Annotated in this window: 52 protein-coding genes, 1 pseudogene and 1 riboswitch; of the genes and pseudogenes, 25 read left to right on the forward strand and 28 right to left on the reverse strand. The window is 73.0% G+C overall.

Going from position 1 to position 55572, the window contains the following annotated elements; genetic code table 11:
• Nucleotides 1-270: 270 nt before the first annotated feature.
• Complete coding sequence (locus tag ABT122_RS19220; RefSeq protein WP_351553219.1) at nucleotides 271-1317, forward strand: aminotransferase class V-fold PLP-dependent enzyme; 1047 nt, start codon at nucleotides 271-273, stop codon at nucleotides 1315-1317.
• A gap of 41 nt (nucleotides 1318-1358) precedes the next feature.
• On the opposite strand, the gene ABT122_RS19225 is transcribed toward ABT122_RS19220, so the two are convergent.
• Nucleotides 1359-1964, reverse strand: a complete 606-nt coding sequence (locus ABT122_RS19225) for a MarR family winged helix-turn-helix transcriptional regulator (protein ID WP_351553222.1) — start codon at nucleotides 1962-1964, stop codon at nucleotides 1359-1361.
• Nucleotides 1965-2116: 152 nt separating this feature from the next.
• Between ABT122_RS19225 and ABT122_RS19230 the strand changes: the two genes are divergently transcribed.
• The gene (locus tag ABT122_RS19230) at nucleotides 2117-3193 is read left to right on the forward strand and encodes an alkene reductase (protein WP_351553225.1); all 1077 of its coding nucleotides are present in this window, start codon (nucleotides 2117-2119) and stop codon (nucleotides 3191-3193) included.
• A 94-nt stretch (nucleotides 3194-3287) separates the two neighbouring features.
• On the opposite strand, the gene thpD is transcribed toward ABT122_RS19230, so the two are convergent.
• From thpD to ABT122_RS19255, 5 genes are all read right to left on the reverse strand, one after another.
• Complete coding sequence (thpD, locus tag ABT122_RS19235; protein WP_351553228.1) at nucleotides 3288-4181, reverse strand: ectoine hydroxylase; 894 nt, start codon at nucleotides 4179-4181, stop codon at nucleotides 3288-3290.
• 2 nt (nucleotides 4182-4183) lie between these two features.
• Complete coding sequence (locus ABT122_RS19240; protein ID WP_351553231.1) at nucleotides 4184-4582, reverse strand: ectoine synthase; 399 nt, start codon at nucleotides 4580-4582, stop codon at nucleotides 4184-4186.
• A 127-nt stretch (nucleotides 4583-4709) separates the two neighbouring features.
• Complete coding sequence (gene ectB, locus ABT122_RS19245) at nucleotides 4710-5978, reverse strand: diaminobutyrate--2-oxoglutarate transaminase (protein ID WP_351553234.1); 1269 nt, start codon at nucleotides 5976-5978, stop codon at nucleotides 4710-4712.
• A 24-nt stretch (nucleotides 5979-6002) separates the two neighbouring features.
• Nucleotides 6003-6563 carry a diaminobutyrate acetyltransferase gene (gene ectA, locus ABT122_RS19250; RefSeq protein WP_351553237.1) on the reverse strand — a complete coding sequence of 187 codons (561 nt, stop codon included), beginning with the start codon at nucleotides 6561-6563 and terminating at the stop codon, nucleotides 6003-6005.
• 395 nt (nucleotides 6564-6958) lie between these two features.
• Nucleotides 6959-8059: a pyridoxal-phosphate-dependent aminotransferase family protein gene (locus ABT122_RS19255; RefSeq protein ID WP_351553240.1), complete on the reverse strand. Its 1101-nt coding sequence runs from the start codon at nucleotides 8057-8059 to the stop codon at nucleotides 6959-6961.
• Between the two features lie 172 nt (nucleotides 8060-8231).
• On the opposite strand from ABT122_RS19255, the gene ABT122_RS19260 reads away from it, so the two are divergent.
• Complete coding sequence (locus ABT122_RS19260) at nucleotides 8232-9326, forward strand: amidohydrolase family protein (RefSeq protein ID WP_351553243.1); 1095 nt, start codon at nucleotides 8232-8234, stop codon at nucleotides 9324-9326.
• A gap of 316 nt (nucleotides 9327-9642) precedes the next feature.
• Nucleotides 9643-10539, forward strand: a complete 897-nt coding sequence (locus ABT122_RS19265) for an SCO1860 family LAETG-anchored protein (protein ID WP_351553245.1) — start codon at nucleotides 9643-9645, stop codon at nucleotides 10537-10539.
• Between the two features lie 425 nt (nucleotides 10540-10964).
• Here ABT122_RS19265 and cobC read toward each other — a convergent pair whose 3' ends face one another.
• Together cobC and ABT122_RS19275 are read right to left on the reverse strand one after the other, a co-directional pair.
• Nucleotides 10965-12023: an Rv2231c family histidinol phosphate aminotransferase CobC gene (cobC, locus tag ABT122_RS19270; RefSeq protein ID WP_502976163.1), complete on the reverse strand. Its 1059-nt coding sequence runs from the start codon at nucleotides 12021-12023 to the stop codon at nucleotides 10965-10967.
• A 174-nt stretch (nucleotides 12024-12197) separates the two neighbouring features.
• Nucleotides 12198-13100, reverse strand: a pseudogene (locus ABT122_RS19275) (cobalamin biosynthesis protein); the annotation flags it as partial.
• A 268-nt stretch (nucleotides 13101-13368) separates the two neighbouring features.
• On the opposite strand from ABT122_RS19275, the gene ABT122_RS19280 reads away from it, so the two are divergent.
• Nucleotides 13369-14091, forward strand: a complete 723-nt coding sequence (locus tag ABT122_RS19280; protein ID WP_351553248.1) for a ZIP family metal transporter — start codon at nucleotides 13369-13371, stop codon at nucleotides 14089-14091.
• 83 nt (nucleotides 14092-14174) lie between these two features.
• On the opposite strand, the gene ABT122_RS19285 is transcribed toward ABT122_RS19280, so the two are convergent.
• The 7 genes from ABT122_RS19285 to ABT122_RS19315 form a co-directional block, all read right to left on the reverse strand.
• The gene (locus ABT122_RS19285; RefSeq protein ID WP_351553251.1) at nucleotides 14175-15650 is read right to left on the reverse strand and encodes a cobyrinic acid a,c-diamide synthase CobB; all 1476 of its coding nucleotides are present in this window, start codon (nucleotides 15648-15650) and stop codon (nucleotides 14175-14177) included.
• Nucleotides 15644-16243, reverse strand: coding sequence for a cob(I)yrinic acid a,c-diamide adenosyltransferase (cobO, locus tag ABT122_RS19290; protein ID WP_351553254.1), 600 nt, complete (start codon nucleotides 16241-16243; stop codon nucleotides 15644-15646). Before cobO ends, ABT122_RS19285 begins: the two co-directional genes overlap by 7 nt.
• Nucleotides 16243-18327, reverse strand: coding sequence for a putative cobaltochelatase (locus ABT122_RS19295; protein ID WP_351553257.1), 2085 nt, complete (start codon nucleotides 18325-18327; stop codon nucleotides 16243-16245). The genes cobO and ABT122_RS19295 overlap by 1 nt, the downstream gene beginning before the upstream one ends.
• Nucleotides 18328-18442: 115 nt before the next feature.
• Complete coding sequence (locus tag ABT122_RS19300) at nucleotides 18443-20023, reverse strand: cobyric acid synthase (RefSeq protein WP_351553259.1); 1581 nt, start codon at nucleotides 20021-20023, stop codon at nucleotides 18443-18445.
• A complete protein-coding gene (locus ABT122_RS19305; protein ID WP_351553261.1) occupies nucleotides 20020-21033 on the reverse strand; it encodes a cobalamin biosynthesis protein in 1014 nt (337 codons plus the stop codon). Before ABT122_RS19305 ends, ABT122_RS19300 begins: the two co-directional genes overlap by 4 nt.
• Before the next feature lie 122 nt (nucleotides 21034-21155).
• A riboswitch (cobalamin riboswitch) is annotated at nucleotides 21156-21294 on the reverse strand.
• A 186-nt stretch (nucleotides 21295-21480) separates the two neighbouring features.
• On the reverse strand, nucleotides 21481-21702 hold the full coding sequence (locus tag ABT122_RS19310; protein ID WP_351553264.1) for a hypothetical protein: 222 nt from the start codon (nucleotides 21700-21702) through the stop codon (nucleotides 21481-21483).
• A 12-nt stretch (nucleotides 21703-21714) separates the two neighbouring features.
• Complete coding sequence (locus tag ABT122_RS19315) at nucleotides 21715-22983, reverse strand: inorganic phosphate transporter (RefSeq protein WP_351553267.1); 1269 nt, start codon at nucleotides 22981-22983, stop codon at nucleotides 21715-21717.
• A gap of 269 nt (nucleotides 22984-23252) precedes the next feature.
• On the opposite strand from ABT122_RS19315, the gene ABT122_RS19320 reads away from it, so the two are divergent.
• The 3 genes from ABT122_RS19320 to ABT122_RS19330 all read left to right on the forward strand — a co-directional run bounded on the left by ABT122_RS19320 (nucleotide 23253) and on the right by ABT122_RS19330 (nucleotide 26797).
• On the forward strand, nucleotides 23253-23915 hold the full coding sequence (locus tag ABT122_RS19320) for a class II aldolase/adducin family protein (protein WP_351553269.1): 663 nt from the start codon (nucleotides 23253-23255) through the stop codon (nucleotides 23913-23915).
• A 133-nt stretch (nucleotides 23916-24048) separates the two neighbouring features.
• Nucleotides 24049-25182: an alpha/beta hydrolase gene (locus tag ABT122_RS19325; RefSeq protein WP_351553272.1), complete on the forward strand. Its 1134-nt coding sequence runs from the start codon at nucleotides 24049-24051 to the stop codon at nucleotides 25180-25182.
• A gap of 157 nt (nucleotides 25183-25339) precedes the next feature.
• Nucleotides 25340-26797 carry a hypothetical protein gene (locus ABT122_RS19330; protein ID WP_451069132.1) on the forward strand — a complete coding sequence of 486 codons (1458 nt, stop codon included), beginning with the start codon at nucleotides 25340-25342 and terminating at the stop codon, nucleotides 26795-26797.
• A 284-nt stretch (nucleotides 26798-27081) separates the two neighbouring features.
• On the opposite strand, the gene ypfJ is transcribed toward ABT122_RS19330, so the two are convergent.
• Complete coding sequence (gene ypfJ, locus ABT122_RS19335; RefSeq protein ID WP_351553275.1) at nucleotides 27082-27969, reverse strand: KPN_02809 family neutral zinc metallopeptidase; 888 nt, start codon at nucleotides 27967-27969, stop codon at nucleotides 27082-27084.
• Nucleotides 27970-28308: 339 nt separating this feature from the next.
• Here ypfJ and ABT122_RS19340 point away from each other — a divergent pair, with 339 nt between their 5' ends.
• The 3 genes from ABT122_RS19340 (at nucleotide 28309) to ABT122_RS19350 (ending at nucleotide 31597) form a co-directional block, all read left to right on the forward strand.
• A complete protein-coding gene (locus ABT122_RS19340) occupies nucleotides 28309-29907 on the forward strand; it encodes an ABC-F family ATP-binding cassette domain-containing protein (RefSeq protein WP_351553278.1) in 1599 nt (532 codons plus the stop codon).
• Nucleotides 29908-30370: 463 nt separating this feature from the next.
• On the forward strand, nucleotides 30371-30592 hold the full coding sequence (locus ABT122_RS19345; RefSeq protein WP_006123601.1) for a helix-turn-helix domain-containing protein: 222 nt from the start codon (nucleotides 30371-30373) through the stop codon (nucleotides 30590-30592).
• A gap of 201 nt (nucleotides 30593-30793) precedes the next feature.
• Nucleotides 30794-31597 carry an enoyl-CoA hydratase/isomerase family protein gene (locus ABT122_RS19350; protein ID WP_351553281.1) on the forward strand — a complete coding sequence of 268 codons (804 nt, stop codon included), beginning with the start codon at nucleotides 30794-30796 and terminating at the stop codon, nucleotides 31595-31597.
• Nucleotides 31598-31854: 257 nt separating this feature from the next.
• Here ABT122_RS19350 and ABT122_RS19355 read toward each other — a convergent pair whose 3' ends face one another.
• Entirely contained in the window at nucleotides 31855-32583 is a 729-nt protein-coding gene (locus tag ABT122_RS19355; RefSeq protein ID WP_351553284.1) for a hypothetical protein, read from the reverse strand.
• A 158-nt stretch (nucleotides 32584-32741) separates the two neighbouring features.
• Between ABT122_RS19355 and ABT122_RS19360 the strand changes: the two genes are divergently transcribed.
• Genes ABT122_RS19360 through amaP form a run of 5 tightly spaced genes read left to right on the forward strand, consistent with a single transcriptional unit; the run spans nucleotide 32742 to nucleotide 35060 of the window.
• The gene (locus ABT122_RS19360; RefSeq protein WP_351553286.1) at nucleotides 32742-33224 is read left to right on the forward strand and encodes an Asp23/Gls24 family envelope stress response protein; all 483 of its coding nucleotides are present in this window, start codon (nucleotides 32742-32744) and stop codon (nucleotides 33222-33224) included.
• A gap of 45 nt (nucleotides 33225-33269) precedes the next feature.
• Nucleotides 33270-33461 carry a hypothetical protein gene (locus ABT122_RS19365; protein ID WP_351553289.1) on the forward strand — a complete coding sequence of 64 codons (192 nt, stop codon included), beginning with the start codon at nucleotides 33270-33272 and terminating at the stop codon, nucleotides 33459-33461.
• A gap of 6 nt (nucleotides 33462-33467) precedes the next feature.
• Nucleotides 33468-33854, forward strand: a complete 387-nt coding sequence (locus ABT122_RS19370) for an Asp23/Gls24 family envelope stress response protein (RefSeq protein ID WP_351553292.1) — start codon at nucleotides 33468-33470, stop codon at nucleotides 33852-33854.
• A complete protein-coding gene (locus ABT122_RS19375; protein ID WP_351553295.1) occupies nucleotides 33851-34474 on the forward strand; it encodes a DUF6286 domain-containing protein in 624 nt (207 codons plus the stop codon). Before ABT122_RS19370 ends, ABT122_RS19375 begins: the two co-directional genes overlap by 4 nt.
• 7 nt (nucleotides 34475-34481) lie before the next feature.
• The gene (amaP, locus tag ABT122_RS19380; protein WP_351553297.1) at nucleotides 34482-35060 is read left to right on the forward strand and encodes an alkaline shock response membrane anchor protein AmaP; all 579 of its coding nucleotides are present in this window, start codon (nucleotides 34482-34484) and stop codon (nucleotides 35058-35060) included.
• Nucleotides 35061-35114: 54 nt separating this feature from the next.
• On the opposite strand, the gene ABT122_RS19385 is transcribed toward amaP, so the two are convergent.
• The 4 genes from ABT122_RS19385 to ABT122_RS19400 form a co-directional block, all read right to left on the reverse strand.
• The gene (locus tag ABT122_RS19385; protein ID WP_351553300.1) at nucleotides 35115-35870 is read right to left on the reverse strand and encodes an SDR family oxidoreductase; all 756 of its coding nucleotides are present in this window, start codon (nucleotides 35868-35870) and stop codon (nucleotides 35115-35117) included.
• A 4-nt stretch (nucleotides 35871-35874) separates the two neighbouring features.
• A complete protein-coding gene (locus tag ABT122_RS19390; RefSeq protein WP_351553302.1) occupies nucleotides 35875-37662 on the reverse strand; it encodes a glycoside hydrolase family 15 protein in 1788 nt (595 codons plus the stop codon).
• A 51-nt stretch (nucleotides 37663-37713) separates the two neighbouring features.
• Nucleotides 37714-38505, reverse strand: coding sequence for an SURF1 family cytochrome oxidase biogenesis protein (locus ABT122_RS19395; protein ID WP_351553305.1), 792 nt, complete (start codon nucleotides 38503-38505; stop codon nucleotides 37714-37716).
• Nucleotides 38506-38586: 81 nt separating this feature from the next.
• Complete coding sequence (locus ABT122_RS19400; RefSeq protein WP_351553308.1) at nucleotides 38587-39588, reverse strand: DEDDh family exonuclease; 1002 nt, start codon at nucleotides 39586-39588, stop codon at nucleotides 38587-38589.
• A gap of 191 nt (nucleotides 39589-39779) precedes the next feature.
• Between ABT122_RS19400 and ABT122_RS19405 the strand changes: the two genes are divergently transcribed.
• A complete protein-coding gene (locus tag ABT122_RS19405; protein WP_351553311.1) occupies nucleotides 39780-40766 on the forward strand; it encodes a sterol desaturase family protein in 987 nt (328 codons plus the stop codon).
• A complete protein-coding gene (locus ABT122_RS19410) occupies nucleotides 40763-41434 on the forward strand; it encodes a lysoplasmalogenase (protein ID WP_351553313.1) in 672 nt (223 codons plus the stop codon). Before ABT122_RS19405 ends, ABT122_RS19410 begins: the two co-directional genes overlap by 4 nt.
• A gap of 186 nt (nucleotides 41435-41620) precedes the next feature.
• Here the strand turns inward: ABT122_RS19410 and ABT122_RS19415 are convergent, their stop codons facing one another.
• Nucleotides 41621-43153, reverse strand: a complete 1533-nt coding sequence (locus tag ABT122_RS19415; RefSeq protein ID WP_351553316.1) for a S8 family peptidase — start codon at nucleotides 43151-43153, stop codon at nucleotides 41621-41623.
• A gap of 285 nt (nucleotides 43154-43438) precedes the next feature.
• Here ABT122_RS19415 and ABT122_RS19420 point away from each other — a divergent pair, with 285 nt between their 5' ends.
• From ABT122_RS19420 to moaA, 3 genes are all read left to right on the forward strand, one after another.
• On the forward strand, nucleotides 43439-43807 hold the full coding sequence (locus ABT122_RS19420) for a DUF485 domain-containing protein (RefSeq protein WP_351553319.1): 369 nt from the start codon (nucleotides 43439-43441) through the stop codon (nucleotides 43805-43807).
• A 14-nt stretch (nucleotides 43808-43821) separates the two neighbouring features.
• Nucleotides 43822-45465: a monocarboxylic acid transporter gene (locus ABT122_RS19425; RefSeq protein ID WP_351553413.1), complete on the forward strand. Its 1644-nt coding sequence runs from the start codon at nucleotides 43822-43824 to the stop codon at nucleotides 45463-45465.
• 223 nt (nucleotides 45466-45688) lie between these two features.
• A complete protein-coding gene (gene moaA / locus ABT122_RS19430; protein WP_351553321.1) occupies nucleotides 45689-46678 on the forward strand; it encodes a GTP 3',8-cyclase MoaA in 990 nt (329 codons plus the stop codon).
• A gap of 32 nt (nucleotides 46679-46710) precedes the next feature.
• Here moaA and ABT122_RS19435 read toward each other — a convergent pair whose 3' ends face one another.
• Entirely contained in the window at nucleotides 46711-46941 is a 231-nt protein-coding gene (locus ABT122_RS19435) for a hypothetical protein (RefSeq protein ID WP_351553324.1), read from the reverse strand.
• 189 nt (nucleotides 46942-47130) lie between these two features.
• Nucleotides 47131-47565, reverse strand: a complete 435-nt coding sequence (locus tag ABT122_RS19440; RefSeq protein ID WP_351553327.1) for a DUF3099 domain-containing protein — start codon at nucleotides 47563-47565, stop codon at nucleotides 47131-47133.
• Nucleotides 47566-47782: 217 nt separating this feature from the next.
• Between ABT122_RS19440 and ABT122_RS19445 the strand changes: the two genes are divergently transcribed.
• Nucleotides 47783-48058 (forward strand): GlsB/YeaQ/YmgE family stress response membrane protein, encoded by a 276-nt coding sequence (locus ABT122_RS19445; RefSeq protein ID WP_351553330.1) that lies wholly within the window; start codon nucleotides 47783-47785, stop codon nucleotides 48056-48058.
• A 114-nt stretch (nucleotides 48059-48172) separates the two neighbouring features.
• Here the strand turns inward: ABT122_RS19445 and tyrS are convergent, their stop codons facing one another.
• The 3 genes from tyrS to ABT122_RS19460 all read right to left on the reverse strand — a co-directional run bounded on the left by tyrS (nucleotide 48173) and on the right by ABT122_RS19460 (nucleotide 52430).
• Nucleotides 48173-49435 (reverse strand): tyrosine--tRNA ligase, encoded by a 1263-nt coding sequence (gene tyrS / locus ABT122_RS19450; protein WP_351553333.1) that lies wholly within the window; start codon nucleotides 49433-49435, stop codon nucleotides 48173-48175.
• 83 nt (nucleotides 49436-49518) lie between these two features.
• The gene (locus ABT122_RS19455) at nucleotides 49519-50910 is read right to left on the reverse strand and encodes a metallopeptidase TldD-related protein (protein WP_351553335.1); all 1392 of its coding nucleotides are present in this window, start codon (nucleotides 50908-50910) and stop codon (nucleotides 49519-49521) included.
• Nucleotides 50907-52430 (reverse strand): TldD/PmbA family protein, encoded by a 1524-nt coding sequence (locus ABT122_RS19460; protein WP_351553338.1) that lies wholly within the window; start codon nucleotides 52428-52430, stop codon nucleotides 50907-50909. The genes ABT122_RS19455 and ABT122_RS19460 overlap by 4 nt, the downstream gene beginning before the upstream one ends.
• Before the next feature lie 264 nt (nucleotides 52431-52694).
• Here ABT122_RS19460 and fabG point away from each other — a divergent pair, with 264 nt between their 5' ends.
• The 3 genes from fabG (at nucleotide 52695) to ABT122_RS19475 (ending at nucleotide 54730) form a co-directional block, all read left to right on the forward strand.
• Nucleotides 52695-53399: a 3-oxoacyl-[acyl-carrier-protein] reductase gene (gene fabG / locus ABT122_RS19465; RefSeq protein WP_351553341.1), complete on the forward strand. Its 705-nt coding sequence runs from the start codon at nucleotides 52695-52697 to the stop codon at nucleotides 53397-53399.
• A 5-nt stretch (nucleotides 53400-53404) separates the two neighbouring features.
• Nucleotides 53405-54175 carry an enoyl-ACP reductase FabI gene (gene fabI, locus ABT122_RS19470; RefSeq protein ID WP_351553344.1) on the forward strand — a complete coding sequence of 257 codons (771 nt, stop codon included), beginning with the start codon at nucleotides 53405-53407 and terminating at the stop codon, nucleotides 54173-54175.
• Nucleotides 54176-54376: 201 nt separating this feature from the next.
• A complete protein-coding gene (locus tag ABT122_RS19475) occupies nucleotides 54377-54730 on the forward strand; it encodes a hypothetical protein (protein ID WP_351553346.1) in 354 nt (117 codons plus the stop codon).
• A gap of 55 nt (nucleotides 54731-54785) precedes the next feature.
• On the opposite strand, the gene ABT122_RS19480 is transcribed toward ABT122_RS19475, so the two are convergent.
• Nucleotides 54786-55502, reverse strand: a complete 717-nt coding sequence (locus tag ABT122_RS19480; RefSeq protein ID WP_351553348.1) for a FadR/GntR family transcriptional regulator — start codon at nucleotides 55500-55502, stop codon at nucleotides 54786-54788.
• Nucleotides 55503-55572 lie beyond the last annotated feature (70 nt).

A 55572-nucleotide genomic window follows, 5' to 3' on the forward strand; every position in this document is an offset into this window, starting at 1 on the left:
GGAGGCGGCTGGCGGCGGAGAGCGTGGACGAGGTGCCGGGCCCCCGGGTCTTCCGGGCCCCCGGGTCTTCCGGGCCCCCGGGTCTTCCGGGCCCCCGGGTCTTCCGGGCCCCCGGGCCCCGGGCCGCCCCCGGTCGGGCCTCCCGGCCGCGGGGCCGAAAGGCCCCCGCGCACCCACCCCGGCAGGGGCCTCATCAGGGACGACGGTGCGACTTCGAACACTCGGCGGCGCCCCGTTGACCGGCGCACCGGCACACCCCAGGGTGGAACCATGGAGAGCCTGGGCGGTGCCGAGTTCGCACTGGAGACGACCTATCTCAACACCTCTCTCTGCGGACTGCTGCCCGCCCGCGCCGTCGCCGCCATGGCGGAACTGACCCGGGAGTCCGGCACCGGGAACCCGGCCGGCGCGGGGGACTACGCCTCCGTGGCCGCCGCCCGGCGCGCCTTCGCCCGGCTCGCCGGGGTCGGCGCGGACCGGGTCGCCATCGGCGGCTCGGTCGCGGTCCACTGCGCCCTGATCGCCGCCTCGCTGCCCGCCGGAGCGGAGATCCTCTTCCCGGAGGCGGACTTCGCCTCGCTGATCACCCCGTTCGCCGTCCGCCCCGGCCTCAGACCGCGCTATGTCCCGCTGGAGCGCCTCGCGGACTCGGTGCGCCCCACCACCGCCCTGGTGGCGTTCTCGTCCGTGCAGTCCGCCGACGGCAGGACCGCCGATCTGCGGGCCGTCCGGGAGGCGGCGGCGGCCCACGGCGCCCGGACGCTGGTCGACGCCAGCCAGTCGGCGGGCTGGCTGCCGCTGAACGCCGGCGAGTGGGACTTCACCGTCACCGGCGGCAGCAAGTTCCTGCTCTGTCCGCGCGGGGTCTCCTTCCTCACGGTCACCGAGGAGGCCCAGCCGTCCCTGACGGCCGTCAACGCCTCCGCCTTCGCCGCAGACGAGCGGTGGGGCAAGCTCTACGGCCCGGCCGACCGGCTGGCCGCCTCCGCCCGCCGCTTCGACGACCCGCCGTCGTTCCTGCTCTACCTCGGCGCCGAACACGCGCTGGCGCTGCTGGAGGAGATCGGTGTGGCGGCGATCGGGGCCCACGCCACCGGACTCGCCCGCGCCTTCCGCGAGGGCCTGGCCGCGCTCGGCCACACCCCCGTCCCCGGGGACTCCGCGATCGTCGCCGTGCCGGGCCTCGGGGGCCGGGCGGCGGAGCTGGCGCGGGCCGGGGTGATCGTCTCGGAGCGCGCGGGAAATCTACGGGCGGCCTTCCACCTCTACAACACCCCGGCGGACGCGGACCGGGCGCTGAACGCCCTGGCCCGGTGAGCGCCGCCACCGGGGCCCCGGGCGCCGGGCGCCCGGGGGCCTTACTCCCCGGGGCACTCCGCCGCGTGGTGGCAGAGGTTCCCCTCCACCTTCCCCAGCAGCCGGATCAGCTCCGTGCGCTCGTCCTCCGCCAGCCCCGTCAGGGTCTGCTCCTCCAGCTGGGACCAGGCCCGCTCCACCGCGGAGCGGAGCGCGCAGCTCTCCGCCGTCGCCTCCACCAGGACCGCGCGGCGGTCGGCGGGATCGGGGGTGCGGCGCACATGCCCGGCGTGCTCCAGCCGCTGGAGCATCTTCGTGACGGTGGACGGGTCCAGCTCCACGGCCCTGATCAGCTCCGACTGGCGCACCGGTCCGGCGTCCCAGAGGTGCATCATCAGGAACTCCTGCCCCGGATAGAGCCCCAGCCCTCTGAGCACCCTCGCCGCCGCCATCCGGTGCAGCCGGGCGACCCGGGAGACGGCGTGGCCGGCCGGCCCGCCCAGGCACACATCCGGCGCCGGCAGCGGCAGGGGCTCCGCACACCCGGCGCCGGCGGCACCCTCCGTACCCCCCGCGCGCTCGTGCGCGGGAGGGGCCGCGCACAGCGGGTCGGCCGGGCCGGTCATCCAGGCGGGAACCACCGAACCGGCTGTGACCTCGGACTTCATCGAGCCTCCTCGGGTGGACTGTCCTGGGGACAGTCTCCCTCCATCCTCGTGGAACTCTCTGCCGAGATTTTACCTTGGCCGACCAAGTAAATGCGCTACAGTTGCCCCCGGCGTTAGTTACTTGGCCGACCACATAGTTTCCTGGAGACCTCATGCCCACCGCTTTCGACCCGATCGAACTCGCCGGCGGCCCCCTCGCGAGCCGTATCGCCATGGCCCCGATGACCCGCAGCCGCGCCTTCGGGCCCGGGCTCAGCCCCACGGACTCGACGGTGGAGTACTACGCCCAGCGGGCGAGCGCGGGCCTGATCGTCACCGAGGGCATCCAGCCCTCCGTCACCGGCCAGGGCTACCCCGACACCCCGGGGCTGCACAGTGACGAGCAGGTCGCCGCCTGGCGCAAGGTCACCGACGCCGTGCACGCCAAGGGCGGCACGATCTTCGCCCAGCTCATGCACGCCGGGCGGATCGGCCACCCGGCGATCTTCCCCGACGAGCGTCTCAGCGTGGCGCCCTCCGCCGTCGCCCCGGCCGGGCAGATCTACACCCCCGAGGGGCTCAAGGACTTCGAGAAGCCGCACGCGCTGACGGCCGAGGAGATCCCGGTCGTCGTCGAGGAGTTCGTCCAGGCCGCCCGCAACGCCGTGGCGGCCGGCTTCGACGGAGTGGAGCTGCACGGCGCCAACGGCTATCTGATCCAGCAGTTCTTCGCCGCCAACTCCAACCTGCGGACCGACGAGTGGGGCGGCCCGCCCGCCAACCGCATCCGCTTCGCCGTCCAGGTCGCCCGGGCGGTGTCCGAGGCCATCGGCGCCGAGCGCACCGCGATGCGGCTCTCGCCCCTCAACCCCTACAACGACATCGCCGAGACCGACGCGCACGAGGTCTACCCGGCGCTGGCCCGCGAGCTGAACCCGCTGCGCCTGGCCTATCTGCACATCACCGAGGCCGCCGAGGGCTCGCGCGACGTGACACTCGCGGTGCGCGAGCACTACCAGGGCACCCTGGTCCTCAACCCGCTGACCGAGGGCCCCACCGACCACCGCGCGCTGCCGCTGATCGAGGACGGCATCGCCGACATCCTCGCCTTCGGCTCGCTCTTCCTGGCCAACCCGGACCTCCCGGTGCGGCTGCGGACGGCCGGCCCGTACAACACCCCCGACTCGGCGACCTTCTTCGGCGGCGACGACAAGGGCTACACCGACTACCCGGAGCTGAGCCGGGTCTGAGCCCCTTCACGGGCACAGGGGGAGGGGGAGGCCGGTCCGCGGGGGGTACGGACCGGCCTCCCCCTCTGTCGGCGCCCGCCCGGGCCCGCCCGGGTCAGCGCACCGGGGTGAAGTCCCGGGCGCCGATGAACTCCGGCCGGGGCACCGGCGCGGCGAACGGCCGCACCGCCGCGTTCTCCACGCTGTTGAACACGATGAACACATTGCTCCGGGCGTACGGCGTGATGTTGTCGCCGGACCCGTGCATGCAGTTGCAGTCGAACCAGGTCGCCGAACCGGCCCGGCCGGTGAAGAGCCGGATGCCGTGCTGGTCCGCGAGCCGGGTCAGCGCGGCGTCCGACGGGGTGCCCGCGTCCTGCATCTGGAGCGACTTCTTGTAGTTGTCCTGGGGCGTCTCACCCGCGCACCCCAGGAACGTCCGGTGCGAACCGGGCATGATCATCAGCCCGCCGTTGGTGTCCCGGTTCTCGGTGAGCGCGATGGAGACCGAGACGGTCCGCATGTTCGGCAGCCCGTCCTCGGCGTGCCAGGTCTCGAAGTCCGAGTGCCAGTAGAACCCCGAGGCGCCGAAGCCCGGCTTCACATTGATCCGCGACTGGTGGACGTACACATCCGAGCCCAGGATCTGCCGGGCGCGCCCCACCACCCGCTCGTCGCGCACCAGGGCGGCGAAGACCGGGCTGAGCTTGTGCACCTCGAAGACCGAGCGCACATCCTGCGACTTCGGCTCGATGATCGAGCGTTCGTCGGCCCGTACGGAGGGGTCGGCGATCAGCCGGTCCAGCTCGGCGCGGTAGAGCGCCACCTCGTCGTCCGCGATCAGATCCTCGACGGCGAGGAAGCCGTCGCGTTCGTACTCCCGCAGCGCGGTCCCGGTGATGGGCCCCGGCGCGCCGGGCGCCGACCAGACGACCGGGTCCTGGCGGGGGGTGACCACCTCGCCCGCGCCGCGGGTGGGGTAGAGGTCGGTGCGTACGGTGGTGGTCATGATCAGCCCTCCTCGGTCAGCAGCGGATAGACGCCGTTCTCGTCGTGGTCCTCCCGCCCGGTGACCGGGGGGTTGAAGACACAGACACAGCGGAAGTCGGTCTTGGGCCGGAGCGTGTGGCGCTCGTGGCCGTCCAGCAGATACATCGTGCCGGGCGAGATCCAGTGGGTCTCGCCGGTCTCGTCGTCGGTGAGTTCGGCCTCGCCCTCCACGCAGAGGACGGCCTCGACGTGGTTCGCGTACCACATCGACGTCTCGGTCCCCGCGTAGAGCACGGTCTCGTGGAGCGAGAAGCCGACCTTCTCCTTGGCGAGCACGATCCGCTTGCTCTCCCAGGTGCCGGACGCGGATCGCACATGGCGCTCGGTGTTCTCGATGTCCTTCAACGAACGGACGATCACGGTGGGGTTCAGCCTTTCTCTGGTGCTGTTCTCGCTGCGGTGGCCGGAGCCGTGGCCGGAGCCGGAGCCGGAGCCGTGGCCGGAGCCGTGGCCGGGTGCGGAGCCGGGTACGGGATGGATCAGGCGGTCAGGCCGTTTCCCGGACCGAGCGGGCGAGGATGCGCAGCCCCTCGTCCAGCTCGTCGGGCGAGATGGTCAGCGCGGGCAGCAGCTTGACCACCTCGCTCTGCGGCCCCGAGGTCTCCAGCAGCAGCCCCAGCTCGAAGGCGCGGGCGCAGATCCTCGACGCGCGGGCGGGGTCCTCGAACTCCAGCCCCCACACCAGGCCGCGGCCCCGGAAACTCACCCCGGAGCCGGGGTGCTCGGCGGCGATCGACAGCAGCGTCTGCTCCACCTGCTCGCCCCGGGCGAGGGTCTGCTTCTCCATCTGCCCGTCGGCCCAGTAGGTGTTCAGGGCCGCCGCGGCGGTGACGAACGCGGGGTTGTTGCCGCGGAAGGTGCCGTTGTGCTCGCCCGGCTCCCACAGGTCCAGCTCCGGCTTGAAGAGGCAGAGCGACATCGGCATGCCGTAGCCGCTGATGGACTTCGACAGGGTGACGATGTCCGGGGTGATCCCGGCCTCCTCGAAGGAGAAGAACCCTCCGGTCCGGCCGCAGCCCATCTGGATGTCGTCGACGATCAGCAGCATGTCCTGGCGCTCGCAGAGCGACTGGAGCGCCCGCAGCCACTCGGCGCGGGCGACATTGATGCCGCCCTCGCCCTGCACGGTCTCCACGATCACGGCGGCGGGCTTGTTGAGCCCGGAGCCCTGGTCCTCCAGGAGCCGCTCGAACCAGAGGAAGTCGGGCACCTGGCCGTCGAAGTAGTTGTCGAACGGCATCGGGGTGCCGTGCACCAGCGGTATGCCGGCCCCGGCGCGCTTGAAGGCGTTCCCGGTGACGGCGAGCGAGCCCAGCGACATCCCGTGGAAGGCGTTGGTGAAGGAGACGACCGACTCGCGGCCCTTCACCTTGCGGGCGAGCTTGAGCGCCGCCTCGACCGCGTTGGTGCCGGTCGGGCCGGGGAACATCACCTTGTAGGGCAGATCGCGCGGTCGCAGGACGATGTTCTGGAAGGACTCCAGAAAGGCCCGTTTCGCGGTGGTGGCCATGTCCAGGCCGTGGGTGATGCCGTCGCGCTCGATGTAGTCGATCAGGGCGCGTTTCAGCACCGGGTTGTTGTGGCCGTAGTTGAGTGATCCGGCTCCGGCGAAGAAGTCGAGATAGGTGTGGCCGTCTTCGTCGTGGAGGTGGCTGCCCTGCGCGCGGTCGAAGACCGCGGGCCAGCCGCGGCAGTAGCTCCGTACCTCCGACTCCAGGGTCTCGAAGACGCTCAGGGCGGGCGGGGTGATGGTCACAGCGAAGCTCCAGGTGGGGGTGGGTCAGGCGGAGACGGGGCCGATGCGGTACAGGACCTCGGGCTGGTGGGCGGCGGGCCGGCCGTCCTCGGCGGGGTCCTCGGGGAAGAGGGAGCCGTCGAAGAGGACTTCGCGCTCCAGCCGGGCGCCGTGCCTCCCGGCGTACGAGGTGAAGAGCCGGTCGGACGCGGTGTTGTCCGGCGTGACGGTCGTCTCCACCTCCCGTACGCCGAGGCCGGCGGCGGCCCTGGCGGTCAGCGCGTCGAGCAGCACCCCCGCGAGGCCCTGGCCGCGGTGCGTGTCGTCGACGGCGATCTGCCAGACGACGAGCGTCTGCGGGCGGCCGGGCCGGAGGTATCCGGTGACGAAGGCGACCGGCTCACCGCCGGGGTCCCGGGCCACCAGGGAGGTGGCCGCGAAGTCGCGACACCACAGCAGATAGCTGTACGAGGAGTTGAGGTCCAGGACCCGGGAGTCGCGGGCAATGCGCCAGATCGCGGCTCCGTCCTCCACTCGTGGGGTGTCGATGGTCGTGAATTCGCTCGGGTTGTCGGCTCGTACAAGGTCTTCTTGTGCGGCGGTCATGCTTAAGCAATTTACCCAGCGGGATCAGAAAATGCATGGTGGTCAGGGGTTGGGTGGAGCGGCTCTCTGTGTTATCGCGCGAGCGCGCGCACTGCCTCTTGTAGCCGGTTGTAGCCGGATTTTTAGTGGCATTTGTCCGGTAAATAAGCGACTAAACGGACGTGTTGTGGGGTCTGTCACAGATCCATAACGCCTGTACCGAGCGTGTTCGAACCCTGATGGAATCCTGGTGTTTAAGAATGCGGAACGGGGGCAGAAGAGTTGGTACAAGAAATACGGGAAGCTGCCAGAAAAGGCAGCTTCCCGTATTGGTGAATTCCTTGGGCGTTAATTGTGCGGAAGAGCCCGGCGCGTTCGGGACGGAAAGTCCCCGGGCCGGCCGGCCCGGCCGGGCCTCAGGCCCAGACCTCGGAGACCGCGCGCCCCGCCGCCTCCAGGTCGACCCGGACCCCCGACTCCGCGAGCGCGCCGCCCAGCGCCGCCAGCGAGGAGCGCACCGCGCCGCGCGTGGCGTCCGTCCCGTAGTGATTGACCCGGATCATCTCCTTGGCCAGCGCCCCGCCGCCCGCGATCAGCGGCAGCGAGGGATCGGCCGCCAGCGCCCGCGCGACCAGCGCGGAGGCGTCCGTCCCGGCCGGCGCCCGCAGCGTGGTGGCCACCGGAGCCGCGTCCCGGGCCTCGCGCACATACGGCTCCAGACCGCCGCCGAGCGCCGTGGCACCCGCGCGGGTGGCCGCGGCGGCGGCCCGGTGCCGCGCCGTCACCGCCTCGATCCCCTCCGCCTCGATCCGCTCCACACACGCCTCCAGCGCCAGCATCTCCAGCTGCGCCGGCGCGTGCAGCAGCGCCTTGCGGCCCCCGTCGATCCACCGCTCCTTCCAGTCCAGCAGCGAGAGGTACGAGCGCCTGGGCGCGGCCGGGTTCGCCGCGAACCGCTCCCAGGCGCGGGCGCTCACCGAGACCGCGGAGACCCCCGCGGGACCGCCCATCGCCTTCTGCGCGCCGATCACGCACAGATCCACCCCCCAGGCGTCCGGCAGCAGCGGTTCGGCGGCCACCGAGGCCACCGCGTCCAGCATGAAGAGCGCGCCGTGCCGCCGGACGACCTCACCGATCTCGGCGACCGGGTTGGTGTTGCCCGTCGCCGCCTCCGCGTGGACCAGCGAGACGAAGTCGATCTCCGGGTGGGCGGCCAGCGCCCGTTCGATCCCCTCCGCGGTCACCGCCGTGTGGAACGGCACCTCCAGATCGACCACCGCGGCCCCGCAGTCGCGCAGCCAGTTGCCGAAGGTCTGGCCGTACGGCCCGGTGACCACGTTCAGCGCGGTCGAGCCGGGCCGGGCCCCGGCACGGATGCAGCCCTCCAGCGGAAGCAGCGCCTCCCCCTGGGTGATCACCACATCCTGCTCGGTGTCGAGCAGCGCGGCGACCCGCCGTTCGATGCCGGCGAAGTGCGCGGCGGTCAGCGGGGGCAGGTCCAGCAGCGGATGCGTCACGGTGTTGCCTTCTTCGGAATTCTTCGGGACGGGAACGGGCGTGCGCGGCCCGGCCTGCCGGACCGCTCGGTCGAGCCTACCCACGCGCCCGTCCGGGGGTGCTCCCCGCGTCGGCCCGGGGGCCCGTACGGGCCCCTGCCGGGCCGGGCCCCCGTCCTCGTACAGTGCCGGTATGAGCGATCACGTGGTGCTGCGGGTGAAGGGGCGGGTGCTCGTCGGCCCGCGGGACGTGCGCGACGAACTGTGGGTGGTCGGCGGGCGGATCACCTTCACACGGCCGTCGGGACCCGCCGACGACGTGGTCACCGTGACCGGCTGGGCGCTGCCCGGCCTGGTCGACGCGCACTGCCATGTCGGGCTCGACCGGCACGGCCCGGTGGACGACGCGACCAGCGAGAAGCAGGCGCTCACCGACCGCGACGCGGGGGCGCTGCTGCTCCGTGACGCCGGCTCGCCGTCCGACACCCGCTGGATCGACGACCGCGAGGATCTGCCCAGGATCATCAGGGCGGGCCGCCATATCGCCCGCACCCGCCGCTACATCCGCGACTACGCCCATGAGATCGAGCCGGAGGACCTGGTCTCCCATGTCGCCCGCGAGGCGCGCCGGGGCGACGGCTGGGTGAAGCTCGTCGGCGACTGGATCGACCGGGAGGCCGGCGACCTGACCGCCTGCTGGCCGCGCGGGCCGGTCGAGGCGGCCATCGCCGAGGCGCACCGGCTCGGCGCCCGGGTCACCGCGCACTGCTTCGCGGAGGACTCGCTCAGGGATCTGGTGGAAGCGGGGATCGACTGCGTCGAGCACGCCACCGGACTGACGGACGAGACCATTCCGCTCTTCGCCGAGCGGGGGGTGGCGATCGTGCCGACGCTGGTCAACATCGCGACCTTCCCGGCGCTGGCGCTCGGCGGCGAGGCCAAGTTCCCCGTCTGGTCCGCGCATATGCGGCGGCTGTACGAGCGCCGGTACGACACGGTCCGCTCGGCGTACGACGCGGGCGTCCCGGTCTTCGTCGGTACCGACGCGGGCGGTTCGCTCGCCCACGGCCTGGTCGCCGCGGAGGTCGCCGAACTGGTCAAGGCCGGAATCCCGCCGCTCGAAGCCCTGTCGGCGGCCTCCTGGGGAGCGAGGGCCTGGCTGGGCCGCCCGGCGCTGGAGGAGGGGGCGCCCGCCGATCTGGTGGTGTACGACGCGGACCCGCGCGCCGATGCGGGGGTGCTGGCGGCGCCCCGCCGGGTGATCCTGAACGGGCGGGTCGTCGGCTGAGCGGGCGGGTCGTCGGCTGACCGGGCGCGGGGTTGACGGGCCGTGACCACGGGGCTCCCGGGTCGTTGGTCCACTTCCCGGCCGGGGGAGTGCGGGGTCTGGCGGAGGGGCCGGGGACGGGTGGCGGGGAACACCCGTGCCTCAGGAGCCCCGGAAATCGAATAGAGACCCGGAAACCTCACTTTGGAGTGAACTGACCCCAGGTGTCTGCCGGTTCACTCTCCGTGCGTAAAGATTCCTGTGTCTCAGCCGCCACCGCCCGCGGTCCCTGCGGATGGTGTGGCGGCGCCATGTCTCCTGTGGGGGTTCCACCACCGTGAACAGCAACACCTTCCGCATGCCCGCCCGCCGCTGCGCCGCCGTCACGGCCTCACTCGCGCTGGTCGCCTTACCCGTGGCGCTGGCGGGCCCGGCGCACGCCACCGGGGGCGGTGCCGAGGGCACGGCGCGTGCGGTCGTCCTGCGGACCGGGCTCGATGTCGCCCTGAGCGACAAGACCGTCCGGCTGCCGCTGGCGGCCTCGCTCAACGCGGTGAAGGCGCCCGGCTCCGCCGACAGCACCACGCTGAGCGTCAGGCTCGACGGAGTCGACCAGGGCAGGCCCTTCCAGGTGCTGCGCGCGGATGTGGCGACCGCGAGGGCCACGGCCGACAAGAAGCGGGCGGAGGGGTACGCGAACCTGGCGCGCGCCCGGGTGCGTGTGCCGGGGCTGCCCCTGCTCTCGCTGGTGGAGGTGGAGAAGGCCACCTCCAGGGCGGTGTGCGAGGCCGGGAGCCGGCCGATCGCGGAGTCGCGGGTGCTCGGCGCGGTGAAGGTGCTGGGGAAGAAGGTCACGCTGTCGACGGGCGGGCGGACCCAGGTCACCGTGCCCGGTGTGGGGGAGGTGACCCTGGATCTCTCCCACACGCGGACCACGTCGCGCACGGCGGCGGCGACCGCGCTGGAGCTGAAGGTGGGGCTGAATCCGCTGAACCTGAATGTGGCGGAGGTGGAGGGGACGGTCACGCTGGTGCAGGCGGTGTGCGAGTCGCCCGTGGTGGCGGTGTCGGACCCGCGCCCCCAGGGGAGCAGTGAGCCCACGGAGAACCTGGCGGAGACCGGGGGCAGTTCCTCCACGGGGTACCTCGCGGTGGGGGCGGCGGTGCTTCTCGCGGCGGGTGGTGGGGCTCTCGCCTTCACCCGCTCCCGCTCCCGCACCCGCACCCGCGGCTGACTCTCCGCCCCCGCGGGCGCCCCCGCCCTCGCTTGGCACTGGGACGCAAGCTCCAGCCTCGCCGGCGTTCGAGGCGCGGGGGTTGCTCTCGCTTGGTGCTGGGGTGCAAGCTCCAGCCTCGCCGGCGTTTGTGGCGCGGGGGTTCGGGGGCTGGTCCCCGACCTGGGCCCGCACTGTGCGGGTTGCCTGGCATATCCAGCCTCGCCGGCGTTTGTGGCGCGGGGGTTCGGGGGCTGGTCCCCGACCCGGGCCCGCACGGTGCGGGTTGCCTGTGGTGCGGGGTCCGTCCTCAGACGCCGGACGGGCTGGGTTTGCCCGGGTTGCCCGGGGCCCGGGGGCATCGAGGCGGGCTCGGGTGGGCCGGGGGCGCAGGGGGCCGCTTCACCGGGCGGGCCCGGTGGAGCGGCGCCCCCGCCGGGAGGCGGCTACTCGCCGACCATCGACAGCGCCTGATCCAGCGCCTGCAGAAACCGGTTCGTCGTCACCCGATCCCGCACCGCCACCCGCAACCACCCCTCCCCCAACCCCGGAAACGTATCCCCCCGCCGCACCGCGAACCCCAGGCACCGCAGCCGCTCCCGCACCTCCGCCCCGCGCCGCACATGCGCCAGCACAAAGCACGCCTCGGCCGCCGCCACCACCCGCACCTCGTCGAACTCCGCCAGCCCCGCCAGCAGATGAGCCCGCTCCACCGCGATCTTCCGGGCGGCCCGGTCCGCCTCCTTCAGCGCCGCCGGGCCCATGCACATCTCGGCCGCCGCCAGCGCGGGCGTGGACACCGGCCAGAGCGGCTGCGCCCGCTCCAGCACCCCGATGATCTCCGGCGCGGCCAGGACGTACCCGATCCGCAGCCCCGCCAGGCCCCAGGTCTTGGTGAGGCTGCGCAGCACCACCAGGCCCGGCACATCCGTCCGGCCGGCGAGCGTCTCGGTCTCGTCCGGCACGGCGTCCATGAACGCCTCGTCCACCACCAGCACCCGCCCGGGCCGGGCCAGCGCGGCGATATCGGCCGCCGGGTGCAGCACGGACGTGGGGTTGGTCGGATTCCCGATCATCACCAGGTCCGCCTCCTCCGGCACCGCCGAGGGATCGAGCCGGAAGCCGTCCTCCTCCCGCAGCAGCAGCCGCTCCACCGTGTGGCCCGCGTCCCGCAGCGCCGCCTCGGGCTCCGTGAACTGCGGGTGCACCACGAGCGGGCGCCGCACCGGCAGGGCGCGGGCCAGCAGGACGAACGCCTCCGCCACCCCCGCCGTCAGCAGGACGCGTTCGGGCGCGAGCCCGTGCCGGTCCGCGACGGCGGCCCGGGCGGCCCGCCCGTCGGGATAGGCCGCCAGCGACGCCAGCGACCCGGCGACGCACTCCCGCAGCCACTGCGGCGGAGTGCCCGCCCGGACATTGACCGCGAGATCGACCAGCCCCGCCCCGTTGTCCCGTATCTCCGCGTCACCGTGGTGGCGCAGGTCGTGTGAGCCGTCAGTGTGCATGTGCGTGGCTGCCGTGGTGGGGGAGTGCGGCCGTACGGTCCGGACCGAAGGGCCCGGCGACGGATCTGGGGATCGGGGGTGTGGGTGGGGCGGTCACGCGGACTCCTCGGTGTGGGGGGTGGTGGTACGGAGGGGGTGCGGCGCTCCCGCCGCTTCCCCCGCTGCCGCGCGGGGTCATGGCTGCCACCGGAGGCCGCACGGGCTCACCATGCGGCCCGCGATGGCGCGGGTGGCCGTGTTGCCGACCGTCACGACGGTCATCATGTCCACCGTCGACGGTTCCACTCCGGCCAGTGTCGTCACACGGCTTGATTCATCCGGTCGAGACGTGTTCCGGACGATTCCCGCCGGTGTCGCGGCCCCCCGGTACGCCCCGAGAAGCGCCAGCGCCGCACGGAGCCGCCGCTCCCGCTCCGCCCCGCCGCCCGCCGCCGCCCGGCCGTGGCGCAGGGTGACCACCGCGTCCGACGCCGCCGCCGCCCGCACCCGGCTCTCGACGGCACTCCACGGACTCCCCGGGTCCGCGAGCCCGATCACGGCCTCCTCGCCGGAGGGCCGCGCCGTACCGTCCTCCCGTACCCAGGGCCCCGCGCCGCGCAGCCCGTCCACCTCATCGGGACTCCAGCCGGCGCCGGGTGCGGAGGCGGCGCCGGGCGGGAACACCATGACCCCGCCGCGCACCGGAATCCGCGCCACCGCGCAGGTCACCCGCGCGGGCCGCCCCCGGGGGTCCGACTTCCGCTTGGGCACCAGCAGCTCCCCGCCGTCCGCGAGCGCCGCCGCCTCCGCGACCGACGCCGTCCCCAGCGCCCGGAGCGGCGCGGCGGACGGATGGGGCACGGCGACCTCCGCGAGCCGCCCGGCGGTACGGGAGACCAGCGGCACCCCCAGCAGCTCGGCCGCTCCCCTGATCCCCGGTTCCGCCGCCTTCGCCTCCACCGTCGCCAGCGCCGCGACACTGAGCGCCGAGAGGCCCGCGTCCCGCAGGCTCCCCGTGATCAGGGCGACGACCTCGTCCAGCGGCGCCCCGGAGGACGCGCCGACCCCGACGACCAGCGACGGGGGCCGCAGCACCGCGCCCCGGTGACCGGGACCGGCCGGCCCGTCGGTGACCGGCACCACGGCCGTCCCTCCGGACGGGGTCCGCAGCAGCACCGCCCACCGCGAGGGGTCCGCCGCACTCCTGGCGATCACCGGCGCCCGCCAGGCGCGGCCGGGGAGCGGCAGCCCAGCGCCCGCACCGGGCTCGGCCATGAGCAGGGGTCCTCTCGCGTCAAACGGGTGAATCGGGCGGGTCTTCCGGCGGAATGTGCGCAGCGCACGGTCAATCCGCTAGCAAGGGCGCATGGCGGTGTTCGTCGCGCTCGGCGCGTTCCTGATGACGCTGTTCGGCGGCTGGACCGCGCAGCGCGTCACCGACCGCAGGCATCTGGTCCTGGGCCTGGCGGGCGGGCTGATGCTCGGGGTGGTCGGCCTGGATCTGCTGCCGGAGGCGCTGGAGGCGGCCGGGCGGCGGGTGTTCGGCGTCCCGCTCGCGCTGCTGCTCTTCGTGGCCGGGTTCCTCGTGGCGCACCTGGTGGAACGGCTGCTCGCGGTGCGCCGGGCCGCCCATGGCGCGGGGGACGAGCGGGCGCCGCAGGTGGGGCTGACAGCGGCGGCGGCGATGGTCGGCCACAGTCTGATGGACGGCGTCGCGATCGGCGCCGCCTTCCAGGTCGGGGAGGCGATGGGGCTGACCGTCGCGCTCGCCGTCATCGCCCATGACTTCGCGGACGGCTTCAACACCTACACACTCGCCAGCCTCTACGGCAACACCCGCACCAAGGCCATCGCGATGCTGGTCGCCGACGCCCTCGCGCCGGTCGCCGGCGCCGCGTCGACGCTGCTGGTCACCATCCCGGTGGGGCTCCTCGGCGGCTACCTCGGATTCTTCGGCGGCGCCCTGCTCTATCTCGCGGCGGCCGAGATCCTCCCCGAGGCCCACCACACCCACCCCGCCCGCTCCACCCTGCTGTGCACGGTGGCCGGGGCGGGCTTCATCTGGCTGGTGGTCGGCATCGCCCACTGACCGGGGCGCGGTGGCCCCCGGGATCTCTGCTGAAACGATTCTGCGGAGAGGTGGGACCGGGCTGCCGCCGCCCCGGCGGGCGCTCACCGCGCGCACCACGCCACGAACCGGCGGGCGACCCGGGGATCGGCGGCCCAGTGCGTGTGCAGATAGCTGGCATGCACACCCCGCTGGACGAAACCCTCCACCCGGCGCTGCGGCCGGAGCATCCCCCACGCCGGCACCGGCCCGGCCCCGGGCTCGATCACCGTCCGGTGGAACTCGTGGCCGCGCATCCGGGTCCCGGTGGCCGCCAGGGCGCTGTCGGCCACGGCGACGGCCTCCCGGTAGCCGAGCGTGAGCCGCTCGCCCATCCGGGCATCGGCGTCCAGCACCCCGCACATCGGCTGCCCGTCCAGGGAGCGCGCCAGATACAGCAGCCCCGCGCACTCGGCCGCCACCGGGCCGCCGTTCCGGGCGAATTCGCCCACGACCTTGCGCAGGGCCTCATTGGCGGACAGCTCCGGCGCGTACACCTCGGGGAAGCCTCCGCCTATCACGATCCCTGAGGTGCCCTCGGGCAGTCGCTCGTCCCGCAGCGGGTCGAAGGTCACGACCTCGGCACCGCAGGCCGTGAGCAGTTCCACCTGCTCGGCGTAGGAGAAGGTGAAGGCGGGCCCACCGGCGACGGCGACCACCGGCCGCCGCCCGCCGGCGGGGCTCCGACCGCCCGGGGAACCCGGCCCGCCGGCGGGCCCGGGCCCGCCCGTGAGCCCCGGCCCGCCGACGGACCCCACCGGAAGGCCGAGCCCGTCCGGATCGGCGGCCCCGGGAACGTCCGCCCCCGCGAGCAGCGCCCCGGCCGCGCTCCACGCCTCGGCACCCAGCGGCGGGGCCGACCGGGCCAGCGCCAGCAGCCCCGCGAGATCGCACCCCTCGCGCACCAGCTCCGCCATCGCCTCCACCGAGGCGACCGCCTCGGCCGCCCGCTCGGCCACCGGCACCAGACCCAGATGCCGTGACGGGGTCGCCACGGCGGCCCGCCGCCGCACCACCCCCAGCACCGGCACACCCACGTCCTCCAGCGCCTCCCGCAGCAGCTCCTCGTGCCGGTCGGACGCCACCTTGTTGAGGATCACGCCCCCGACCCGCACCTCCGGGTCCCACGACAGAAAACCGTGCACCAGCGCCGCCACCGACCGGGACTGCGAGGACGCGTCCACCACCAGCACCACCGGCGCCCGCAGCAGCTTCGCCAGCTGCGCCGTCGACGCCAGCTCACCCGCCCCCGCCGCGCCGTCGTACATCCCCATCACCCCCTCGACCACGGCCAGATCACAGCCCGCCGAGCCCCGGGCGAAGAGCGGGGCCATCAGCTCCGTACCGCAGAGATAGGCGTCGAGATTCCGCCCCGGACGGCCGGTCGCGAGCGCGTGGTAGCCGGGGTCGATGTAGTCGGGGCCCACCTTGTGCGGGGAGACGGCCAGACCCGACGCGGCGAAAGCCGCCATCAGGCCCGTCGCGACGGTGGTCTTGCCGCTGCCCGACGACGGCGCGGCGATGACGAGACGTGCTACCACTCGATGCCCCGCTGCCCCTTCTGACCGGCGTCCATCGGGTGCTTGACCTTGGTCATCTCGGTCACCAGATCCGCGAAGCCGAGCAGCTCCGCCGGGGCGTTCCGGCCGGTGATCACCACATGCTGGTTGCCCGGGCGGTCGCGCAGCACCGAGATCACCTCCGCCGTGTCGACCCAGCCCCAGTGCAGGGGGTAGGCGAACTCGTCGAGGACGTACAGCTTGTAGGTCTCCGCGGCCAGATCCCGCTTGACCTGCTCCCAGCCCTCCCGGGCCGCCTCCTCATTGCTGAACTGCCGATCGCGCTGCACCCACGACCAGCCCTCGCCCATCTTGTACCAGTCGACCGCGCCGCCCTCGCCGGACGCCCCCAGCACCTTCAGCGCGTTCTCCTCGCCGACCTTCCACTTCGCCGACTTGACGAACTGGAACACCCCGATCGGCCACCCCTGGTTCCAGGCGCGCAGCGCGAGCCCGAACGCCGCCGTCGACTTCCCCTTGCCGGTCCCCGTGTGCACGAAGACCAGCGGACGGTTGCGCCGCTGACGTGTGGTGAGCCCGTCGTCCGGTACGACGGACGGCTGTCCCTGTGGCATTACGCGGCCTTTCTGTCGGCACCGGCGGACCGGACGCTCTTGACCAGGCCGGCGATGGCGTCGGCCCGCAACTCGTCGAGGGTGACGGCCTGCCCCTGGAGGTCGGCCGCGAGGGTTCCCGCGAGGCCCAGCCGGATCGGGCCGGACTCGCAGTCCACCACGATCGCGGCCGTGCCCCCGGCGGCGTGCAGCCGGGCGGCACGCGACGCCAGCCCCACCGGGTCGGGGCCGCCCGTCGCCCGCCCGTCGGTCACCACCACCATCAGCGGGCGGCGCGCGGGATCGCGCATCCGCTCCACCCGCAGCACGTCATGGGCCTTCAGCAGCCCGGCGGCCAGCGGGGTCCGCCCGCCGGTCGGCAGCTGATCCAGCCGGGCCGCCGCCGCGTCCACCGAGGACGTCGGCGGCAGCGCCACCTCCGCCTCCTTGCCGCGGAAGGTCACCAGACCCACCTTGTCCCGGCGCTGATAGGCGTCCAGCAGCAGCGACAGCACGGCGCCCTTGACCGCGCCCATCCGCTGCCGGGCCGCCATCGACCCCGAGGCGTCCACCACGAACAGCACCAGATTGGACTCGCGCCCCTCCCGGGCCGCCTGCCGCAGATCGTCCCGCCGGACCACCAGACCCGGTCCGCTGCGGCCCCGCGCCCGCTGGTGCGGGGCGGCGGCCTGCACGGTCGCCGCCAGATGCAGCTTGGTGAGCTGCCCCCGGGGGCGCCGGGCGCCCGTGGTGCGGCCGTGCTCGGCCCGGGAGCGCGACCGCCGCCCCGCGGCGCCCTCGCCCATCCCCGGCACGCTCAGCATCTTCGTACGGAACGGCTCACCGGCCCCGACCGGGCGCTGCTCCCGGCCCGCGCCCCCGGCGGCACTCCCCTCCTCCGGCTCCCGCCGCTCGGGCGCGCCGCCCTGGGACGGCAGCTCCGGGCCACCGGTCCCGGGGGCCTCGGGGGCCTCGGGGGCCTCGGGGGCCTCGGGGGTCTCCCGGGGAGGCTGTCCGCCGCCGTCCGGTCCGCCGCCGGGGCCGTTGTCCGGTCCGCCGCCGGGACCGTTGCCGGGGTCGGGGTCGGGGTCGTCCTCGGCGGACTCCTCCAGGGTCCGGTCGAGCTTCTCCTCGTCCAGACCGGGCGCGTCGAAGGGGTTGCGCCGCCGCCGGTGGGGGAGGGCCAGCAGCGCGGCCTGCCGCACATCCTCGGCGAGGACCTCCGACCGCCCGGCCCACGCGGCCAGCGCGGTGGCGGTGCGCGCCATCACGATGTCGGCGCGCATCCCGTCCACCTCGAACGCCGCGCAGGTCGCCGCGATCTGCCGGAGCACACCATCGCCCAGCCGCACCCCGGGCAGCAGCTTCCGCGCCGCCAGAACGCGCTCCCGCAGCGCGCTCTCCTCGTCCGCCCAGCCGGCCGCGAAGGCCGCCGGGTCGTCGTCGTAGGCCAGCCGCCGCCGCACCACGTCGACCCGCTGGTCCGGCTCCCGGGAAGCGGCCACCTCCACCGTCAGACCGAACCGGTCCAGCAACTGCGGGCGCAGCTCGCCCTCCTCCGGGTTCATCGTGCCCACCAGCAGGAACCGCGCGGCGTGCCGCACCGACACCCCCTCGCGCTCCACATAGGAGGCCCCCATGGCGGCGGCGTCCAGCAGCACATCGACCAGGTGGTCGTGGAGGAGATTCACCTCGTCCACATAGAGGATGCCCCGGTGCGCGTCGGCCAGCAGACCCGGCTCGAAGGCCTTCACCCCCTCCGACAGGGCCCGTTCGATGTCGAGCGCGCCCACGAGCCGGTCCTCGGACGCGCCGATGGGCAGCTCCACCATCCGCGCCGGCCGCGCCGTGCCCCCGCCGGCCTCGTGCGGCCCGTCGGGGCAGACCGGATCGGGGGCGGCGGGATCGCAGGAGAACCGGCAGCCCGCCACCACCTCCACCTCCGGTATCAGCGCCGACAGGGCCCGTACGGCGGTGGACTTGGCGGTCCCCTTCTCGCCGCGCACCAGCACCCCGCCGACCCGCGGCGACACCGCGTTGAGCAACAGCGCCAGCCGGAGGTCGTCCTGCCCTACGACGGCGGTGAAGGGGTAGGGCGTGCTCATGCGGTCTCCTCGGTCGGCTCTGACGGATACGACAGATACGGCGGGTGGGGCGCGTACGGTGACGGGCACGGGCGGGGTGGGGCGACCGGCCCTCCGGCGGCTGGCGGCACGGTGCTCATACGGGCGCTCCAGGTCGTCCGGGCGCTCGGACCGCTTCCCGGGCCGGGGGCTCGGGGGGCGCTCCGGGCGCGATGAAGGGAAGGCCGGCGGGCGCGCCCCGCTCGATCAGCCGCAGGAGGGCGTCCGTGTCCGCGTGTTCCTCGATGAGGTCGCCGAGCCGGTCGAGCTGCTCCTCGCGCAGCGCGCCGAACGACGTGTCCGGAGCGGGCACGAAGCGCCGGCCGGTGGCGCTCGCGACCCGGCTCAGGAACCGCCGCCGGAAGCCGTCGCTCTCCAGGGAGCCGTGCCAGTGGGTGCCCCACACCTCACCGACCCGGCAGCCGCTCAGAAAGGCCTCGCCGCCCAGCACCTCGGCGACGCCATGGTGGATCTCATACCCCTCCACCCGCTCGCCGAGCGCCGTGCCCGTCGGCCTCGCAAGGGTCTTCTCGGCCGCGAACCGCACCCGTACGGGCAGCAGCCCCAGACCGGTCACGGAACCCGCCCGCGACTCGACCTCGTCCTCGATGTGCTCACCGAGCAACTGGAAACCGCCGCAGATCCCCAGCACCGGACGGCCCTCGGCCGCCCTGCGCAGAAGCTCCCGCGCCAGCCCCCGCTCCCTCAGCCACTCCAACGCGCGGACCGTGCCCCGCGTTCCCGGCACGATCACCAGATCCGCGTCGGCCAACTCCTCGGGCCGGTCCGCGAATCGCACGATCACCCCCGGCTCGGCGGCCAGCGCGTCCACATCGGTGAAATTGGACATCAGCGGCACCGCGCACACCGCGACCCGCAGCACATCGGCCCCGACCGGCGGCGCCACCGCCGACTCGCGCACCGTCCCGCGCAGCGAGACCCGCAGCCCGTCCTCCTCGTCGATGCCCAGCCCGTGCGCGTACGGCAGCACCCCGTACGTCCGCCGCCCGGTGAGCCCGTGGAGCATGTCGAGACCCGGCTCCAGCAGCGACACATCGCCCCGGAACTTATTGACCAGATATCCCGCCACCAGCCGCTGGTCCTCGGCGCTCAGCAGCGCCGTCGTACCGAAGAAGGAGGCGAAGACCCCGCCCCGGTCGATGTCCCCGACGACCAGCACCGGAAGCCGGGCGGCGCGGGCGATGCCCATGTTCACGATGTCGGTGCGCCGCAGATTGATCTCGGCCGGGCTGCCCGCCCCCTCGCAGATCACCGCGTCGTAGCTGCCCCGCAGCTCCTCCAGGCACTCCATGACCGGCCCGAACAGCGCTTCCTGCCGCCCCCCGTGGTAGCCGCGCGCGCTCAGCTCGCCCACCGGCCTGCCCATCAGCACCACCTGGCTGCTGCGGTCGCCGCCGGGCTTGAGCAGCACCGGGTTCATCAGCGCGGTCGGCTCGACCCGGGCCGCCTGCGCCTGCATCGCCTGCGCCCGGCCGATCTCCGCGCCCTCGCGGGTCACAAACGAGTTGAGCGACATGTTCTGCCCCTTGAAGGGGGCCACCTTCACGCCCTGGCGCACAAGCCAGCGGCAGATGCCCGCCGTGACCACGCTCTTGCCCGCGTCGGACGTCGTCCCGGCGACGAGCAGGCCGCCTCCGGTGCGCCTTCCCGTGCTCATCCGTCTCCTCCCGCTCGCGGCGCCGGTGCGCCGGACCCCCGCTGAATCCCCGTCACGGCCCGCCGCAGCAACGGCCGTGCCACCACGCTCGTGGCGAGCGCCAGCAGCCCCACCCGGCGCGACAGCCGCACCGCCCGTTCGATGTCGGCGACCTCCACGGGCCGCCCCGCGCCATGGAGCACGGGCCGGTGCTCGACCCGGCCGCCGTAGGACAGGGTGCCGCCGATACGCACCCCGAGCGCCCCCGCGAACGCGGCCTCCACCGGGCCCGCGTTGGGGCTGGGGTGCCGGTGCGCGTCCTGGCGCCACGCCCGGACGGCTCCCCGCGCGTCCCCGCCCGCGAGCACGGCGAGCCCGGCCGTCAGCCGGGCCCCCGGCCAGCCGGCCAGATCGTCCAGCCGCGCCGACGCCCAGCCGAACCGCCGGTGGCGCGGGGAGCGGTGCCCCACCATCGCGTCCAGGGTGTTGACCGCGCGGAACCCCACCAGGCCCGGCACCCCCGCCACCGCCCCCCACACCAGGGCGCCGACGACCGCGTCGGAGGTGTTCTCGGCCACGGACTCCACCACGGCCCGGGCGATCTGGCCCTCGTCCAGGAACTGCGGATCGCGCCCGCACAGATGCGGCAGCCGCGCGCGGGCCCGCTCCACGTCGCCGGCCGCGAGCGCGGCACCGATGGTCCTGGCCTCCCGGCCCAGCGAGGTGCCGCCCACGACGGTCCAGGTGGCGGCGGCGGTCAGGGCGAGGGAGAGCGCGGGCGCCCCCCGGGTGCCGCGCGCGAGGAGGTGCGCGGCCGCGGCGGCGCCTCCGGCGCACACGGCGGTGTGCAGAGCGCCCCACCCCCGGTGGTCGCGCCAGAGAACCCGCTCCACCGCGCCCGCGGCCCGTCCGAACGCGGCGACGGGATGGCCCCGGCGGGGATCGCCGAGCAGCAGGTCACCGAGGAGGCCGGCCCCGGCGCCGTACGCGAAAACGCGGTCGGCACGGTTCAGTACACGGTCGGCACGCATCGATTCAGGCCGGGGTTCCGCTCCGGACCGGCCGGGGCGGGCAGATCCTTCTCGGAGTCGGGGCAGGGTCGTGGCCGCGGCCGGGCATGGCGATATGTCCTCACTCAGGGTGTCCGCGCCCTGGTTCGACGTGATCGGCGGCGAGAGTTCCTGGCTCCCGGGACTCCTCCCGGTGACAGTGGCGGGACCGCGCCGGATTCGCACCGGCTTCCTCTGCTGCCGCCGTAATGGCCCCGGCAGTCCACCACGCTGTGAGAACAGCCGTCAACCTGCCGTTGACCTGCGAAGGGGCACTGTGCTGAGCCCCACACCCGGGGAGCGCCGCGCTGCTCGTCCCGGACCCGGGACGGCAGACGGCCGGGCCGGTCGTCCCTGAGGATGACCGGCCCGGCCGTCTGCCGTCGATGAGCGCGGAGAGCCCGGACCGCGCGCGGTCCGGGCCCGCCGTCAGGTGACGATCAGATAGATCCCGTAGGTGATGGCCGCCACGCAGAGCGCGAAGCAGGTGTACGCACCGGTGCGCGCCAGCGCCACGGAGCCGCCGCCGCCGGAGGCCGTCGCCTGCTTGCTCATGCCGATGATGCCGAGGGTGAACAGGCCCACCAGAACGACGGTGGCCACGAGGCTCACACCGAAAACGGAGCCGAGAGCTGCCCAGTCGATTTTCATGCTGATCTGTCCTTACACCGCGGCCGGGCTGGCCGGGCCGGATTCGGGGGCGGCGGCCGGGGAGGCCGCGATGGTGGTCTTGAGGCCGTCCTGCGCCGGGGTGCCGGCCGGGGGCACGGTGACGGCGGCCATGGCGTTGGTCACCACACCGGCCTCGCCGGTCTCGCTGTCCACATCGGCGCCGGTGTCGTTGACGTTGGTGTGGTCGATGACCTGGCGGCGGGAGTAGAGCCAGATCGCGGCCGAGGAGGCGACCAGGAAGACCGCGACCACGGCGACACCCCAGTCGCCCTGCTTGGTCACGTACTCCGAGAGGGCGGCGACCAGACCGGCGGCGGGCAGGGTCAGACCCCAGGCCACGAACATCCGGGTGGCGGTGGACCAGCGGACCACACCGCCCTTGCGGCCGAGGCCCGCACCCATCACGGCGCCGGAGCACGAGTGCGTGGTGGAGAGCGAGAAGCCCAGGTTGGAGGAGGCGAGGATGACGCTGGCCGCGCTGGACTGGGCGGCGAAGCCCTGCTGGGGCTGGAGGTCGGTCAGGCCCTTGCCCATGGTCCGGATGATGCGCCAGCCGCCGAGGTAGGTGCCGAGGGCGATGGCCACACCGGCGGAGACGATGACCCACATGGGGGGGTTGGAGCCGGGGTTGAGGATGCCGCCGGTCACCAGGGCCAGCGTGATGATGCCCATCGTCTTCTGGGCGTCATTGGTGCCGTGCGCCAGCGAGACCAGGCCCGCCGAGGCGATCTGGCCCACCCGGTAGCCCTTCGCGGTGGACTTCGGGTCGGCGTTCTGGCCGAGCTTGTACGTCAGCCTGGAGGCGAGGTACGCGCCGATACCGGCGACCAGCGGAGCCGCGATGGCCGGGATCAGCACCTTGGTGACGACGGTGCCGCCGTTGACGCCGCTGAACCCGACCGACGCGATGGTGGCGCCGATCAGACCGCCCATGAGGGCGTGCGAGGAACTGGACGGCAGGCCGACCAGCCACGTCAGGAGATTCCAGAGGATGGCGCCGACGAGCGCCGCGAAGATCACTTCTGGTGTTATGCCTGCCTCGTTGACGATGCCGCTGGAGATCGTCTTGGCGACCTCCACCGACAGGAACGCGCCGACGAGGTTGAGCACGGCGGACATCGCCACCGCGGACTTGGGCTTCATGGCGCCGGTCGAGATGGTCGTCGCCATCGCGTTGGCCGTGTCGTGGAAACCGTTCGTGAAATCGAACACGAGAGCCGTCACGATCACAATCGCGAGCAGCAGCGTGATGTGTTCCATTTACCCAGGCAATCTATGGACGTCAGTGGCCCGGTGAACGTAAGTAACCTGAGTGAACGGAAGGTGAACTGGGACCGGCATCGGGGTGTCCCCAAGTGAGGTTTTTGGCTCCGGTTTCGGTCTGCAGGGGCTGGATGGGCTTCTGGGGCCGGGGACACGTCCCGCGAAGTGGCTTTCATCACCCTTTTGGATAATCTGACTGATCCTCCCCTCCGTCCCCCGGCGGTGGCCCTCTGTAACCGGAGAGCGCCGCCTGACAGGATCGCCGCATGACCGAACAGGTGTCGCAGAAAGCGATCGACGAGGCGTGGCGGAACGTCGTGGCCACCGCCCGCAGAACGGCCGCGGAGGGTCTGGTGGTGGGGACGTCGGGCAATGTCTCCGCCCGGGTCGGAGAGCTCGTCCTCGTCACTCCCAGCGGTGTCCCCTACGACCGTCTCACCCCCGGGGACGCCATAGCCGTCGACCTCGGCGGACAGCAGGTTCTCGGCCATCTCCGGCCCACCAGCGAGCTGCCGCTCCATCTGGAGGTCTACCGGCACACCGACGCCCGCGCCGTGGTCCACACCCACGCCGTCCACGCCACGGCCGTCTCCACCCTCGTACCGGAGCTGCCACCGGTCCACTACATGGCCGCCGCGCTCGGCGGACCCGTCCGGGTCGCCCCGTACGCCCTCTACGGCACCGAGGCCCTGGCCCGGAACATGCTCGCCGCCCTCGACGGGCGCACCGCCTGTCTGCTGCGCAACCACGGGACCGTCGCCCACGGACAGAGCCTGGACCAGGCGTACGACCGCACCGCCCAGCTGGAGTGGATGTGCCGGCTCTGGCTGACCGCGGCCGCCGTGCCCGGCCACACCCCCTCCCTGCTCACCGCCGCCGAGCTGGAGGAGGCCGCCGAACAGTTCCGGGGGTACGGCCAGCGGCGCTGACGTGCTCCCCGCCCCTGCCCCGGCTCTCCGGGCCCTGCCCGCCGGCCCACGCCGGCCCCGCCCCCGCACGGCCCCGGACACGGGCGGGGGCCGTCCGCTGGCAGCACCCCACCACCGCGCCGACACTGGAACGGTGCGCCCGGCTACAGCGGCGGCAACGGCCGTCACCTCCCTGATCGGCGTCGGCACGGCCGCGTTCCTGGCCGGCCGCTACGCGAGCGACGCGGTGCTCAGACCCGCCCCCGGGCGGCCCCTTCCGGGGGAGCGGCGGCTCACCGTCCACTCCACCGGCGCGGGCCGGGTGACGCTCACCCGCAGCCTCTCATCGCGCCGCCCCGGCACCTACGGACTCGACGGGCCCGGCGGCGTCCACGCCATCGTCGGCCCCGTGCTCGACGAGACCCCGCCGTCCGCCGACACCGTCGTGCGCCGGCTGGAGGGCGTCGGCTCCGGCGGCCTGGAACCCGGTGCCAGGGTGCGGCTGACCCCGCAGCTCCACACCGGGGACCCGACGACCGCGCTCGGCATCCCCCACACCGATGTCACCGTCCCCGGTGAGCTGGGCCCGCTGCCCGCCTGGTCCGTGCCCGGCCCCCGGGGGACCTGGGTCATCGCCGTGCACGGCCTGGGAACCACCCGCGAGCACCCCATGAACCTGCTTCCGTTTCTCCATCGGCGACGCATCCCGGTGCTCGGGGTCGGCTACCGGGGCGACCCCGACGCGCCCCGGCCTCCCGACGGTCTCGGACACCTCGGCGACGCCGAGTGGCGGGACCTGGACGCCGCGCTCCGCTTCGCCGTCGCCGCCGGTGCCCGCGACGTCGTCCTGTACGGCTGGTCCACCGGCGCCACCATGGCGCTGCACACCGCCTGCGACTCCGCCCTGCGCGACCGGATCAAGGGGCTGGTGCTCGACTCCCCGGTCCTGGACAAGGACGCCACCCTGCGCGCCCTGGCCGCCGCCCGGCACACCCCCGCCCCGTTGCTGCCCCTCGCGGTCAGAGCCGCCCGGGGCAGGGCGGGGCTCTACAACGGGAGGCGCCCCGCGGTGACCGCGGACCCCGGCGCGCTCACCACCCCCACCCTGATCTTCCACGGCCCCGGCGACACCCTCGCCCCCTGGGGCCCCTCCCGCGAACTCGCCGCCCGCCGCCCCGAACTCGTCCACCTCCACACCGTCCGCGACGCCCCGCACGCGGCCATGTGGAACGCCGACCCCGCGCGGTACGAGGAAGCCCTGCGCCGCTTTCTCACCCCCCTGATGTGACCGGGCCCGCGCAGACGGCCCATCGTGACGCGGCCCTGTCAGGGAGGCCCGCACCCCCGGCGGGCCCCGCCCGCGCCCGGGCGCCGCGGCCCCGCCAACCCCGTCCCCGCCAGGTTCCGTTTGGGCTTTCGGGCTGTCAGCGGGAAGACTGCTCCCTGTGACGTCCCGAAAGCCTGATGAGCAATTGGCGCGCAACTCCAGACTCCGTCTTGTCCGGCCGCGTCCGCTGGCCACCGCCCGGCGGGCGGTGACGACCCGGCGCACCCGGTCGGCCCCACGGCCACCCGAGGGCACTCCGCCCCCCGCGGAACTGGCCCGCCAGGCGAGGGAGGTCCTCGCCGACGCCGTGCGGATCGCCCGCTGGGCGGCCGTCGAACGGGACCCGGGCTCCACCCCGCTGGCCGCCCCCGCCCGCGAGCGGGCCGCCGCCGCGCTCGGCCTCACCCCGGCCCAGGTGCGCGCCGGATGGGACCGGGCCCGCCTGGCCGGCCTGGTCGAACTGCACGGCGGCACCGCGCGCCCCGGCTGGCGGCTGCGCGCCTGGGACCGCGACGACATGGCCGTGCTGCGCGGCTGGGTGGCCCTCTTCGACGCCTGGTCGCTGGCGCACCCGGCGCCCGGCGACGTCGCGCCCACCGCCGTGGCGGAGGTCGTGGAGGCCGTGCCCCAACTCCTCTCCCTGCTCCAGCTCTCGGCCGGGCCCGTGCTGGTGCCCGCCCTCCTCGATCTGCTGGAGCAGCGGGTGGAGGAGCTGCGCGAGGAACGCTGCGAGGTCCCCTACGGCCCCCAGTCCCAGCCACTGCCGATGGGCGGCCACGGCCCGTCGTCCGGCGGGCCGGCGGCCGGCGAACCGGTACCCGTGGTGACCGAGGTGCCCGCGTCCCCTCCCGGCACCGTCGCGTCCCTCCTGGACTGGGCGCTCGACGGCCTCGCCGCCGTGGGCGCGCTCACCCTCGACCGGGGCCGCTCCGCCACCCTGACCCCGCTCGGCAACTGGGCGGTCTGGGTCAAGCTGGAGCAGATCTGCGTCGCCGCCCAGAGCCCCGCCGGCAATATCGAACAGCCCGCCGACGACATGCTGCGCGGCTGTGCCCGGCTGACCCCCGGGCCCGCCCGCGCCGAGTACCGCGCCTGGCTGGCCGCCCGCACCGTCTCCAGCGCGGTGACCGAGCTGCTGGCCGTCGCCCGCGGCGAGGACGCCCTGCTGCGCGGGCTCGCCTTCGAGGCGCTGCGGGTCGTGGGCGCGCCCGCCGAGGCGGAGGTCCGGGCGGTGGCCTCGGAGCCCTCCCTGCGTCCGTACGCCCTCCTGTGGCTCGCGGAGTACGAGGGGGCGGACCCCGAGGACGCCCAGGACGTGCTGACCCGTGAGGAGGCCACCTGGCTCTGGGTGGACACCGCCGCCGCCGTCGCCGACCACGGCGAGCCCCAGCTGCTGCTGCGCCACCTCGACTCGGCGGTCCAGGGCACGGTCCCGGCCCTCCTGGAGGAGGTCAGGGCCGGCGGGCACCCGCGCACCGTCCAGGTCCTGGTGGCCCTCGCGGCGGCGCACCCGGACCCGGCCCTCGCGAAGGCCGTGCGCCGGGCCGCGTTCCAGGTCCACACCGGAGGCGCCTAGGCCGTCTCTTCCGGATCAGGCCGACTCTTCCGGATCGTGCCGGGCTCGCGGACCCTGGTGCCGCCGCACCGCGCCTCGCCGCGTTGCCGTCGGTCGCCGGCGCTCCGCGTGGGTTCGGTCCGCCGCCTCGCGATGCGCGGCACCGGACCCCGCTCACCGATCCGGCGTGATCCGGTCCGATCCGAAAGAAACTCCCTCAGCCCCGGACCCGGCGGGGGCGCGCTCCGGCCGCCCCCGCCGGACGGCCCGGCCCGCGGGGGCGGCCCGGGAGGCCGAGGGGAAGGTCAGGCGAAGGTGTCGCAGCGCGCCATGTCCCCGGTCCGGTACCCGGTGTCGAACCACCGCTGCCGCTGCGCCGCCGATCCATGGGTCCAGGTCTCCGGTGTCACCCGTCCCTGGAACCGCTCCTGGATTCTGTCGTCCCCCACCGCCGCCGCGGCGTCCAGGCCGTCCGCGATGTCCACCTCGGAGAGCCCCGTCAGCAGCGGGCGTCCGCCGCGCTCGTCGGGCGTCGTCGTCGCGTGGTGCGCCCACACCCCCGCGTAGCAGTCGGCCTGCAGCTCCACCCGTACCGCGCCGCTCCCTGCCCCCCGCCGCCCGTCCCCGGCCCGGCCCAGCGTCCCCATCAGGTTCTGCACATGGTGGCCGTACTCGTGCGCCACCACATACGCCTCCGAGAACGGGCCGCCGCCCGACCCGAAGGTGGTCCGCAGCTCGTCGAAGAAGCCGAGATCCAGATAGACCTGCCGGTCGCCGGGGCAGTAGAACGGTCCCACCGCCGAGGTCGCCGCCCCGCACGCGGTGGTCACCCGGCCGCTGAACATCACCGTCCGGGCATCCGCGTACCGCCCCTGCCGCCGGGGGAACTCCGCCCGCCAGAAGTCCTGCACGCTGTTGACCACCCCGACGATCCGGCAGTCCTGCCGGGCGTTGGCGTCCGCCCCCGAGCGGCACGCGGTGTCCACCTCGGCCTGTGACGCCACGGTCGCGGTCGGCCCGGGGTCGCTCGCGGAGAGCCCGAGCCGATCGGGGCCGACCCCGAGGAGGAGCCCCAGGATCAGCGCGATCACCCCCGCGACACCGCCGCCCACGGCGGCCCCGCCGGGCCTCCGGCCGCCCCGCACATCCCTGACCTCGGATGTGTCCAGACCGGCGTCGTCGTCGAACTGCATGGGCCACCGCCCTCGGTCCGTCCGCCGGCTTCCGCCGGCCGTTCCCGGTGTGCGGCGGCAGCCCGCCGCCCTGGGCCGAGTATCGGGCAACCGGAGATGGATCGCCCCTTTTGTCGGGCGTTTCGGGGGGACGGCCCCGCCGCCCCGAAGGCTCCGCCACCCCGACTGCCCCGCCACCCGGCGACCCCTCCGCGCCGCCCGTCTCCGCTCCGGGCCGCCAAACCACTTGCAGCCCACCGTTAGACTGGCCCTCATGGCCATTCTCCTTGCGCATTAGACGGCGTCGCAGCCCGAAACCCCCCGTCCTTCCGCCGTCCCACACCGCCCTGGAGTCTGTCCGTGATCACCGCTTCCGGTATCGAGCTGCGCGCCGGCGCCCGCATCCTCATCGAGTCCGCCTCCTTCCGTATCGCCAAGGGCGACCGGGTCGGCCTGGTGGGCCGCAACGGAGCGGGCAAGACCACCCTCACCAAGTGCCTGGCCGGCGAGGGCGTCCCCGCCGCCGGCACCATCACCCGCTCCGGCGAGGTGGGCTACCTCCCGCAGGACCCCCGCACCGGCGACCTCGACGCCCTCGCCCGGGACCGCATCCTCTCCGCCCGTGAGCTGGACTCCGTGCTCCGGAAGATGCGCGAGAACGAGGACCGGATGGCGAACGGCAAGGGCGCCACCCGCGAGAAGGCCATGAAGAAGTACGAGCGGCTGGAGACCGAGTTCCTCACCAAGGGCGGGTACGCCGCCGAGGCCGAGGCCGCCACCATCGCCGCCGCGCTCGGGCTGCCCGACCGGGTGCTCGGCCAGCCCCTGCACACCCTCTCCGGCGGTCAGCGCCGCCGGGTCGAGCTGGCCCGCATCCTCTTCTCGGACGCCGACACCCTTCTCCTGGACGAGCCGACCAACCACCTCGACGCCGACTCCATCGTCTGGCTGCGCGACTATCTGAAGACCTACCGCGGCGGCTTCATCGTCATCTCCCACGATGTCGACCTGGTCGAGACCGTTGTCAACAAGGTCTTCTACCTGGACGCCAACCGGTCCGTCATCGACGTCTACAACATGGGCTGGAAGCTCTACCAGCAGCAGCGCGAGGCCGACGAGAAGCGCCGCAGGCGCGAGCGCCAGAACGCCGAGAAGAAGGCCGCCGCCCTCAACTCCCAGGCCGACAAGATGCGCGCCAAGGCGACCAAGACCGTCGCGGCCCAGAACATGGCCAAGCGCGCCGAGCGGCTGCTCGCCGGACTGGAGGAGGTGCGGGCCGCCGACAAGGTCGCCAAGCTCCGCTTCCCCGAGCCCGCGCCCTGCGGCCGGACCCCGCTCACCGCCGAGGGCCTCTCGAAGTCCTATGGCTCACTGGAGATCTTCACCGATGTGGACCTCGCGGTCGACAAGGGCTCCCGGGTCGTCATCCTCGGCCTCAACGGCGCGGGCAAGACCACCCTGCTGCGGCTGCTCGCCGGGGTCGAGAAGCCGGACACCGGCCAGGTCACCCCGGGCCACGGCCTCAAGCTCGGCTACTACGCCCAGGAGCACGAGACCCTCGACCCCAGCCGCACGGTCCTGGAGAACATGCGCTCGTCGGCACCCGATCTCGATCTGGTCGAGGTGCGCAAGACCCTCGGTTCGTTCCTGTTCTCCGGCGACGACGTGAACAAGCCCGCCGGGGTGCTCTCCGGTGGTGAGAAGACCCGGCTGGCCCTGGCGACCCTGGTCGTCTCCTCGGCCAATGTGCTCCTCCTCGACGAGCCCACCAACAACCTCGACCCCGCCAGCCGCGAGGAGATCCTCGGCGCGCTGCGCACCTACAAGGGCGCGGTCATCCTCGTCACCCACGACGAGGGGGCCGTCACCGCGCTGGAGCCGGAGCGGATCATTCTGCTGCCCGACGGTGTCGAGGACCTGTGGGGCGCGGACTACGCGGACCTGGTGGCCCTCGCCTGATCCGGGCCCGCTGTCCGTGTCCGGGCCTGTCGGCCGGGACGCCGGCCGGGCCCCGGGCTCTCCGGGGTCCGGTACGCGCCGGGGCCCTGGTCCGCGCCGGGGGTGCGGTGCCGGGTGCGCCGACCCGGCGAGCGCACTGATCCACTCCCTATGGATCATTCGGCTCAGGGGTGATCCATCATCTGAGTGAGGGCGTCTCGTACCGAGAGCGGCACCCGCCTCATGATCACCTCGACCCCCCTCCTCGGGGCCCTCGGGGGCCTACCGTCGCTGACCTGGTCTTTTCCCTGGCCGCCCGGGAGCGGCCGGGTTCTGCCCGGTCGCGGAATGAACCATTCCGGTGACGGTTGCCGTATCCCGTGCCACGAAGGTCCTCCCACGGACCTTGCCGAATGGGTGGCCAGGAAGGGCGCAAGGGGTGATCATGAGAAGTCCAGAGCGCACTTCCCATGAGGAGGCACGGGTGGCCGAGACTCTGAAGAAGGGCAGCCGGGTTACCGGCGCCGCGCGCGACAAGCTCGCGGCAGACCTGAAGAAGAAATACGACTCCGGTGCGAGCATTCGGGCGCTGGCCGAAGAGACCGGTCGCTCCTATGGATTCGTCCATCGGATGCTGAGCGAGTCCGGAGTCACGCTACGGGGACGCGGCGGAGCGACGCGAGGCAAGAAAGCCGCTTCGGCCTGAGGTCCTGACTCCGAGGACCAGGGCTCCCCAACGGTTCACGATGTGTCCGCCCGGCCGGCTCCAACCGGCCGGCCGGGCAGACACCGCAGTCCGGCCGCTGTCGGCCGGCCATCCGACGATGGCCGGTTGAGGGTGGTTACTGGTCGGTCGCTTAGCTAGTCTGCGACTGCACCGACACTGCACCCGAACCGGAGGCGCCCCATGGCTTCGCCCGTATCCGCGAGCGATCCCCTGCTGGACCAGGACGGCGTACGTCTCACCGTCGACTCCGCGGTCGCCACGGTGACCCTGACCCATCCGGACAAGCGCAATGCCCAGTCCCCTGCGCTGTGGCGGGCACTCGCGCTGGCCGGCCGGTCGCTTCCGGGCACCGTGCGGATCGTGGTGCTGCGCGGGGAGGGCAAGTCCTTCTCCGCCGGGCTCGACCGGCAGGCGTTCACTCCGGAGGGCTTCGACGGCGAGCCGTCGTTCCTCGATCTGGCGCGTGGTTCCGACACGGACCTCGACACCGCCATCGCCGAGTACCAGGAGGCATTCACCTGGTGGCACCGGAGTGATCTGCTCACCATCGCCGCCGTACAGGGCCATGCGATCGGTGCCGGATTCCAGCTCGCCCTCGCCTGCGATCTCCGGGTCGTGGCGCGGGACGCGCAGTTCGCCATGCGCGAGACGGGCCTCGGACTCGTCCCCGACCTCGGGGGCACCGGGCCCCTGGTCGCGCTGGTCGGCTATGCCCGCGCGCTGGAGATCTGTGTCACCGGCCGTTTCGTCCACGCGGACGAGGCCGAGCGCACCGGCCTCGCCAATCTCGTGGTGCCCGGCGCCGAGCTGGACGACGCGGTACGGGATCTGACCGCCGCGCTCCTCGCCGCGCCGCGTGACGCCGTGATCGAGACCAAGGCGCTGCTCCAGGGGGCCACCGGCCGCTCGTACGACGACCAGCGCGCCGCCGAACGCGCGGCCCAGGCCCGCCGTCTCCGCGATCTCGCGGGCCTCGGCGACTGAGGAGCCCGCACGCAGGACGGCCCCGGGGAGGCCCCGGGGCCGGGCCCGGGGGCCGGGTGAGGCTCCCAACCCAGGCATGGCGGCCGGGGGAGGTCCCAAGCCCAGGCACGGCGGCCCGGGGGAGGCCCGGGCCCAGGTGCCCGAGGGGCGGGGAGGCTCAGGCACCCGGCCCTGTTCGCCGTTCCGGGCCGTTCCGGGCCGTTCCAGGCTGATCCGGGCCGTTCCGGGCCGTTTCGGGCTGATCCGGAGGGAAGCCCCTACCCCGACACCCCGGTGACCACCACCGCCACCGGGCCGCCGTCCGGGAGGGCCGCCGATACCGCGCTCCGTACCGCTCGCACCACCGTCGGCGGGTGGTGTCCGGGCGACGTCGCCAGCTCCACCCGGACATGGTCGGGGGCGAGCCGTACCGCCGCTCCCAGAGCGGCCGTCAGCCGGGCGACCCCCGGGACCCCGGTGGCCGCCGCCGCGACCCGAGCCGAAGGGCCCTCCGCCACCGCCTCCGGGAGGTTCGGACCCGGTGTCTCCCCGGGCCGTACCCCGGGTGGGGGAGTGCCCCGCACCTTTTCCCCCGCGCCCCCGGCCCGGCCGGTCTCCCCGGGCTCCACCAGCGCCGTGACCCGCAGATCCACCTCCCGGACCGCGAGGCCCAGGGTGTCGATCGCGGCCGAGAACAGCGCCTCGCGCAGCGTCGCCGCGACGGCGGGCAGCGGCCGGTCCGCCGTCGCGGCGAACTCGGCCTCCACCCGGAGCGGGCCCGGCGGCAGCGCGCTCGGCGGCGCGGGAACGGCGGGGGCGCCCGCGCGCGCCGGATCGGCGAGCGCCAGCCGCACCTTCCCCGGCTCCACCCCCGCGATCTCCACGGCCGCGCGCCGCAGCACCGCCACGGCCGCCTCCTCGGTCAGCCAGGCTCCGTCCGCGGCCTCGCCCAGCGGCAGCAGTCTGCCGAGGCCCAGCCGCCGTCGTACCGCATCAGCAGTGGTCATTGCCCCAGCCTGCCCCATCCCCGGGGCGGAAGAGCGCAACCGCACTTAATGTGGGCTACAGGGTGTCCTCGGGATCACCCATGAGCCCGGTGTGATCCGTCACGCACCCCGGGCACGGCCTGGACATCCCGGAGCAATCCCGGAAAGGACACAAGGCGATGACCGAAAGAACCGGCAGTGACCCCTCCGGCTCGGGCGACGAGCCGAGGGAACCGAAGAAGTCGCCGTTCGGCAAGCGCGGTGGCGGGGACCCCGGTTCCCGGGGCCGCACCACCATCGCCGACGGCGTGGTGGAGAAGATCGCCGGACTGGCCGCCCGCGATGTGCTCGGTGTGCACGCCATGGGCAGCGGGCTCTCCCGCACCTTCGGCGCGGTCCGCGACCGGGTGCCGGGCGGCAACAAGTCCAATGCCACCCGTGGGGTGAAGGCCGAGGTCGGGGAGGTGCAGACCGCCCTGGACCTGGAGATCGTCGTCGACTACGGAGTCTCCATCGCCGATGTCGCCCGCGCGGTCCGGGAGAACGTGATCTCCGCCGTGGAGCGGATGACGGGCCTGGAGGTCGTCGAGGTCAATATCGCGGTCAGCGATGTGAAACTGCCCGAGGACGAAGAGGACGAGCCCGAGCCGCGCCTTCAGTGATCCGCGGTTCCGGTTCCGGACCCCTGTCCCAGTAGAGGAGCTCAGATGAGCATGGCTGTGGTCGGCATGGTGGCCGGCATGGCACTCGGCTTCGCCGGGTACTTCGGCGGCTTCGGCGCGTTTCTGCTGATCGCCGCACTCGGCGCGGTCGGGTTCGTGGTCGGCCGCTTCCTGGAGGGCGATCTCGATGTCGGCGATCTCTTCCGCGGTCGCGAGCGCGGCGACCGGCGGCGGTGACGCGGAGTGCCCACGGAGCACGACGGCGGCGAGGACCCCGGCGGGCGCCCCGGTGAGCGGGTCGCGGCGGCGGACCGGGGCGCGACCGTCATCGCCGACCGGGTCGTGGCGAAGATCGCCGCACAGGCGGCCCGCGAGGCGATCGGGACCGTACCGGAGGGCGGCCGGGCCCCGCACGCGACGGTCGTGGTGCGCCACGACGCCGCCCGGGTGCGGATCAGCCTCGACCTGGACTACCCCGGCGACATCGGGGGGCAGTGCGGCGCGGTGCGCCGCCGGGTCACCGAACGGGTCGGGACCCTCGCCGGAATGACCGTGCCCGAGGTGTCGGTCCTGGTCGAACAGCTCCACTCGCCCCACACCCGGGGCGCCGCGGGCGGGAGAATCCGATGAGCGCCCCCACCGCGCCGCCCGCCGGTCCCTCCCCCGCCACCGAGCCGTTCCTGGTGCCGGCCCACAAGAAGATGCGGGGCGGACGCTTCTGGTCCGTGCGCCGGCTCCCGGCCGCGCTGCTCGCCCTGGTGGTGCTCGGCGGTGCGGGCCTGCTGCTCTACGACATCGTGGCGGTACGGGCGGACCGGCCGGCCATGCAGTGGCGGCGCGACGCCGCGGACCACCTCGCCCGCTGGCGTCTCGACGAGACCTGGGTGCTCGCGGTCGCGGCGGCGCTTGCCCTTCTCGGCCTCTGGCTGATCCTCCTCGCCCTCACCCCGGGGCTGCGCCGGCTGCTGCCGATGCGCCGTCACGACTCGTCCGTACGGGCGTGTCTCACCCGGGAGGCGGCGGGGCAGGTGCTGCGGGACCGGGCGATGGAGGTCCCCGGGGTGCGGTCCGCCCGGGTGCGGACGGGCCGGCGCAAGGTCTCGGTGCGGGCCCGCTCCCACTTCCGCGAACTCGACGACGTACGCGCCGATCTGGACCGGGCGCTCGGTACGGCGCTCACCGAACTCGGCCTCGCCAAACCGCTGTCCCTGGCGGTACGGGTGTCCCGGCCACCGGTCAAGAAGGGGTGACCCGCGCATGCTCTCGGTCGTCAATCGTGTGCTGCTCGGTCTGGCGGGGCTGGTGCTGACCGCGGTGGGGGGCGCGGTGCTCGCCGCCGGCACCGGTCTCTCCGTACCGTCCTGGTGGCCCTGGTACGGACCCCGGGATGTGCTGCTGAGCACGGCGGACCGGGTGCGGTGGCGCGACGAGAGCTGGTGGTGGCCCGCGGTGATCGGCGGGCTGGCGGTCCTGGTGCTGCTCGCGCTCTGGCTCCTCCTCGCGCAGTTGCGCCGGCGCAGGCTGAGCGAGGTGCTGGTGGACAGCGGCGACGGCGAGGGGGCACGGCTGCGGGGGCGGGCGCTGGAAGGGGCCCTGGAAGGGGAGGCGGGGGCGCTGGAAGGGGTCGAGCGGGCACGGGTGAGGCTGACGGGGAGACGGGGCGAGCCGGTGGCGAGGGTGGGGCTGGTGCTGGAGCCGCACGCCTCGCCGGCGCGGACGCTGGAGCGCCTCACCTCGGAGGCGGTGGCGCACGCCCGCGACTCGGCGTCCCTCCCGGCCCTCCCCACGGAGGCCCGTCTGACATCCCCCAAGCACCACCCCCACCGGGTGACCTGACTCCCGCGCGGGCCGGACCCCGCACCGAGGGGGCCGGGAAGCGGCCCGGCGGGGTCAGAAGCCGTGGCGGGCGCCGCCGTCCACCGGCACCATCACCCCCGTCAGATACGACGCCCCCGGCGACAGCAGAAACGCCGCCACCCTCCCGAACTCCTCCGGCGCCCCGTACCTCCGCAGCGGAATCCGCGACTCGTTCCCCGCCCTGGCCCCCTCCGCGTCCCCGGACAGCGCGTCCAGCTCCCGCACCCGGTCCGTGTCGATCCGTGCCGGCAGCAGCCCCACCACCCGGATTCCGCGCGGGCCCACCTCGTCCGCGAGGGACTTCGCGAATCCGGCGAGGCCCGGCCGCAGGCCGTTGGAGATCGTCAGCCCCGGGATCGGCTCGTGGACCGAGGCGGAGAGCACCAACCCGATCACCCCGCCCTCGCCCAGCTCCGCGGCGGCGGTGCGGGCCATCCGCACCGCCCCCAGGAACACCGACTCGAACGCCGCCCGCCACTGCTCGTCCGTGTTGTCCGCGGCCGACCCCGGGGCCGGGCCGCCCACGCTGATCAGCACTCCGTCGAACCGCCCGAAGTGGGCGCGGGCCGCCGCGATCAGCCGTTCCGCCGCGGACGGGTCGGCGTTGTCCACCGCCACACCGACGGCGTCGGGGCCGAGCGCCCCCGCGGCGTCCGTCACGGTCTTCTCGTCCCGCCCGGAGACGACCACCTTCGCCCCGTCGGCGACCAGCGCCTTCGCCGAGGCGTTGCCCAGCCCGCGCGAGCCGCCGGTGACCACATAGACACGATCCCTCAGTCCAAGATCCATGCCCCTATCCTCCACTCTCCTCCCTGCCGAGCGCGAGGGCCGTCGTCACCAGCGCGATATGGCTGAACGCCTGGGGGAAGTTCCCCAGCTGCCGGCCCGCCGCCGGGTCGTACTCCTCGGCGAGCAGCCCGACATCGTTGCGGAGTGCGAGCAGCCGCTCGAACAGCTCCCGCGCCTCCTTCGTCCGGCCCGTCATCCGCAGCGCGTCCGCCAGCCAGAACGAGCACGCGAGGAACGCCCCCTCGTCCCCGGGCAGCCCGTCGACCGCCGCGCCCTCGGCGCTGTAGCGGCGCACCAGCCCGCCCGTCATGCCCAACTCCTCGCGGACCGCGTCGACGGTCCCGACGACCCGGGGGTCGTCCGGCGGCAGAAAGCCGACCCGGGGGATGAGCAGCGTCGCCGCGTCCAGCTCGGCGGAGCCGTACGACTGGGTGAAGGTGTTCCGCACCGGGTCGTACCCCCGCTCGCACACCTCCCGGTGGACCTCGTCCCGCATCGCGCGCCACCGCCCCGCGTCGCCGCGCAGCGAGGGGTCGGACTCCAGGGTCCGCACCGCCCGGTCGGCCGCCACCCACGCCATCACCTTGGAGTGGACGAAGTGCCGCCGCGGGCCGCGCACCTCCCAGAGCCCCTCGTCCGGCTCGCGCCACTTGGACTCCAGGAAGCCCAGCAGGCTGAGCTGGAGGTACCAGGCGTGCCGCTGGGAGGGCAGCCCCGCCTCCCGGGCCAGGAAGAGGGAGTCCATCACCTCGCCGTACACATCGAGCTGAAGCTGTTTCACGGCCGCGTTGCCGGTGCGCACGGGCGCCGAGCCGGCGTAGCCGCCGAGCCACGGCAGCTCCGTCTCCGGGAGCCGGCGCTCCCCGGCCAGCCCGTACATGATCTGGAGGTCGGCCGGATCGCCGGCCACGGCCCGCAGCAGCCAGTCCCGCCAGGCGGCGGCCTCCTCCTGGTAGCCGGCGTCGAGCAGGGCGTCCAGGGTGAGGGTGGAGTCCCGCAGCCAGCAGAAGCGGTAGTCCCAGTTCCGTACCCCGCCCAGCTCCTCCGGGAGCGAGGTGGTCGGCGCGGCGACGATCCCGCCCGTCGGGCCGTAGGTGAGTGCCTTCAGGGTGATCAGCGAGCGGACCACGGCCTCCCGGTAGGGCCCTTCGGTCCGGCAGCGGCCGGCCCACTCCGCCCAGTCCCGCAGGCTGGACTCCAGCGCCTCGGCGGGGTCCACCCGGTCGGGCCGCTGCCGGTGCGAGGGGTGCCAGGAGAGGATGAAGGACACCTTCTCGCCCGCGCCGACCGTGAAGGACGAGACGGTGCTGAACTGCTGTCCCCAGGTCTTGACCTGGGGCTCGCTGCGCAGCCATACGGAGTCGGGGCCGGCGACCGCCACCCGGTGGCCGTCCGCCCGCCGCATCCAGGGCACGACCGAGCCGTAGTCGAAGCGCAGCCGCAGCACCGACTCCATCTCCACCGAGCCGCTGAGCCCCTCCACGATGCGCACCACGTCGGGCACCTCGTCGCGCTGCGGCATGAAGTCGATGACCTTGACCGTGCCGGTGCGGGTCTCCCACACGGACTCCAGGACGAGCGAGTCACCGGCGTAGCCGCGGCGGGCGCAGGGGCCGGAGCCCTTGGGGGCGATCCGCCAGTGACCGTTGTCCCGGTCGCCGAGGATGGCGGCGAAGCAGGCCGCGGAGTCGAAGCGGGGCAGACAGAGCCAGTCGATGGAGCCGTCCGTGCCGACCAGGGCCGCCGTCTGGAGATCGCCGATCAGGGCGTAGTCCTCGATGCGTAGCGTCACGCAGTGGCGCATTCCCGCCGGGGGCCGGGGCCAATCAGGCGCGGCGCGGTGTCAGGCGTTCGCCGGGACCGGCTCCGGGGTGGTTCCGGCGGCCGCCGCCGCACGCCGGTCGCGCACCTCGCGGCGGACGAGGATCACCCAGCCGATGGGGACTCCGGCGGTGAACAGCCACCACTGGACGGCGTAGGCCATATGGGCGCCGATGGAGTCGTGGTCGGGCGCGGGGATCAGCTCCGGGGACTTCTCGCCGTCCTTCCGGCCGGTCTGCTCCAGATACCCGCCGAGCACCTGCTTGCCGAGCAGTTCGGACTGCTGCTCGCTGTTGATCAGCATCACCTGGCGGTCGGGCAGCCCGGCGAGGTCCTTGATTCCGCTGCCCCGGGTGGTCTCGTCCGCCTTCAGCCGGCCGGTGACGGTGACCTCGCCCCGGGGCGCGGGCGGCACCGCCGGGTACGCCGTCTGGTGGGGCGCCGCCGGAATCCAGCCGCGGTTGACCAGGACCACCCGGCCGTCGGTGAGGACCAGCGGGGTCAGCACATGGACGCCGACCTTCTCGTCGACGTTGGTGCGGCGCCGGACGACGACCTCGCCGTCGGTGTCGTAGGTGCCGGTGGCGGTGATCGCGCGCCAGTAGTCCGAGCGCGGTACGGAGTGCCCGGGGGAGGTCAGCTCGGTCACCGGGACCGGCGCGGCCTCCAGATTGCGCGCGATGAGCGCGTTCTGCTCGACCCGGCGCTCATGGCGGTGGAACTGCCAGAAGCCCAGCTCGATCATCGTCGGGATGAGCACGAGGCCGATGAGGGTGAGGATCACCCACTGCCGGGACAACAGGAAGCGGTACACGGCGTCGACCGTACCTCCTGCCCCGGCGGTGCCTCGCGGGGGGTCCCGCTCACCGATCCGGCCTGATCCGAAAGAGACGGCCTAGACCCTCCCGGCTCCGTCGGCCGGGGTCACATCGCGCAGCAGCTGGGTGAAGGCCGCCTCGTCCATCACCGGGGTGCCGTAGGACGCGGCCTTGACGGTCTTGGAGGTCGCCGCGCCCGGATCGTTGGTCACCAGCAGGCTCGTCAGCCGGGAGACGCTGGTGGCGATGTGCAGTCCCGCCTCGATGGCGCGGTCCTCCAGCAGCTCCCGGTCGATGGAGGTGTCGCCGGAGAACGCCACCCGCATGCCCTGTTTCAGCGGCTTCCCCGGCTCGTACCGCCCCGGGTTGGGGTGGGGGCAGGCGGGCCGCTTCCGCGAGGGGCGCCAGCTTCCCTGGCCGTACCGTCCGGACGGCCCGAAGGACGGGGGGCCGCCGGGGCGGGGAGCGGCGGGGGAGTCCGACCACTCGGTCAGCGGACGGCACTCCAGCAGCGGCAGCCGCACGCCGTCCCGGGCCGCGCTGTGCAGGCTGGGGCGGAAGGCCTCGGCCAGCACCCGGGCGTCGTCCAGCGCGTGGTGGGCGCGCTCCTGGACGACACCGAAGTGGGCCGCCAGCGACTCCAGCTTGTGATTGGGCAGCGGCAGCGCCAGCTCCTTGGCGAGCGCGATGGTGCACAGCCGCTGCCGGGTGGGCGCGGCCCGCTGGGCGCGGGCGTACTCCCGGGCGATCATGGACCAGTCGAAGACGGCGTTGTGCGCGACGAGCACCCGGTCGGCCAGCCGCTCGGAGAAGTCGTCGGCGATGTCCCCGAAGAGCGGGGCGCCTTCGAGCACCTCGCTGGTGAGCCCGTGAATCCACACCGGGCCCGGGTCGCGCTCCGGGTTCACCAGTGTGTACCAGTGGTCCTGGACCTCGCCGAAGGCGTCCAGCCGGTACACGGCAGCGGAGACTATCCGGTCGTCGCGGGCGAGGCCGGTGGTCTCCACGTCGACGACCGCGTACCCCTCGGGATACGCGGCCGGCCACGCCGTCGCTGCTGCGGTGCTGTCATCGAGCATGGTCACAGAGAATACGGGCCCCCACTGACAGGGCCCGATCCGACCGCCCGGTACCGGCCCCTCCCGCCGCCGTGCTCCGCGCGGGCGCGGGGAGTTGGCGGAACTCACCAAAACGAGCTGACAATCCGTCTCACATACTTGTGGGTAACACCATCTAGCCCCGTCCGGGCCGCCGCCTCTACGGTGCACCCATGCCGAACCCGCCCGACGTCGTGCTGTGGTCCATACCCGCCTTTGTGCTGCTCACCGCGGTGGAGATGGCCGCCTGCCGGTTCCGCCCCGACGAGCGCGCCGCGGGCTGGGACGGCAAGGACGCGGCCACCAGCGTCACCATGGGACTCGGCAGCATCGTCTTCGACTTCCTCTGGAAGATCCCCGCTGTCGCGATCCACACGGTCGTGTACGAACTCACCCCGGCCCGTGTCCCCCTCCTGTGGTGGACCCTGCCGCTGATCCTGCTCGCCCAGGACTTCCTCTACTACTGGTCCCACCGGGGCCACCACATGGTCCGCGTTCTGTGGGCCTGTCATGTGGTCCACCACTCCAGCCGGTACTTCAACCTCACCACCGCGCTGCGCCAGCCCTGGACGAGCCTGACCGTCTGGCCGTTCTATCTGCCGCTCGTCGCCTGCGGGGTGCACCCGGCCGTGGTCGCCCTCTGCGCCTCGGTCAATCTCGTCTACCAGTTCTGGGTGCACACCGAACGGGTGGGCAGGCTGCCCCGGCCGCTGGAGTACCTGTTCAACACGCCCTCCCACCACCGGGTGCACCACGCCTCCCAGGGCGGCTATCTCGACCGCAACTTCGGCGGCATCCTGATCGTCTGGGACCGGCTCTTCGGCTCCTTCGCCCCCGAGACCGAGCGGTGCGTCTTCGGCCTCACCAAGAACATCGGCACCCACAACCCCCTGCGGGTCGCCACCCATGAGTACGCCGCCATCGCCCGCGACCTGCGGGCGGCGCGCGGCTGGCGGGAGCGGGCGGGGCATCTCCTCCGGGGCCCCGGCTGGCGGCCACCCGCCCCTCCGAACCCACCCGCCCCTCCGAACCTACTCACCCCTCCAGGCCCACCCGCCCCTCCGGTCCCGGCCCCCGCCCCCGCCCCCGCCCCGGCCACTGCCCCGAGCGCCAGCCCCGCCCCCGCCCCGGCCGCGCACCTCCCCGGGAGCAGCCGATGAGCGCGCCGGACCTCCGCCCCCGGAGCCGTGTCCGCGAAACCCTCGCCCCGGCCCTCCTCACCGCCTTCGCACTCGCGGTCCTCGCCGACCTCGGCTCCCTCCTCGCGGGCGCCGAACCGGGCCACTGGATCGCCAAGCCGCTGCTGATGCCGCTGCTCGCCGCGTACACCCTGGTACGCGGCGGCCCCCGGCTCCTCGCCGCCGCGCTGCTCCTGGGCTGGGGCGGCGATGTGTTCCTGCTCCTGGACGCGGAGTGGGCCTTTCTCGCGGGCATGGGCTCCTTCGCCCTGGGCCACCTCTGCTATCTCCGCCTCTTCGGCCGCCGCCACCCGCCCGCCGGTCTCGCCCCCGCGTACGCCGTGACGCTGGTGGCCGCCGTCGCCCTGCTGTGGACCGGCCTCCCCGCCGAACTGCGCGTCCCGGTCGCCGTGTACGCCCTGCTGCTGACGGTCATGGCGTGGCGGGCCGGCGGACTCGGCCCCGTCGCCGGCGCGGGCGGCGCGCTCTTCCTGGTCTCGGACCTGATCATCGCGACGGAGGTGGCGGGATGGCCGCAGCCGCCCGCGCCCGACTTCTGGATCATGTTCCTGTACAGCACGGCCCAGCTCCTCCTCGCCCTGGGCGTCCTGGCCCACTGCCGCCGGGAGCCACCGCTCCCCGACCGCTGAGGCTGTCGCCGGCCGGGCCCGCGCACACAGCAGGGGCCGGGCGCGCCGTCCGCGCCCGGCCCCGCACACGCTCGTCCGTGCCGTGTTCCGGCAGGATCGGGGTTGTCCGTTCCGGATCTTGCCGGGCTCGGGAGCCCCGGCACCGGACCCCGCTCGCCGATCCGGCCCGATCCGGAAGGAGACTCCCTAGCGGCGCACCGCGTCCAGCGCGTCCGCGACGCCGGCGCCGTAGAAGCTGTTCTTCTGCTTGCCGCCCTCGCAGACCGCGTCCACGGTGCCGTCACCGTTGTAGTCGTACGGGTTGGTGCACGCCCGGTCGTCCGCCTGCGCGTACAGCAGACCCTTGATCGCCTGCGGGGAGGCGCCGGGGTGCTTCGACTTCAGGAGTGCGACGACTCCCGCGGCGTGCGGCGTGGCCATCGACGTACCGGCCTTGTAGAGGTACCGGCCGTTGGTGCTGGTCGAGAGGATGCGGCCGTCCACGGCCGGCGCCTCGGGCGCCTGGTAGGCGGTGCGGTCGCCGCCGGGGGCGGAGATGTCGATGACGTCGTCACCGTAGTTGGAGAACGAGGACTTCAGGTCCTTGGCGCCCAGCGAGGAGGTCGTCACCACGCCCGGGATCTGCGTCGGGATGTCCAGGCACTCGCCCGGGTCGACGGTCCGCTCCACCGGAGTGGTGTCATTGGGGCTGGTGGTGTCCTTCAGCTGGTCCGCCGCCAGGTCCATCGCGGAGTTGCCGGCCGCGGCCAGGTTCACCGCGCCCTTCTTCTCGGCGTAGACGGTGGCCCGGGAGACGGCCTCGACCAGGGCCTTCTGGTCCGGGTCGTTCTTGCAGTTGAACAGCCACGGGTCCGTGTAGTAGCTGTTGTTGGTGACCTCGACGCCCTTCTCGGCGGCCCACATGAAGCCGCAGACAACCGCCTCGGTGTAGAAGAACCCCGCCGTCGTCGACACCTTGATGCCGGAGACCTTGACGCCCGGCGCGACACCGGTGACGCCGACCCCGTTCTTCGCCGCGGCGATGGTGCCCGCGACATGGGTGCCGTGGTCGCTCTCGGTGGGACCGGGGCGCCAGGAGCCGGGTGTGGTGTCCGGCTTGCCCGACACGCAGTTGGCCGAGGCCCGCTCGTCGAAGTTGGGCGCCAGATCCGGGTGGGTGTCGTCCACTCCGGTGTCGATGACGGCGACCGTGACCTTCTTGCTGCCGAGGGTCCGCTCGTGCGCCTTGTCCGCCTTGATGGCGGGCAGGCTCCACTGGAGCGGCTCCAGCGGGTCCTGGTCCGCCGTCGCCCTGGCCACCGACGCCAGGGCCTCCTGGGCGGTCAGCGGGCGCTCGGAGTCGATCGCCGTGTCCGTCGCGGCGGCCATCGGAGCCGTACGCGTGGCACCGGCCGACTCGACGCCGCGCACCGTGCGGATCGTCTTCGCGAAGTCCGGGTTCTGCGAGTGGACGACTATGACGCCTATGCGGTCATAGGCGATCACGATCGATCCGCCGGCCTCGGCTATCGCCTTCTTCACCGTCTTGGCGGTGTGCCGGCCACCCGCGACATTGACCACGTACGACAGCTTCGGACCGTCGGTCACCACCGCGCCGGCCGGGACCGAGGCCGGAACGGCGGTGGCCGATCCCGCCGGAAGGAAGCCGAGCGAGGCCGTGAGCGCCAGACCGACGGGGAGTGCGAGGACGCGCCGCCGTCTGGTTCCCAGATGAGCCATGGGTTCTCCACATCATCCGTGACAGCCGCCCGGGCGCCGTGTGCGCCTGGACGGGTACATGACCAGCGAAGCTATCGCCGATCTTGATCACCATCAATGCGTATGAGCGGAAAACCTGAAGGGAAAGTGTCGATCCCGAAGAAAAAAGGCCGATGTTGAACCGGTCCGGCGTGCTCCCCGTGCCGTTGTCAGGAGGTGGAGCAACATCAAACCGCCTCCCTGGACCCGCTTGAACGAAGGCCCGACTTGACCATCCCCACCGCTCCCGCGTCACGAGGAGAATCCGTGGCTTCCGATGCGCCGCCACCGCCCCACGGCGGGACCGACACCAGTCCCGCACAGCCCACGACCGAGCAGTTCGTCGCGGTGCAGCAGAGCGCGGAGTTCGGCGAACTGCGCCGCACCTACCGCTCCTTCGCCTTTCCCCTGACCGTCGCGTTCATCCTCTGGTACCTCCTGTACGTCCTGCTCTCGAACTACGCGGGCGGCTTCATGGGCACCAGAGTCTTCGGCAACATCAACGTGGCGCTCGTCTTCGGTCTCGCCCAGTTCGTGACGACCTTCCTCATCGCCTGGTTCTACTCGCGGCACGCGGCGGCGAAGCTCGACCCCCGGGCCGACGCCATCAAGGCACGGATGGAGGCCGAGCTGTGAGCACCCCCGGGCCGATGGCCCCCGACCTGGTACACGCCTCCGACCTGATCCGCCTCGCCGCCTCCAGCGCCACCACCGAACACCGGCCGCTGATCATCACCCTCTTCGGCGCCTTCGTGGTGGCCACCCTCGCCATCACCGTCTGGGCGGGCCGCCAGACCAAGTCCGCCGCCGACTTCTACGCCGGCGGACGCCAGTTCACCGGCTTCCAGAACGGCCTGGCGATCTCCGGCGACTACATGTCCGCCGCGTCCTTCCTCGGCATCGCGGGCGCCATCGCCCTCTTCGGCTACGACGGCTTCCTCTACTCCATCGGCTTCCTGGTGGCCTGGCTGGTCGCCCTGCTGCTGGTCGCCGAACCGCTCCGCAACTCCGGCCGCTTCACCATGGGCGACGTCCTCGCCTACCGGATGCGCCAGCGCCCGGTCCGCACCGCCGCCGGCACCTCCACCATCGTCGTCTCCATCTTCTACCTCCTCGCGCAGATGGCCGGCGCCGGTGTCCTGGTCTCCCTGCTGCTGGGCATCACCAGCGACAGCGGCAAGGTCCTGATCGTCGCCCTCGTCGGCGTGCTGATGATCCTGTACGTCACCATCGGCGGGATGAAGGGCACCACCTGGGTCCAGATGGTCAAGGCGGTCCTCCTCATCGCGGGCACGCTCCTCATCACGTTCCTGGTGCTGCTGAAGTTCAACTTCAACATCTCCGATCTGCTGGGCACCGCCGCCGAGAAGAGCGGCCACGGCTCCGCGTTCCTGGAGCCCGGCCTCAAGTACGGCGCCACCGAGACCTCGAAGCTGGACTTCATCTCCCTCGGTATCGCGCTCGTCCTCGGCACCGCGGGGCTGCCCCACATCCTGATCCGCTTCTACACGGTGCCCACCGCGAAGGCCGCCCGGAAGTCGGTCAACTGGGCCATCGGCATCATCGGCGCCTTCTACCTCATGACGATCGCCCTCGGCTTCGGCGCCGCGGCCATCGTCGGACCGCAGGAGATCACCGCCTCCAACAAGGCCGGGAACACCGCCGCGCCGCTGCTCGCCCTCCACATCGGCGGCACCGACTCCGCGGGCGGCGCGATCCTCCTCGCCGTGATCTCCGCCGTCGCCTTCGCCACCATCCTCGCGGTGGTCGCCGGGCTCACCCTCGCCTCGTCCTCCTCCTTCGCCCATGACATCTACGCCAATGTCATCCGCCGGGGGCAGGCCACCGAGAAGGAGGAGGTCCGCGCCGCCCGCTGGGCGACCGTCGCCATCGGAGTCGTCTCCATCGGGCTCGGCGCCCTCGCCCGCGATCTCAATGTCGCCGGGCTGGTCGCCCTCGCCTTCGCCGTCGCGGCCTCCGCGAACCTGCCGACGATCCTCTACAGCCTCTTCTGGAAGAAGTTCACCACCCAGGGCGCCCTCTGGTCGATCTACGGCGGCCTGGTCTCCTCCGTGGTCCTCGTCCTCTTCTCCCCGGTCGTCTCCGGCAAGCCGACCTCGATGTTCAAGAACGCCGACTTCTACATCTTCCCGCTGGAGAATCCGGGCCTGGTCTCCATCCCGCTCGGCTTCCTCCTCGGCTGGCTCGGCTCGGTGCTGTCGAAGGAGAAGCCCGACGCCGGGAAGTACGCGGAACTGGAGGTCAAGTCCCTCACCGGAACCGGAGCCCACTGATCCGGCCGTGCTCCGTCCGTCCTCCGGTCGTGCTCCGGCGCGGCTCCGTCCGGGCCTCCCGGCAGAGCCGCGCCGGTCTCCGCGCCGGTCTCCGCACCCGTTTCCGGGGCGGACGGGCCCGGTGGTGTCAGTGGTCTGACGTAGGCTCGGTGGGAGAGCAGTCACCGAACAGTGCCGCAACCCTGCGGAGCCTCGCACCACCGGATTCGGGGAGGGACCCGCGTTGCTCGTCGACTCGTACCGCCGTGTCGCCACCGACCTGCGTGTTTCCCTCACCGACCGATGCAATCTGCGGTGTACGTACTGCATGCCGGAGGAGGGCCTCCAGTGGCTCGCCAAGCCCGACCTCCTCGATGACGACGAGATAGTCCGGCTGATACGGATCGCGGTCACCCTCCTCGGCGTCACCGAGGTCCGCTTCACCGGCGGGGAGCCCCTGCTCCGCCCCGGCCTCGTCGGGATCGTGGAGCGCTGCGCCCGCCTCGGCCCGCGCCCCCGGATGTCGCTGACCACCAACGGCATCGGCCTCCAGCGCACCGCCGGCGCCCTGCGCGCCGCCGGTCTCGACCGGGTCAATGTCTCGCTGGACACCCTGCGCCCCGAGGTCTTCCGGAAGCTCACCCGCCGCGACCGCCACCATGACGTCCTCGACGGCCTCCGGGCCGCCCGCGCCGCGGGGCTCACCCCCGTCAAGGTCAACACCGTCCTCATGCCCGGCCTCAACGACGACGAGGCACCCGAGCTGCTCGCCTGGGCCGTCGCCGAGGGCTATCAGCTCCGCTTCATCGAGCAGATGCCGCTCGACGCCCAGCACGGCTGGAAGCGCGACGGAATGATCACCGCGGGTGACATCCTGGAGTCGCTGCGCACCCGCTTCACCCTCACCCCCGAGGGCGGCGAGGAGCGCGGATCGTCCCCCGCCGAGCGCTGGGTGGTGGACGGCGGACCGCACCGGGTCGGCGTCATCGCCTCCGTCACCCGCCCCTTCTGCGCCGCGTGCGACCGCACCCGGCTCACCGCCGACGGCCAGATCCGCACCTGCCTCTTCGCCCGCGAGGAGACCGATCTGCGCGCCGCACTGCGTTCGGAGGCGTCCGACGAGGAGATAGCCCGGCTCTGGAAGGTGGCCATGTGGGGCAAGAAGGCGGGCTCGGGGCTGGACGATCCGGCGTTCCTCCAGCCGGAGCGCCCCATGTCGGCGATCGGCGGCTGAGACCGGCACCGGCGGACCCGGCGCCCCGGGGCTCAGCGGGAGCCGTCGGACCCCTGGGACCGCTCCCACTCCTCCAGCGCCACCACGTCCTTCAGGAAGCCGCGCACACCGAGGAACTGGGAGAGATGCTCACGGTGCTCCTCGCACGCCAGCCAGGTCTTGCGGCGCTCCGGAGTGTGCAGCTTCGGGTTGTTCCAGGCCAGCACCCACACGGCCGGCGCACGGCAGCCCTTGGCGGAACAGATCGGGGACTCGTCACTCACCAGCGCAATGCTCCACTACATGGCGACGCCGGGCAGCCACGGGGGGAGCTGCCCGGCGTCGGTCCGTCGCTCCGACGGGGGATGCGGAGCGCGTACGAAGTATGTCATGGGTAACCGGGTGCGGTGCACCGGAACTTCACGAAAGAGTCTGAGCTTTTCCTGAGGATCGCGGGCCGCCGGCGCCGGGCATCAGCCCGGCTCGCGCTCCTGACGGCTGCGCCCCGATCCGGTGCCGTCCCCGGCGCCGTACGCGGCATCCCGTCCGGTCGATTCCGGGTCGGATTCCGGCTGCGGTGCCCGGCGGGGCTTCTCCGGCTCCGGCGCCACGGCCGGCGCCAGCTCCGGGGTGAACGGTCCGCGCACATAGGCCGACGGCAGCGAAGGGGCGTTCTCCCGGCCCGCGTTGGCGATCACCACGGCGACATAGGGGAGGAGGATGCCGAGTGCCAGCGCCACGATGGCCACATGGCGTTCCACGTTCCACAGCACGGCCGCGAGAACCACCGACAGGGTCCGCACGGACATCGAGATCACATAGCGCCGCTGCCTTCCGCGCACATCGTCGGTGAGCCCCTGACGGGCCCCCGTGATCCGGAAGATCTCCGCGTCGGCCTGCTTCCGCATCACATTCCACCACCTGTTTTCCCTGCCGGACACACCTCGGTCCCGGGCCCCTCCACGGTACGCCGCACCTGCGACGCCTACGAGAGCGGGGGCGGGCCGCCCCTGATCGCTCCACCTCCGCCGAAACGCGTATGGCCCCGTCCGACATGCGCGGTAGGCCGGATGGGCCGAGACTGACGGCGTAACTGCTCACGCGGAGCCGTACGAGGAGGCAGCCATGGGCTGGTTGTGGGCGATCATCGTGGGATTTGTGCTGGGCCTGATCGCCAAGGCGATCCTGCCCGGGAAACAGCACCTTCCCTTGTGGCTGGCCACCATCTGCGGCATCGGCGGCGCGGTGCTCGGCAACTGGGCCGCGGGCGGCATGGGCATCGAGGAGACCCCGGGCTTCGACTGGGGACGGCACGCCCTCCAGCTCATCTTCGCGGTCGTCCTGGTCTTCATCGGCGACCGGGCCTGGATCGCGCTGCGCGCCAACAAACAGCGCACCTGACCCGCACCGAGCACGGCGCGCGGCGGCCGGACGGAGACTCTCCGTCCGGCCGCCGCGCCATGCCGGAGGACCCGGGCGCGCCATGCCGGCGGACCCGGACCCCCGGGGACCGGCTCAGCCGATCTCGACCGCCGCGAGATTCTTCTTGCCCCGGCGCAGCACCAGCCACCGCCCGTGCAGCAGCTCCTCCCGCGCCACCACCGCGTCCTCGGCCGTGACCTTGACATTGTTCACATAGGCCCCGCCCTCCTTCACGGTCCGCCGGGCCGCCGACTTGCTGGCCACCAGACCGACCTCCACCAGGAGATCCACCACCGGGGCCGGCTCGGCGACCTTGGCGTGCGGCAGCTCGGAGAGCGCCGATCGCAGCGTCGCCTCGTCCAGCTCGGCCAGCTCGCCCTGGCCGAAGAGCGCCTTCGACGCGTAGACCGCCGCCGCGCAGTGGTCGGCGCCGTGCACCAGCGTCGTCAGCTCCTCCGCCAGCGCCCGCTGAGCCGCCCGCGCCTGCGGACGCTCCTCGGTCAGCCGCTCCAGCTCCTCGATCTCCGCCCGGGACCGGAAGCTGAAGATCCGCAGGAACTTGGAGACATCGCGGTCGTCCGCGTTCAGCCAGAACTGGTAGAACGCGTACGGAGTGGTCCGCTCGGCGTCCAGCCAGACGGTGCCGGACTCCGTCTTCCCGAACTTGGTGCCGTCCGCCTTGGTGATCAGCGGAGTGGCCAGGGCGTGCACCACGGCCTCCGGCTCCACCCGGTGGATCAGATCGGTGCCCGTGGTGAGGTTGCCCCACTGGTCGCTGCCGCCGGTCTGGAGGGTGCAGCCGTGCCGCCGGTACAGCTCCAGGTAGTCCATCCCCTGGAGGATCTGGTAGCTGAACTCGGTGTAGCTGATCCCCGCGTCGGAGTTCAGCCGCCGGGCGACCGCCTCCTTCGCGATCATCTTGTTGACCCGGAAGTACTTGCCGACATCCCGCAGGAAGCCGATCGCCGAGAGACCCGACGTCCAGTCCAGGTTGTTGACCATGGTGGCCGCGTGCGGACCGTCGAAGTCGAGGAACCGCTCGATCTGCCCGCCCAGCCGGCCGACCCACTCGGCGACGGTCTCCGGCTCGTTCAGCGTGCGCTCGGCATTGGGCTTCGGGTCGCCGATCAGACCGGTGGCGCCGCCGACCAGGCCCAGCGGGCGGTTCCCCGCCAGCTGGAGCCGGCGCATGGTGAGGATCTGCACCAGGTTGCCCAGGTGCAGACTGGGCGCCGTCGGGTCGAAGCCGCAATAGAACGTGACGGGGCCGTCCGCGAACGCCTTCCGCAGTGCGTCCTCGTCGGTGGACTGGGCGATCAGCCCGCGCCACCGCAGCTCGTCGACGATGTCCGTCACGTCTCTCGTGTCTCCTCAGATGTGCTTCATGTGTTTCATGTGCTCTGTGCGCGTGCCGGGAGTGCCTCTCGGCCCCATTGAGGTTATACGCCCTGGCTGACAGAACTCATATTGAAATCCGGCACCCGCAGCGCGGGCATCGCGGCGCGGGTGAACCAGTCGCCCCACTCGCGCGGCAGCGTCTTCTCCGTACGGCCCGCCTCCGCGGCCCGCGAGAGCAGATCGACGGGCGACTCGTTGAAGCGGAAGTTGTTCACCGCCCCGGTCACCTCCCCGTTCTCCACGAGATAGACGCCGTCCCTGGTCAGCCCCGTCAGCAACAGCGTCGCCGGGTCCACCTCGCGGATGTACCAGAGACAGGTCAGCAGCAGTCCCCGCTCGGTCGCCGCGACCATCTCCTCCAGCGAGCGCTCGCCCCCGCCGTCCAGGATCAGATTCCCGGCGCCCGGCGCGACCGGCAGCCCGGTCAGCCCCGCGCTGTGCCGGGTGGTCACCAGATGCTCCAGCCTTCCGTCCCGTACCCAGTCCGTCCGGGCCAGCGGCAGACCGTTGTCGAAGACGGAGGCGTCGTCCCCCGAGGCATGCGCGATCATGAACGGCGCGGACTGGAGGCCCGGCTCCTCCGGGTCGCTGCGCAGATTCATCGGCAGCGGGGAGAGCGTCTCCCCGACCCGGGTCCCGCCGCCCGGCCGGGAGAAGACCGTACGGCCCTCCACCGCGTCCCGGGCCGTGGACGACCAGAGCTGGTAGATCAGCAGATCCGCGACGGCCGTGGGCGGCAGCAGCGTCTCGTACCGCCCGGCGGGCAGCTCGACCCGCCGCCGGGCCCAGCCCAGCCGCCGCTCCAGCTCCTCGTCCAGCGCCCCCGGGTCCACATCCGTGAAGTCCCGCGTCGACCGCCCCGCCCACGCCGAGCGGGAGCCGTCGGGCGACTTCGCGTTCAGCTCCAGCGTCCCGTTCGGCTGATCGTGCCGGAGCCGCAGCCCGGTGGAGGTGCCGAGGTAGGTGGAGGTCATCTCGTGGTTGGCGAATCCGTACAGCTCCCGCCCGCCGGCCCGGGCCCGCGCGAAGGCCTCGCCGAGCGCCGGCGCGAAATCCGTGAAGACGGCCGACGAGGTCTCGGCCGGCGCGTCCCGGAAGCCGGGGGACTCGGCGGGCCCGGCGACCAGCGGCCCCGCGTCCTCCGCCGGCCCCGACTCCCGGGCGGCGGCCTCGGCCGCCCGCACCAGCGACTCCAGGTCCTCACCGGTGACCGCCGACCGCGAGACCACCCCGGACGCGGTGCCCCGGGCGCCGTCGACGGTCGCGATCACGGTCAGGTTGCGGCCCCGGGTGACCCCGTTGGTGGTCAGCGCGTTGCCGGCCCAGCGCAGATTGGCCGAGGAGAGCTCGTCCGCGATGACGACACAGCCATCGGCGGTGGAGAGTTCGAGAGCCCGCTCGACGATGTCGTACGGCTTGCTGGTGCGGCTCATCGTCCGGCCTCCTGCGTCGTGTTCAAAATGTTCACCCCGCGGAACAGGGCGGACGGGCAGCCGTGCGAGACCGCCGCGACCTGGCCCGGCTGGGCCTTGCCGCAGTTGAACGCGCCGCCCAGCACATAGGTCTGCGGGCCGCCCACCTGCTCCATCGAGCCCCAGAACTCCGTGGTCGTCGCCTGGTAGGCGACATCCCGCAGCTGCCCCGCCAGCCGGCCGTTCTCGATCCGGAAGAACCGCTGCCCGGTGAACTGGAAGTTGTACCGCTGCATGTCGATCGACCACGACCGGTCGCCGACGACATAGATCCCGCGCTCCACCCCGCCGATCAGGTCCTCCGTCGACAGCCCGCCCGGCGCCGGCTGGAGCGACACATTCGCCATCCGCTGCACGGGCACATGGCCGGGGGAGTCCGCGTACGCGCACCCGTTGGAGCGCCCGAGCCCCGTCAGCCTCGCGATCCGCCGGTCCAGCTGATAGCCGACCAGCGTGCCGCCGCGCACCAGGTCCCAGGATTGGGCCCGCACGCCCTCGTCGTCGTATCCGATGGTCGCGAGCCCGTGCTCGGCGGTGCGGTCACCGGTCACATTCATCGCCGACGAGCCGTACGCCAGCTTCCCCAGCTGGTCGAAGGTGGCGAACGAGGTCCCCGCGTACGCCGCCTCGTACCCCAGGGCCCGGTCCAGCTCGGTGGCGTGGCCGATCGACTCGTGGATGGTGAGCCAGAGGTTCGACGGGTCCACCACCAGGTCGTACCGGCCGGCGCTCACGCTCGGGGCCCGCATCTTCTCCGCGAGCAGCCCGGGGATCTCCTCCAGCTCCGAGTCCCAGTCCCAGCCCGTGCCGGTCAGATACTCCCAGCCGCGGCCCACGGGCGGCGCGATCGTCCGCATCGAGTCGAACTCGCCGGTCGTCTCGTCCACGGCGACGGCGGTGAGCTGGGGGTGCAGCCGCACCCGCTGCTGGGTGGTGACGGTGCCCGAGGTGTCCGCGTAGAACTTGTTCTCCTGCACGGTGAGCAGCGAGGCGTCCACATGCGCCACCCCGTCCGCCGCCAGCAGCCGGCCGCTCCACTCCGCGAGCAGGCCGGTCTTCTCCTCGTCGGGCACATCGAACGGATTGACGGCGTACGAGGAGACCCAGGTCTTCTCCGCGTGCACCGGCTCGTCCGCCAGCTCCACCCGCTCGTCGGAGCCGGCGGCGGCGATCACCCGCGCCGACAGCTTCGCCATCGCGACGGCCTGACTCGCGACCTTCGCCGCCGCGTCCATGGTCATGTCCACACCGGAGGCGAACCCCCAGGCGCCGCCGTGCACCACCCGCACCGCGTACCCGAGGTCCGTCGTGTCCGACGACGCGGCCGGTTTGGCGTCCCGCAGCCGCCGGGCCGCGCTGCGCACCCGCTCGAAGCGGAAGTCCGCGTGCACCGCGCCCAGGGCCCTCGCCCGGGCGAGCGCGGCGTCGGCGAGCGACCGCAGGGGCAGTGCGAGGAATGTCTGATCGATGTCATGGGGCACAGGGGCCCTCCCCTTCTCGGCCGGTGCGGCGACGCGACCGACGACGCGACGACACGACTGCAGACCCGCAGTGAATCATGTGCGGGCGGACCGCTCCGGCGGGGAGCGGCGGACGGCGTTCGATGTGCGGGGCACGGTTTCGGCCTCTTTCTGTAGAGACCCGACAGTGACTCGATGACGGTGCTGTCACTGCCCGATTCCCCGGCGGCGGAGCGGTACCGATAGTTTCGGAGGTACCACGACTGCTATGGAAAGGGTGATCCGTTGAGCCGCTCGGTTCTCGTCACCGGAGGAAACCGGGGCATCGGCCTCGCCATCGCCCGCGCTTTCGCCGAAGCCGGCGACAGAGTCGCCATCACCTACCGCTCGGGCGAGCCCCCGGCGGGCTTTCTCGCCGTGCGCTGCGACATCACCGACAGCGAGCAGGTGGAGCAGGCGTACAAGGAGATCGAGGAGAAGCACGGCCCGGTGGAGGTGCTGGTCGCCAATGCCGGCGTCACCCGGGACCAGTTGCTGATGCGGATGTCGGAGGAGGACTTCGTCTCCGTCCTCGACACCAATCTCACCGGCACCTTCCGCGTCGTGAAGCGCGCCAACCGGGCGATGCTCCGCGCGAAGAAGGGCCGGGTTGTCCTGATCTCCTCGGTCGTGGGGCTGCTCGGCTCGGCGGGGCAGGCGAATTACGCCGCCTCCAAGGCCGGTCTCGTCGGTTTCGCCCGCTCGCTCGCCCGCGAGCTGGGCTCGCGGAACATCACGTTCAATGTCGTCGCGCCCGGCTTCGTGGACACCGATATGACCAAGGTGCTCACCGACGAGCAGCGCGAGGGCATCGTGTCCCAGGTGCCGCTCGGCCGTTACGCGCAGCCGGAGGAGATCGCCGCCGCCGTGCGCTTTCTCGCCTCCGACGACGCCTCGTACATCACTGGAGCCGTCATCCCGGTTGACGGCGGATTGGGCATGGGTCACTGATCGCCATGAGTGGAATCCTCGCCGGCAAGCGCATTCTCGTCACGGGAGTCCTCACGGACTCGTCCATCGCCTTCCACGCGGCCAAGGTGGCCCAGGAGGAGGGCGCGGAGGTCATCCTCACCGGCTTCGGCCGGCTCAGCCTCGTCGAGCGCATCGCGAAGCGGCTGCCCAAGACCGCCCCGGTCATCGAGCTGGACGTCACCAACCAGGAGCACCTGGACGGACTCGCGGACCGCGTCCGTGAGCACTCCAGCGACGACACCGGGCTCGACGGCATCGTGCACTCGATCGCCTTCGGCCCGCAGGGCGCGTTCAACTTCCTGGAGGCGGGGTGGGACGACGTCTCCACCGCCGTCCAGGTCTCCGCGTACTCCTACAAGTCGCTGACCACCGCCTGTCTGCCGCTGATGGGCCCCGGCGCCTCGGTCGTCGGACTCACCTTCGACGCCCAGTTCGCCTGGCCGAAGTACGACTGGATGGGCGTGGCCAAGGCGGCCCTGGAGTCCACCAACCGCTACCTCGCCCGCGACCTGGGTCCGCGGGGCATCCGCTGCAACCTGATCTCGGCGGGTCCCCTGAAGTCGATGGCCGCCAAGTCCATCCCCGGCTTCGAGGAGCTGGCGGATGTGTGGAACCACCGCGCTCCGCTGGAGTGGGACCTGGCCGACCACGACTCCGCGGGCCGGGGTGTCGTCGGTCTGCTGTCGGACTTCTTCCCCCGGACGACCGGGGAGATCGTCCATGTGGACGGCGGCGTCCACATGATGGGTGCCTGAGAGGCCCTCGGACACCGGTACGGCTCCGGCGCCCCGTCCCCCGCGGCACGCGCGGGACGGGGCGCCGTCCGTTCGGCCCCACCCGTTCGGCCCCGTCCGGCGGGCGGCGGGCCGCGCGGGCGCCGAGGCTGGAGGGGCAACCCCCCTTGTGGTGCAGCCGCTGCGCGATCGCGCCGCGGTACGGCCGAGGAGGTCCTGCTCATGCGCATGATCCGGAGCTCAGCCCCCGTACTGGCCGCGGTGACCCTGCTGCTGTGGGCGACCCCTCAGGCCCTCTCCCAGGAGCCCGGGGCGCGGCCCGGGCCGCCGCCGGCACGGTACGAGGCCGACTGCCGCACCGAGATCGACGGCTCCTGGGCCATCGCCCACTGCCACAATCCGTACCCGGTCACCGACCGGGTACGGCTGCACATCGAGTGCGAGCGCTGGTGGGACATCGATGTGGACACCGCTCCGGCCGAGCTGGGCGCCGCCGGGTATGTGACGGTCACCGACCGCTGCTGGAAGGAGATCCGCGCGGTCTGGGTCAGCCATCAGCCGCTGCCGTCCTCCTGATCCGGGCCCGAGCCCGGCCCGGTCCCGGCCCTGGTCCTGGTCCTGGTCCCGGGTCCTAGTCCTGGTCCCGGCCCTGATCCTCCGCCTCCGCCTCCGCGCTCTCCGCATTCCGCAGACACATGAACGGATAGCTCGCGGCCTCGGCGGAAGCCGACGCGCCGTCGCCCGCGCGGATCGCCTCGACCAGCCGGCCGTGGTCCATATGGTGCTCCGGGCGCAGCTCCCGGCCCACATCGCCCCTGAGCCAGTCGCGCAGCAGGGCGCCCAGATCCGCGTACAGCTCGCCGAGCACATCGTTGTGGGAGGCGGCCACCACCGCGAAGTGGAACGAGGCATCGGCGGCGATGAAGCGCTCCGTGTCACCCGTCGCCCAGGCCTCCTCGCGGCGGGCCAGCAGCGCGTCGAGCTGGTGCAGATCGCGTTCGGTGCGCCGGCCTGCGGCCAGCCGGGCGGCCGACGACTCCAGGGTCGAGCGCACCTCGGCGACATCCCGGGGCGAGGCGCCGGCGAACCGGCGGTGCATCACCCCGGCCAGCTCGCTGGTGGCCAGCACATAGGTGCCCGAGCCCTGCCGGATGTCGAGCAGACCGTTGTGCGCGAGCGCGCGGACCGCCTCACGGACGGTGTTCCGGGCCACACCGAGCTGCTCGACCAGCTCCGGTTCGGTGGGAATCCGCGTACCGACCGGCCACTCGCCGGTGGTGATCTGATTCCGCAGCTGAGCGATCACCTGGTCGGTGAGCCCCGATCGCCGGGGGGAGGTCAGGGTCATGGTGTTCCTCGTCCTGGCTCGAACGCTCCTGGGTGCGCCAAGGGCGATGTGAGGCAAATCCGGGCAATCG

The sequence above is a fragment of the Streptomyces sp. NPDC001985 genome (genome assembly GCF_040296845.1).
Classification (GTDB): Bacteria; Actinomycetota; Actinomycetes; order Streptomycetales; family Streptomycetaceae; genus Streptomyces.

What these genes read in the sequence shown, in the direction of transcription:
- ABT122_RS19225 (WP_351553222.1), bottom strand. Translation starts at nt 1,964, where the DNA reads ATGAAGTCCGAGGTCACAGCCGGTTCGGTGGTTCCCGCCTGGATGACC.
- ABT122_RS19230 (WP_351553225.1), top strand. Translation starts at nt 2,117, where the DNA reads ATGCCCACCGCTTTCGACCCGATCGAACTCGCCGGCGGCCCCCTCGCG.
- cobC (WP_502976163.1), bottom strand. Translation starts at nt 12,023, where the DNA reads ATGCACACTGACGGCTCACACGACCTGCGCCACCACGGTGACGCGGAG.
- ABT122_RS19280 (WP_351553248.1), top strand. Translation starts at nt 13,369, where the DNA reads ATGGCGGTGTTCGTCGCGCTCGGCGCGTTCCTGATGACGCTGTTCGGC.
- ABT122_RS19355 (WP_351553284.1), bottom strand. Translation starts at nt 32,583, where the DNA reads ATGACCACTGCTGATGCGGTACGACGGCGGCTGGGCCTCGGCAGACTG.
- fabI (WP_351553344.1), top strand. Translation starts at nt 53,405, where the DNA reads ATGAGTGGAATCCTCGCCGGCAAGCGCATTCTCGTCACGGGAGTCCTC.
- thpD (WP_351553228.1), bottom strand. Translation starts at nt 4,181, where the DNA reads ATGACCACCACCGTACGCACCGACCTCTACCCCACCCGCGGCGCGGGC.
- ypfJ (WP_351553275.1), bottom strand. Translation starts at nt 27,969, where the DNA reads ATGCAGTTCGACGACGACGCCGGTCTGGACACATCCGAGGTCAGGGAT.
- ABT122_RS19455 (WP_351553335.1), bottom strand. Translation starts at nt 50,910, where the DNA reads ATGAGCCGCACCAGCAAGCCGTACGACATCGTCGAGCGGGCTCTCGAA.
- ABT122_RS19350 (WP_351553281.1), top strand. Translation starts at nt 30,794, where the DNA reads ATGGCTTCGCCCGTATCCGCGAGCGATCCCCTGCTGGACCAGGACGGC.
- ABT122_RS19445 (WP_351553330.1), top strand. Translation starts at nt 47,783, where the DNA reads ATGGGCTGGTTGTGGGCGATCATCGTGGGATTTGTGCTGGGCCTGATC.
- ABT122_RS19315 (WP_351553267.1), bottom strand. Translation starts at nt 22,983, where the DNA reads ATGGAACACATCACGCTGCTGCTCGCGATTGTGATCGTGACGGCTCTC.
- ABT122_RS19260 (WP_351553243.1), top strand. Translation starts at nt 8,232, where the DNA reads ATGAGCGATCACGTGGTGCTGCGGGTGAAGGGGCGGGTGCTCGTCGGC.
- ABT122_RS19365 (WP_351553289.1), top strand. Translation starts at nt 33,270, where the DNA reads ATGAGCATGGCTGTGGTCGGCATGGTGGCCGGCATGGCACTCGGCTTC.
- ABT122_RS19220 (WP_351553219.1), top strand. Translation starts at nt 271, where the DNA reads ATGGAGAGCCTGGGCGGTGCCGAGTTCGCACTGGAGACGACCTATCTC.
- cobO (WP_351553254.1), bottom strand. Translation starts at nt 16,243, where the DNA reads ATGCCACAGGGACAGCCGTCCGTCGTACCGGACGACGGGCTCACCACA.
- ectA (WP_351553237.1), bottom strand. Translation starts at nt 6,563, where the DNA reads ATGACCGCCGCACAAGAAGACCTTGTACGAGCCGACAACCCGAGCGAA.
- ABT122_RS19385 (WP_351553300.1), bottom strand. Translation starts at nt 35,870, where the DNA reads ATGGATCTTGGACTGAGGGATCGTGTCTATGTGGTCACCGGCGGCTCG.
- ABT122_RS19405 (WP_351553311.1), top strand. Translation starts at nt 39,780, where the DNA reads ATGCCGAACCCGCCCGACGTCGTGCTGTGGTCCATACCCGCCTTTGTG.
- ABT122_RS19410 (WP_351553313.1), top strand. Translation starts at nt 40,763, where the DNA reads ATGAGCGCGCCGGACCTCCGCCCCCGGAGCCGTGTCCGCGAAACCCTC.
- ABT122_RS19425 (WP_351553413.1), top strand. Translation starts at nt 43,822, where the DNA reads ATGGCCCCCGACCTGGTACACGCCTCCGACCTGATCCGCCTCGCCGCC.
- ABT122_RS19305 (WP_351553261.1), bottom strand. Translation starts at nt 21,033, where the DNA reads ATGCGTGCCGACCGTGTACTGAACCGTGCCGACCGCGTTTTCGCGTAC.
- ABT122_RS19295 (WP_351553257.1), bottom strand. Translation starts at nt 18,327, where the DNA reads ATGAGCACGCCCTACCCCTTCACCGCCGTCGTAGGGCAGGACGACCTC.
- ABT122_RS19400 (WP_351553308.1), bottom strand. Translation starts at nt 39,588, where the DNA reads ATGCTCGATGACAGCACCGCAGCAGCGACGGCGTGGCCGGCCGCGTAT.
- ABT122_RS19320 (WP_351553269.1), top strand. Translation starts at nt 23,253, where the DNA reads ATGACCGAACAGGTGTCGCAGAAAGCGATCGACGAGGCGTGGCGGAAC.
- ABT122_RS19360 (WP_351553286.1), top strand. Translation starts at nt 32,742, where the DNA reads ATGACCGAAAGAACCGGCAGTGACCCCTCCGGCTCGGGCGACGAGCCG.
- ABT122_RS19300 (WP_351553259.1), bottom strand. Translation starts at nt 20,023, where the DNA reads ATGAGCACGGGAAGGCGCACCGGAGGCGGCCTGCTCGTCGCCGGGACG.
- ABT122_RS19480 (WP_351553348.1), bottom strand. Translation starts at nt 55,502, where the DNA reads ATGACCCTGACCTCCCCCCGGCGATCGGGGCTCACCGACCAGGTGATC.
- amaP (WP_351553297.1), top strand. Translation starts at nt 34,482, where the DNA reads ATGCTCTCGGTCGTCAATCGTGTGCTGCTCGGTCTGGCGGGGCTGGTG.
- ABT122_RS19440 (WP_351553327.1), bottom strand. Translation starts at nt 47,565, where the DNA reads ATGCGGAAGCAGGCCGACGCGGAGATCTTCCGGATCACGGGGGCCCGT.
- ABT122_RS19310 (WP_351553264.1), bottom strand. Translation starts at nt 21,702, where the DNA reads ATGAAAATCGACTGGGCAGCTCTCGGCTCCGTTTTCGGTGTGAGCCTC.
- ABT122_RS19415 (WP_351553316.1), bottom strand. Translation starts at nt 43,153, where the DNA reads ATGGCTCATCTGGGAACCAGACGGCGGCGCGTCCTCGCACTCCCCGTC.
- ABT122_RS19475 (WP_351553346.1), top strand. Translation starts at nt 54,377, where the DNA reads ATGCGCATGATCCGGAGCTCAGCCCCCGTACTGGCCGCGGTGACCCTG.
- ABT122_RS19375 (WP_351553295.1), top strand. Translation starts at nt 33,851, where the DNA reads ATGAGCGCCCCCACCGCGCCGCCCGCCGGTCCCTCCCCCGCCACCGAG.